The sequence below is a fragment of the Microthrixaceae bacterium genome, from assembly GCA_023957975.1.
Taxonomy (GTDB): Bacteria; Actinomycetota; Acidimicrobiia; order Acidimicrobiales; family Microtrichaceae; genus JAMLGM01.
Genome location: JAMLGM010000009.1, coordinates 115,344 through 172,158, shown reverse-complemented (window position 1 = coordinate 172,158; position 56,815 = coordinate 115,344). Strand labels below are relative to the sequence as shown.

General features: G+C 65.5%; 55 protein-coding genes and 1 tRNA gene (1 of these 56 running past the window's edge). 30 read left to right on the top strand and 26 right to left on the bottom strand.

Translation table 11 applies throughout. From position 1 onward, the window contains the following. The 4 genes from M9952_13525 to M9952_13510 form a co-directional block, all read left to right on the top strand. Window positions 1-160 carry the final stretch of a hypothetical protein gene (locus M9952_13525; GenBank protein MCO5313945.1) on the top strand. Its footprint begins 200 nt before the window's first position, so the window shows 160 of its 360 coding nt (coding positions 201-360); its start codon lies beyond the left edge, outside the window; its stop codon occupies window positions 158-160. A 57-nt stretch (window positions 161-217) separates the two neighbouring features. Further along, on the top strand, window positions 218-1,180 hold the full coding sequence (locus tag M9952_13520) for an isopenicillin N synthase family oxygenase (protein MCO5313944.1): 963 nt from the start codon (window positions 218-220) through the stop codon (window positions 1,178-1,180). Between the two features lie 159 nt (window positions 1,181-1,339). Beyond that, window positions 1,340-3,592 carry an EAL domain-containing protein gene (locus M9952_13515; GenBank protein MCO5313943.1) on the top strand — a complete coding sequence of 751 codons (2,253 nt, stop codon included), beginning with the start codon at window positions 1,340-1,342 and terminating at the stop codon, window positions 3,590-3,592. A gap of 83 nt (window positions 3,593-3,675) precedes the next feature. Beyond that, on the top strand, window positions 3,676-4,503 hold the full coding sequence (locus M9952_13510; protein MCO5313942.1) for a lysophospholipase: 828 nt from the start codon (window positions 3,676-3,678) through the stop codon (window positions 4,501-4,503). 85 nt (window positions 4,504-4,588) lie between these two features. Here the strand turns inward: M9952_13510 and M9952_13505 are convergent, their stop codons facing one another. After that, window positions 4,589-5,014 (bottom strand): nitroreductase family deazaflavin-dependent oxidoreductase, encoded by a 426-nt coding sequence (locus tag M9952_13505; protein MCO5313941.1) that lies wholly within the window; start codon window positions 5,012-5,014, stop codon window positions 4,589-4,591. Window positions 5,015-5,434: 420 nt separating this feature from the next. Between M9952_13505 and M9952_13500 the strand changes: the two genes are divergently transcribed. Beyond that, window positions 5,435-6,208: an Abi family protein gene (locus M9952_13500; protein MCO5313940.1), complete on the top strand. Its 774-nt coding sequence runs from the start codon at window positions 5,435-5,437 to the stop codon at window positions 6,206-6,208. Window positions 6,209-6,331: 123 nt separating this feature from the next. Here M9952_13500 and M9952_13495 read toward each other — a convergent pair. The 5 genes from M9952_13495 to M9952_13475 all read right to left on the bottom strand — a co-directional run bounded on the left by M9952_13495 (window position 6,332) and on the right by M9952_13475 (window position 13,344). Next, window positions 6,332-6,416 (bottom strand) — tRNA-Leu (locus tag M9952_13495). A 75-nt stretch (window positions 6,417-6,491) separates the two neighbouring features. Continuing rightward, window positions 6,492-7,613, bottom strand: coding sequence for a phosphotransferase family protein (locus tag M9952_13490; protein ID MCO5313939.1), 1,122 nt, complete (start codon window positions 7,611-7,613; stop codon window positions 6,492-6,494). Window positions 7,614-7,643: 30 nt separating this feature from the next. Next, entirely contained in the window at window positions 7,644-8,537 is an 894-nt protein-coding gene (locus M9952_13485; protein ID MCO5313938.1) for a transglutaminase family protein, read from the bottom strand. Next, entirely contained in the window at window positions 8,534-11,089 is a 2,556-nt protein-coding gene (locus M9952_13480) for a circularly permuted type 2 ATP-grasp protein (protein ID MCO5313937.1), read from the bottom strand. The genes M9952_13485 and M9952_13480 overlap by 4 nt, the downstream gene beginning before the upstream one ends. Beyond that, window positions 11,086-13,344, bottom strand: coding sequence for a circularly permuted type 2 ATP-grasp protein (locus M9952_13475; GenBank protein MCO5313936.1), 2,259 nt, complete (start codon window positions 13,342-13,344; stop codon window positions 11,086-11,088). Before M9952_13475 ends, M9952_13480 begins: the two co-directional genes overlap by 4 nt. Before the next feature lie 94 nt (window positions 13,345-13,438). On the opposite strand from M9952_13475, the gene M9952_13470 reads away from it, so the two are divergent. After that, on the top strand, window positions 13,439-14,566 hold the full coding sequence (locus M9952_13470) for a hypothetical protein (GenBank protein ID MCO5313935.1): 1,128 nt from the start codon (window positions 13,439-13,441) through the stop codon (window positions 14,564-14,566). A gap of 6 nt (window positions 14,567-14,572) precedes the next feature. On the opposite strand, the gene M9952_13465 is transcribed toward M9952_13470, so the two are convergent. After that, window positions 14,573-15,787: an amidohydrolase gene (locus M9952_13465; protein ID MCO5313934.1), complete on the bottom strand. Its 1,215-nt coding sequence runs from the start codon at window positions 15,785-15,787 to the stop codon at window positions 14,573-14,575. A gap of 252 nt (window positions 15,788-16,039) precedes the next feature. Here M9952_13465 and M9952_13460 point away from each other — a divergent pair, with 252 nt between their 5' ends. Further along, on the top strand, window positions 16,040-17,614 hold the full coding sequence (locus M9952_13460; GenBank protein ID MCO5313933.1) for an alkaline phosphatase D family protein: 1,575 nt from the start codon (window positions 16,040-16,042) through the stop codon (window positions 17,612-17,614). Between the two features lie 144 nt (window positions 17,615-17,758). On the opposite strand, the gene M9952_13455 is transcribed toward M9952_13460, so the two are convergent. Together M9952_13455 and M9952_13450 are read right to left on the bottom strand one after the other, a co-directional pair. After that, a complete protein-coding gene (locus M9952_13455; GenBank protein MCO5313932.1) occupies window positions 17,759-19,258 on the bottom strand; it encodes an HNH endonuclease in 1,500 nt (499 codons plus the stop codon). Window positions 19,259-19,408: 150 nt separating this feature from the next. Further along, window positions 19,409-19,864, bottom strand: a complete 456-nt coding sequence (locus M9952_13450; protein MCO5313931.1) for a CbiX/SirB N-terminal domain-containing protein — start codon at window positions 19,862-19,864, stop codon at window positions 19,409-19,411. Window positions 19,865-19,881: 17 nt separating this feature from the next. On the opposite strand from M9952_13450, the gene M9952_13445 reads away from it, so the two are divergent. Next, entirely contained in the window at window positions 19,882-20,583 is a 702-nt protein-coding gene (locus M9952_13445; GenBank protein ID MCO5313930.1) for an rRNA methyltransferase, read from the top strand. Here M9952_13445 and M9952_13440 read toward each other — a convergent pair. Next, a complete protein-coding gene (locus tag M9952_13440; GenBank protein ID MCO5313929.1) occupies window positions 20,580-21,029 on the bottom strand; it encodes a VOC family protein in 450 nt (149 codons plus the stop codon). The genes M9952_13445 and M9952_13440 overlap by 4 nt on opposite strands. Window positions 21,030-21,105: 76 nt before the next feature. Here M9952_13440 and M9952_13435 point away from each other — a divergent pair, with 76 nt between their 5' ends. Then, the gene (locus M9952_13435; GenBank protein MCO5313928.1) at window positions 21,106-21,882 is read left to right on the top strand and encodes an SDR family oxidoreductase; all 777 of its coding nucleotides are present in this window, start codon (window positions 21,106-21,108) and stop codon (window positions 21,880-21,882) included. Between the two features lie 751 nt (window positions 21,883-22,633). After that, window positions 22,634-23,176: a hypothetical protein gene (locus M9952_13430; GenBank protein ID MCO5313927.1), complete on the top strand. Its 543-nt coding sequence runs from the start codon at window positions 22,634-22,636 to the stop codon at window positions 23,174-23,176. 174 nt (window positions 23,177-23,350) lie between these two features. Here M9952_13430 and M9952_13425 read toward each other — a convergent pair whose 3' ends face one another. From M9952_13425 to M9952_13410, 4 genes are all read right to left on the bottom strand, one after another. Further along, a complete protein-coding gene (locus tag M9952_13425; protein MCO5313926.1) occupies window positions 23,351-24,685 on the bottom strand; it encodes an IS1380 family transposase in 1,335 nt (444 codons plus the stop codon). A 288-nt stretch (window positions 24,686-24,973) separates the two neighbouring features. Next, window positions 24,974-25,531, bottom strand: coding sequence for an RES domain-containing protein (locus M9952_13420; protein MCO5313925.1), 558 nt, complete (start codon window positions 25,529-25,531; stop codon window positions 24,974-24,976). Next, complete coding sequence (locus M9952_13415) at window positions 25,528-26,004, bottom strand: hypothetical protein (protein ID MCO5313924.1); 477 nt, start codon at window positions 26,002-26,004, stop codon at window positions 25,528-25,530. Before M9952_13415 ends, M9952_13420 begins: the two co-directional genes overlap by 4 nt. A 73-nt stretch (window positions 26,005-26,077) precedes the next feature. After that, window positions 26,078-26,572 carry a hypothetical protein gene (locus M9952_13410; GenBank protein ID MCO5313923.1) on the bottom strand — a complete coding sequence of 165 codons (495 nt, stop codon included), beginning with the start codon at window positions 26,570-26,572 and terminating at the stop codon, window positions 26,078-26,080. 73 nt (window positions 26,573-26,645) lie between these two features. On the opposite strand from M9952_13410, the gene M9952_13405 reads away from it, so the two are divergent. From M9952_13405 to M9952_13390, 4 genes are all read left to right on the top strand, one after another. Then, window positions 26,646-27,440 carry a hypothetical protein gene (locus tag M9952_13405; protein ID MCO5313922.1) on the top strand — a complete coding sequence of 265 codons (795 nt, stop codon included), beginning with the start codon at window positions 26,646-26,648 and terminating at the stop codon, window positions 27,438-27,440. Window positions 27,441-27,506: 66 nt separating this feature from the next. After that, a complete protein-coding gene (locus tag M9952_13400; GenBank protein ID MCO5313921.1) occupies window positions 27,507-28,022 on the top strand; it encodes a pyridoxamine 5'-phosphate oxidase family protein in 516 nt (171 codons plus the stop codon). Between the two features lie 105 nt (window positions 28,023-28,127). Beyond that, complete coding sequence (locus M9952_13395) at window positions 28,128-28,811, top strand: dienelactone hydrolase family protein (GenBank protein MCO5313920.1); 684 nt, start codon at window positions 28,128-28,130, stop codon at window positions 28,809-28,811. Further along, a complete protein-coding gene (locus tag M9952_13390) occupies window positions 28,808-30,019 on the top strand; it encodes a hypothetical protein (GenBank protein MCO5313919.1) in 1,212 nt (403 codons plus the stop codon). The genes M9952_13395 and M9952_13390 overlap by 4 nt, the downstream gene beginning before the upstream one ends. A gap of 37 nt (window positions 30,020-30,056) precedes the next feature. Here M9952_13390 and M9952_13385 read toward each other — a convergent pair whose 3' ends face one another. Then, complete coding sequence (locus M9952_13385) at window positions 30,057-31,661, bottom strand: acyl-CoA/acyl-ACP dehydrogenase (GenBank protein MCO5313918.1); 1,605 nt, start codon at window positions 31,659-31,661, stop codon at window positions 30,057-30,059. Window positions 31,662-31,885: 224 nt separating this feature from the next. Here M9952_13385 and M9952_13380 point away from each other — a divergent pair, with 224 nt between their 5' ends. Next, window positions 31,886-33,046 carry a hypothetical protein gene (locus M9952_13380; protein ID MCO5313917.1) on the top strand — a complete coding sequence of 387 codons (1,161 nt, stop codon included), beginning with the start codon at window positions 31,886-31,888 and terminating at the stop codon, window positions 33,044-33,046. Window positions 33,047-33,056: 10 nt separating this feature from the next. After that, window positions 33,057-34,373: an LCP family protein gene (locus tag M9952_13375; protein MCO5313916.1), complete on the top strand. Its 1,317-nt coding sequence runs from the start codon at window positions 33,057-33,059 to the stop codon at window positions 34,371-34,373. On the opposite strand, the gene M9952_13370 is transcribed toward M9952_13375, so the two are convergent. Then, a complete protein-coding gene (locus M9952_13370) occupies window positions 34,327-36,840 on the bottom strand; it encodes an EAL domain-containing protein (GenBank protein ID MCO5313915.1) in 2,514 nt (837 codons plus the stop codon). The genes M9952_13375 and M9952_13370 overlap by 47 nt on opposite strands. Window positions 36,841-37,093: 253 nt before the next feature. On the opposite strand from M9952_13370, the gene M9952_13365 reads away from it, so the two are divergent. From M9952_13365 to sufB, 6 genes are all read left to right on the top strand, one after another. Further along, window positions 37,094-37,951, top strand: a complete 858-nt coding sequence (locus M9952_13365) for an A/G-specific adenine glycosylase (protein ID MCO5313914.1) — start codon at window positions 37,094-37,096, stop codon at window positions 37,949-37,951. 134 nt (window positions 37,952-38,085) lie between these two features. Continuing rightward, window positions 38,086-38,928 carry an MBL fold metallo-hydrolase gene (locus M9952_13360; GenBank protein MCO5313913.1) on the top strand — a complete coding sequence of 281 codons (843 nt, stop codon included), beginning with the start codon at window positions 38,086-38,088 and terminating at the stop codon, window positions 38,926-38,928. A gap of 76 nt (window positions 38,929-39,004) precedes the next feature. Beyond that, the gene (locus M9952_13355) at window positions 39,005-39,601 is read left to right on the top strand and encodes a hypothetical protein (protein ID MCO5313912.1); all 597 of its coding nucleotides are present in this window, start codon (window positions 39,005-39,007) and stop codon (window positions 39,599-39,601) included. A 64-nt stretch (window positions 39,602-39,665) separates the two neighbouring features. Beyond that, complete coding sequence (locus M9952_13350; GenBank protein ID MCO5313911.1) at window positions 39,666-40,169, top strand: flavin reductase family protein; 504 nt, start codon at window positions 39,666-39,668, stop codon at window positions 40,167-40,169. Window positions 40,170-40,213: 44 nt separating this feature from the next. Next, the gene (locus M9952_13345; GenBank protein MCO5313910.1) at window positions 40,214-40,732 is read left to right on the top strand and encodes a gamma carbonic anhydrase family protein; all 519 of its coding nucleotides are present in this window, start codon (window positions 40,214-40,216) and stop codon (window positions 40,730-40,732) included. Window positions 40,733-40,825: 93 nt separating this feature from the next. After that, window positions 40,826-42,223, top strand: a complete 1,398-nt coding sequence (gene sufB / locus M9952_13340) for a Fe-S cluster assembly protein SufB (protein MCO5313909.1) — start codon at window positions 40,826-40,828, stop codon at window positions 42,221-42,223. Between the two features lie 38 nt (window positions 42,224-42,261). Here sufB and M9952_13335 read toward each other — a convergent pair whose 3' ends face one another. Beyond that, window positions 42,262-43,278: a sensor domain-containing diguanylate cyclase gene (locus tag M9952_13335; protein MCO5313908.1), complete on the bottom strand. Its 1,017-nt coding sequence runs from the start codon at window positions 43,276-43,278 to the stop codon at window positions 42,262-42,264. A gap of 60 nt (window positions 43,279-43,338) precedes the next feature. On the opposite strand from M9952_13335, the gene M9952_13330 reads away from it, so the two are divergent. The 5 genes from M9952_13330 to M9952_13310 all read left to right on the top strand — a co-directional run bounded on the left by M9952_13330 (window position 43,339) and on the right by M9952_13310 (window position 46,929). Continuing rightward, on the top strand, window positions 43,339-43,701 hold the full coding sequence (locus M9952_13330; protein ID MCO5313907.1) for a hypothetical protein: 363 nt from the start codon (window positions 43,339-43,341) through the stop codon (window positions 43,699-43,701). A 122-nt stretch (window positions 43,702-43,823) separates the two neighbouring features. Continuing rightward, window positions 43,824-45,080: a Fe-S cluster assembly protein SufD gene (gene sufD / locus M9952_13325; protein ID MCO5313906.1), complete on the top strand. Its 1,257-nt coding sequence runs from the start codon at window positions 43,824-43,826 to the stop codon at window positions 45,078-45,080. Further along, entirely contained in the window at window positions 45,077-45,415 is a 339-nt protein-coding gene (locus M9952_13320; protein ID MCO5313905.1) for a non-heme iron oxygenase ferredoxin subunit, read from the top strand. Before sufD ends, M9952_13320 begins: the two co-directional genes overlap by 4 nt. A 13-nt stretch (window positions 45,416-45,428) precedes the next feature. Then, window positions 45,429-46,226: a Fe-S cluster assembly ATPase SufC gene (gene sufC / locus M9952_13315; GenBank protein ID MCO5313904.1), complete on the top strand. Its 798-nt coding sequence runs from the start codon at window positions 45,429-45,431 to the stop codon at window positions 46,224-46,226. Window positions 46,227-46,272: 46 nt separating this feature from the next. Further along, complete coding sequence (locus tag M9952_13310; protein MCO5313903.1) at window positions 46,273-46,929, top strand: SIMPL domain-containing protein; 657 nt, start codon at window positions 46,273-46,275, stop codon at window positions 46,927-46,929. Here M9952_13310 and M9952_13305 read toward each other — a convergent pair. Beyond that, window positions 46,911-47,363, bottom strand: coding sequence for a hypothetical protein (locus M9952_13305; protein ID MCO5313902.1), 453 nt, complete (start codon window positions 47,361-47,363; stop codon window positions 46,911-46,913). The genes M9952_13310 and M9952_13305 overlap by 19 nt on opposite strands. A gap of 61 nt (window positions 47,364-47,424) precedes the next feature. Here M9952_13305 and M9952_13300 point away from each other — a divergent pair, with 61 nt between their 5' ends. Beyond that, on the top strand, window positions 47,425-47,736 hold the full coding sequence (locus M9952_13300; protein MCO5313901.1) for a 4a-hydroxytetrahydrobiopterin dehydratase: 312 nt from the start codon (window positions 47,425-47,427) through the stop codon (window positions 47,734-47,736). Next, a complete protein-coding gene (locus tag M9952_13295; GenBank protein ID MCO5313900.1) occupies window positions 47,733-49,523 on the top strand; it encodes an acyltransferase in 1,791 nt (596 codons plus the stop codon). The genes M9952_13300 and M9952_13295 overlap by 4 nt, the downstream gene beginning before the upstream one ends. Before the next feature lie 51 nt (window positions 49,524-49,574). Here the strand turns inward: M9952_13295 and M9952_13290 are convergent, their stop codons facing one another. From M9952_13290 to M9952_13275, 4 genes are read right to left on the bottom strand one after another with little or no spacing between them, the layout of a single operon-like run. Continuing rightward, the gene (locus M9952_13290) at window positions 49,575-50,054 is read right to left on the bottom strand and encodes an SUF system NifU family Fe-S cluster assembly protein (GenBank protein MCO5313899.1); all 480 of its coding nucleotides are present in this window, start codon (window positions 50,052-50,054) and stop codon (window positions 49,575-49,577) included. Window positions 50,055-50,100: 46 nt separating this feature from the next. Then, window positions 50,101-51,360 (bottom strand): SufS family cysteine desulfurase, encoded by a 1,260-nt coding sequence (locus M9952_13285; protein ID MCO5313898.1) that lies wholly within the window; start codon window positions 51,358-51,360, stop codon window positions 50,101-50,103. Then, the gene (gene sufC, locus M9952_13280) at window positions 51,357-52,127 is read right to left on the bottom strand and encodes a Fe-S cluster assembly ATPase SufC (protein ID MCO5313897.1); all 771 of its coding nucleotides are present in this window, start codon (window positions 52,125-52,127) and stop codon (window positions 51,357-51,359) included. The genes M9952_13285 and sufC (M9952_13280) overlap by 4 nt, the downstream gene beginning before the upstream one ends. 53 nt (window positions 52,128-52,180) lie before the next feature. Then, entirely contained in the window at window positions 52,181-52,618 is a 438-nt protein-coding gene (locus M9952_13275; GenBank protein ID MCO5313896.1) for a hypothetical protein, read from the bottom strand. Window positions 52,619-52,757: 139 nt separating this feature from the next. Between M9952_13275 and M9952_13270 the strand changes: the two genes are divergently transcribed. Next, entirely contained in the window at window positions 52,758-53,438 is a 681-nt protein-coding gene (locus M9952_13270; GenBank protein MCO5313895.1) for a DUF4184 family protein, read from the top strand. A gap of 139 nt (window positions 53,439-53,577) precedes the next feature. Here M9952_13270 and M9952_13265 read toward each other — a convergent pair whose 3' ends face one another. The 4 genes from M9952_13265 to M9952_13250 all read right to left on the bottom strand — a co-directional run bounded on the left by M9952_13265 (window position 53,578) and on the right by M9952_13250 (window position 56,732). Then, on the bottom strand, window positions 53,578-55,077 hold the full coding sequence (locus M9952_13265; GenBank protein MCO5313894.1) for an HNH endonuclease: 1,500 nt from the start codon (window positions 55,075-55,077) through the stop codon (window positions 53,578-53,580). A 146-nt stretch (window positions 55,078-55,223) separates the two neighbouring features. Next, window positions 55,224-55,634: a VOC family protein gene (locus tag M9952_13260; GenBank protein MCO5313893.1), complete on the bottom strand. Its 411-nt coding sequence runs from the start codon at window positions 55,632-55,634 to the stop codon at window positions 55,224-55,226. Between the two features lie 10 nt (window positions 55,635-55,644). After that, complete coding sequence (locus M9952_13255; GenBank protein ID MCO5313892.1) at window positions 55,645-56,004, bottom strand: helix-turn-helix transcriptional regulator; 360 nt, start codon at window positions 56,002-56,004, stop codon at window positions 55,645-55,647. 110 nt (window positions 56,005-56,114) lie between these two features. Continuing rightward, window positions 56,115-56,732 carry an MBL fold metallo-hydrolase gene (locus M9952_13250; protein ID MCO5313891.1) on the bottom strand — a complete coding sequence of 206 codons (618 nt, stop codon included), beginning with the start codon at window positions 56,730-56,732 and terminating at the stop codon, window positions 56,115-56,117. Between the last annotated feature and the right edge of the window lie 83 nt (window positions 56,733-56,815).

The following is a 56,815-nucleotide window of genomic DNA, read 5'->3' as shown; positions in this document are numbered from 1 at the left end:
TCTCGTGGAGGCGTTCGTGGTCGTCAACGAGTTCGTGGGGGCCGATGCCGCGCTGCTTCGCCGGTCCTTGTGGCAGTCGCTTGAGGTCGACGGCCTTCTCGGTCCAACCGAAGCTCCGATCGCACCTTCGCGAACCCCGCTCGATGTGGTCGCCGCGTGAGCGCGCGGCACGGCCTCGCCATTTCGCGCACTGCACGCGGCGTGCAACACTTCGTCGGTGTCCCGGCCCTCGCACCACATCCCGGTCATCGACTTGTCGGCCGAGTCCGACGAGGTGCTGGCTCAGCGCCTCGACGCCGCATGTCGTGACCGTGGGTTTTTCGTCGTCACCGGACACGGTGTGCGATCTGAGCTCATCGCCGACCTCGAGGCTGTTGCCCGCGCGTTCTTCGCGCTCGACCCCGAGGTGAAGAGCGAGATCGCCATGGACGATGGCGGTAAGGCATGGCGTGGCTGGTTTGCGCTGGGTTCCGAATTGACCGCGGGGCGTCCCGACCACAAGGAAGGGATCTACTTCGGTTCGGAACTCCCCGCAGATGACCCTCGGCCGCTTCACGGCCCGAACCTCTTTCCGAGTCACCCTGCGGAGATGCGCGACGTCGTGCTCGAATACATCGAGGCGGTCGCCGCCCTTGGGCGTCGCATCGTCGCGCTCCTCGATCGGGGTCTCGGCTTGGACGGAGGTCTGGTGAGCCTCGTCGACGACCCGACCGTGTTGTTTCGGATCTTTGCGTACCCACCGGCGGTGGCCGACGGCGTGGAGGGGTGGGGCGTCGCTGAACACAGCGACTATGGCCTGATCACGCTGTTGCTGCAGGATCACATCGGAGGCCTGCAGGTCGCGTCGGATGACGGATGGATCGACGTGGAGCCGATCGCGGGCTCGTTTGTCTGCAATATCGGAGACATGTTGGAGCGGGCGACCGGCGGAACATACCGGTCCACCCCGCACCGAGTGCGAAACGCCAGTTCACAACTTCGTCTGTCGTTCCCACTGTTTTTCGACCCGGGCTGGTCGGTTCGGGTCACACGCCTGATCGCTTCCGAAGGCGCCGGCCGCCGACGTTGGGACCGCGAGGATCCGCTGCTTTTTGAGGGGACCTACGGCGAGTACCTCATGAGTCGTGTCCGTCGAGTCTTTCCCCAGCTTGGTGAGGCGTACCTGGACGAGCGCTTGTGAGTGGTGCCCCGAGCGGGCGGCACCGACTCATCCGGGTCGATGGGTCCGGCCGTTTGGGTAAAGGCCGCGGCGGTGGGCCGAACGGACCACCGACTGGCCAATTCGCGCTACTTCAGGTGCCATCCTTCAATTTCCTGTGACGGGTGCCGATCGAGTCGCATGACGCGTGACGTCTCAGTGGAGACCGATTGGATTGACCCGTTCTGGCAGCGGCTGAGCCAACGCGTGCACGACCCGGTGTTCATCCTCGATCGAGCGGGTACCTGTCTGTCGGTATCCAACGTCGTCAGCGCCGAGACCGGCTACTCGGTCGACGAATTGGTCGGCCGCCCGTTCGCCGAGTTGGCGAGCGAATCGGAGCGCGAACGCGTCGCCAGGTGCCTGTCGGAAAGCGGATCGTCCGGGGGCCTCAGCGAACCGGTCGAGATCTCGATGACGATGTGTTCTGCGGTGTCGGAGACCTTCGAGGTTCAGCTTTCGATCTGGGCCGATGTGCTCGACGGTCGTTCCGTGATCGTGGTGATCATGCAACGTTCGACGGTTGCGCGTTCCGCCGAACGCCTGTTGCGGAGAAAGGAATCGCTCGAAACCCTCATCACCCGGTTCCAATACCGCGCAGCGCACACCGTTGCAGACGACGTCGATGACATCATCGAGTCGGGCCTCGGAGAGGCTGCGATCTTTCTCGGCGCCGATCGCGGGTACGTGGTCTCCTTTGACGCCGCGGCGGAGTTCGAGACGATGACCCATGAGTGGACCGCTTGGGGCATCCCGCCCCAGCGCCACGAGTACGTGTCGGTTCCGCTGTCGCTCACCCCGCTCGCTGCCAGCGCCCAATCGGCGTTGGAGGTGCTCGCTGTTCGCGATGTTTCGAAACTCCCTCCGGAATGGAGTATCGACCGCGAGTTCCTCGAGGAGTTGGGGATCAGTTCGTTCCTGGAGTTGCCCATCGTGATCGGCGGGCGTGCAGTGGCCGCCATGGGATTCGAGTGGCACACCCGCACGGGCGACTGGGCCGACAGCGATCTGATCCTGCTCGGCACCGTTGCCGCAACGTGCGCCCAACTACTCGGATCGGCAGAGGCCGAAGACGAAATGCGTCGACGCTCGCGCCACGATGAACTGACCGGGCTGTTGAACCGTACGGGGCTCGTGGCCGAACTCAACGAGATGCTCGCATCGGCGGCGCAGCCTGGCCGCGTGGGCGTGCTCGTGGTCGATGTGGACGGGTTCAATGCGCTCAACGATAGCCTCGGCTCGACGGCGGGTGACCTGGTGTTGAAACGCATCGGTGCCCGTCTGCGTGGGTTGATTCGGCCGGGGGACGCGGTCGCCAGAATCGCTTCCGACGAGTTCGCGATCGGGGTCGGCGAGTGTCAAAGCGACTGGGCGCTGTATGAGATGACCCGACGAATCTGCGAAGAGCTCGCCGAGCCATACGAGATCGACGGCCAACAGCTCCGTTTGACGGTGAGCGCTGGGATCGGGGTCGGCGTCGATGGAGACGAAGGCGCGGCGGAGGGCCTGATACGACGCAGCACCGCCGCCATGAACCGATCCCGCGGGCAGGGCCCAGGGGGTGTGTCGACGTATGACCCGAGCGTCGAGGAACAAACCGCGCAGCGCTATGCCCTCGAGCAGCGGCTGCGTGGTGCACTCGAACGCGGAGAATTTCAGGTGCATTACCAACCCGAGGTCGACATGGTGTCGGGCAGGGTCATCGGCGCCGAGGCACTGTTGCGGTGGCACTGCGACGGCGAACTGCAAGACGCGTTTCGGTTCGTGCCGGTCATCGAGGAGACCGGGCTCATCGTGCCGGTCGGCCGTTGGGTGCTGAACGAAGCGGTCCGGCAGGCTCGAGTTTGGCGTGAGTCGATCGGAGATCGGGCCTTTGTCATGCGCGTCAACCTGTCGGCGCGCCAGCTTGATGACGACAACCTCGTCGATCAGGTGGCGGAGGCGCTCGAGCGCGAGGGTTTCCCGGCAGGGTGCCTGTGTCTGGAGATCACCGAGTCGTCGCTCATGAGCGATGTGGAGCGGTCGGCCGAATTGTTGGGCCGGCTTCGTGCACTCGGCGTCGGGCTGGCGATCGACGACTTCGGCACCGGGTATTCGTCGCTGTCCTATCTCAAACGGTTCCCTGTCGATGTGTTGAAGGTCGACCGGTCATTCGTCACCGGCGTCGATCACGATGCCCAGGATCAGGCGATCGTGCGGTCGGTGGTCACCCTCGCCGAGGCGCTCAAAATGTCGGTGACCGCTGAGGGAATAGAGACCGAGGCCCACGCTCGGACCCTGATCGAGCTGGGGTGCCGCCGTGGTCAGGGCTGGTGGTACGCACGAGCGGTGGATCCGGCCACGTTCGAATCGATGCTTGACGCGGAACTGTCGCCGGTCGCCTTCGCCACGTGATCGCCCGGATCGGTCGCGGCGACGTTTCGCATTGTTGATTCCCGCCCCGCCGTGGGTGGTTGAAGGCGCGTAACGTGAGCCGTATGCGCAGCACCGAATCGTCCTTTGTCGGAGCCGGGGGTGTCCGGGTTTATACCGTTGAGTGGTTGCCCGAGGGGGAGCCGGTGGCCGACATCGTGCTCATCCACGGGTACGGCGAACACTCGGGTCGGTACCTGCCCTGGGTGGAACGCTTCGTGGCGGCGGGCTATCGGGTCGCATCGCTCGACCATCGGGGCCATGGGAAGACAACCGGCGTGAAACGGGGCGAGGTCGACTCCTTCGACTCGCTGGTCGACGATCTGTCGGCGTATGTCGACGCGGTTCGTTGCGAACGTCCGTTGTTTCTCTACGGGCACTCGATGGGGGGCCTCGCCGCGACCCGACTTGCCGAGCGCGGCGACGAGCGCTTCGCTGGCATCGTCTTGACGGGGCCGGCCCTTGCCGTGGCCGACGCGATCCCGTCCGTGCTGGTGAAGGTCGCGAACGTCGTGGGTAAGCTGGCGCCGAAACTGCCGACGATCCAGCTCGACGGCAATGCCATCTCGCGGGTTCAGGAGGTGCGCGACGCCTACGACGCCGACCCGCTCAACTTCCGCGGCAAGATGACCGCCGGCACCGGTCGGGAACTCAACGTGAACTTCGCCGCCGCACACGCACAGGCCGCGCGAATCTCGGTCCCGCTGCTGGTACTGCACGGCGAGGCCGATGCGCTCGCCGCCGTGGAAGGGTCTCGGAACCTCGTCACCGAGGTCTCCTCCACCGACGTGACGTTGCGGACCTGGCCGGGGGCCTTTCACGAACTGCACCACGAACCCGAACGCGACGAGGTGTTCGAAGTGGTGAGCGACTGGCTCGCCGCTCATCGTTAGCGTCGCTCCATCCAACGCCTGCGGAAGCGTTGGGGCCGGGGCAGTGGACTCAGTTCGTGCCTCAGATGGTGCCTCAGATGGTGTCTCAGTGGGGGTCGAGGACGACGAGCGGGATCACGCGACCTGTCGATGCTTCGTAGCCGGCGAACCCCGGGAACTCCTGTTTCTGGGCCTCCCAGATCGGGGTGCGTTCCTCCGCAGACGCGGTCCGGGCGGTAAACGCTCGTGTTCCCGAGCCGATCTCCGCTGTCACCTCTGGGTTGGCGGAGAGGTTGTGGTACCAGGCGGGGTGGCTGTCAGATCCAGCTTTGGATGCGAATACCGCAACCCGCCCGTCGCCGAGGTCCCGGTACATCATCGGGTTGACGCGCTCCGCCCCGGACTTCGCTCCTGTCGTATGCAACAGGAGCAGCGGAGCGCCCTCGAAGTTGCCACCGACCTTGCCATCATTGGCGCGGAACTCGTCGATGATCTGGCGGTTCCGGTCGTTCATCTCATTCGTGTCACTCATCTGGGCGTCCTTTCGGTGTCATCGTGCCCGGGGCGAGACTCGAACCCGCACGCCCCTTTCGGAGCTGAGGGGTTTGAGCCCTCGGGTTGGGGTGACGAGTGGTGCCGGGCAGGCTGGTGGAGTGTCGTTCTCCGGGCGATTCCGGGGGTCTCAGGGGCCCTTCGTGACGACCGGTGGGGTCAGGTGCGAGTCGGTTCCAAGAAGTTCGCGACTATTTCGCGACTGCTCAAGTCTGCCACGACCGGGTTCCGCCCTTCTCGCCGGTCCTCAAACGTCACTCCACATGTCCGCTGACGATCTGATCGAATGCGCCGTGCGTCAAATGAGTTGACAGTCGGCCAGCAGATCGGGCACCGTTAGTGTCAATAGTTCAGCCCGCCCAGGTTCGCCCGGTGTGGGCTGGATCTCTTTTCGGTCGAAGTGGGAGACGATGCCGAAACCTCTGAAGCCGCATGTGCCGACCGGTGCTCTGGTCGAGAAGCTTCTGAGTCGAGGAATGCTCATCGACGGCCCCTTCGCAGCGGCCTCACCAACGAGCTCGGTGCTCTCGGCCCGCTCGCCTACCGCGACCCAGCCAACTACCGCCCCGACTTCGAGCACAGGCGCTGGCTGGAAACAGCGGACAGCAGGATAGAACGAGCCGCCAGGTCAAGCGCCTCTGTACGCCACTACGCGGCTGAATACGGAAAGCGATACCCGCTGTGGGTACTGGCCGATCACCTCGACTTCGCCGACAGCTCGCGACTCTACGAGGGGCTCCCTGCTCGTCTCCAGTGGGCTGTCGCCGAGCGGATCGGCGTTCGCATCGACCTGTCAAAGCTCAGCAAGCGCCAGCAGGAGAAGGCCAAGAAGCACCACCCACTCGTCCGATGGCTTGAGCAGCTCACCATCGTTCGCAACACCAGTGCCCACCACTCGAGGCCCTGGAATCGGTCCGTCACACCAGCCAGCACGGCAGGGCTGGCAAGCATCCCAGGGCTTTCGACGCTGCCCGACGGCCAGAGCGAACGCATCTATGGAGCCGCGCTGGTCACAGCGCAGATCCTGACCACTGTCTCGCCCGGATCGTCGTGGGCGCCCAAGCTGCGGAGCCTGATCCTCGAGTCGCTTGAGGCGATTCCTCGTCGTCGCGCAGGCGAGATGGGGTGCCCTGCCGGGTGGGACTCAGCCGTCGAGTCCCCGCTCGCCAAGTAGCGCCCGGCACCACAAGGACACGCTCGGCGTTCGACCGTCGGGGCCGACACACCAGATCGGCGGTCGCCGCTAGCCAGGAGGGTGGCATCCATGTCGGTTTTCAAAACCCTTGAAAACACATCGTGCCCGGGGCGGGACTCGAACCCGCACGCCCCTTTCGGAGCTGAGGGGTTTAAGCCCTCTGCGTCTGCCATTTCGCCACCCGGGCATCGTGTCGGTCGCTGTTCGCGACGTTGCGCATCGTAGTGAGGCGCCGCCCCTTGCGGTATCGGAATCGGGTCGCTCAGGACCAGTAAGTTCCTTCGACCATGGCTTCGAGGGCTGCGCGGTGAAGGATGGCGTCGTCGGGGTCCTCGGGCATTTCCTGGTCGCCGAAATGCGCCATCCGTCGTGAGATTCGTGTGAACACGATGCCGTGGCGCACCGCGCTGTACATGAGATACCAGTCCATGTTTTGCGGGCGATGTCCGCTCAGTTCTTCATAGAGCGATTCCATGCGGTCGCGTCGCAGGAAGTCGGGCATTGCCTGCAACCCCATCTGAACGGCGATGTCGTCGAAGAAGCGGTGGAGGAAGATCAGCCAGGCAAGGTCGAGTTCGCGTGGCCCCAACGCCGCCATTTCCCAGTCGAGTACCGCCACCGGTTCGAAATCGCGATACATGATGTTGCCGATCCGGGCGTCGCCCCAGCTCAGCACGGTTTCGCCCTCATCGGAGGGCCAGTTGGATTCGAGCCATTCGAAACAGCGGTCCAACAGCGGCGAGGCCTCGTCGCCGACCGACCAGTCCAGCCAGGCGCGGGCGGCATCGACGTGGCAACGCAATGCGCTTCGCCCATCGTCCGGTTCCGGGGCGAGGCTCGGCACCGAAACCTGTGGGTCTGCGATGGCGGCGACCTTGGTCAACACGTCGACCGTCGTGCGCTCCATCCGCTCGCGGTCGCTGTCGGTTGCCTCCGACACCCAACTGCCGAAGGTGTAAGGCATGAGATCGGGGGGAACGTCGCCGACGCTTCGCCCCATCACGAAAGACGGCGCTCCGAGCGGTTCGGGGGACGGCTCGTTCCACAACAGCCGGGGAATCGGCACGTCGGTTCGTTCGCCGACGAGCGCCATGACGTCGTATTGCAGGCTCAGGTCGTAGCGGGAAAACACCGGCATCGAGTCGCTCGGTGGGGCGATGCGCACCACCAGATCGTGGTCGCCTCGCCCATCGGGTGAATCCCACACGGCGCTCACCAGGATCGTCTCGCTCGACATGCCGTTGGACTCCGGAGCTTCGAACGACGTGATGACCGGGTTGGCGTCGTCACCGAGCTGTTCGCGCAGCCAGCTTTCGAAACGTCGTCGCAGTTCGCCGTGGTCGCGGCTGGATTTGGTGACCCGTGGTGTGTCGTTCTGATTCAACGAAGTGCCCCCATTTCGAACCTCAGAACGCTACCGCGGGTTGCGGTGATGGCGGCGCGGGCTTCGGTAATCGATGCGTTCCACCTCGACGGCAACCGACAGCGTCGCCGGGTCGCCCGGTGCGGTTACCACCCCGCGCAAGGGTGCGACGTCGCTGTACTCGCGCCCCCACGCGACGGTGATGTGGTGGGCGGGTTCGACGAGGCCGTTGGTGGGGTCGAGGTCGATCCAGATCCCGTCACCCGACAGCACCGAAACCCAGGCGTGTGACGCATCGGCACCTGCGAGCGCGTCGGTTCCATCCGGAGGGCGATTCTCGAGGTAGCCCGAGACATACCTGCCGGCCAGACCCATCGACCGTACGCACGCCAACATGAGATGAGCGAAGTCCTGGCACACGCCGCGACGTGTTGCGAACACCACCTCCACCGGTGTCGACACCGTCGTCCAGCCGGGGTCATAGGCGAAGTCATCGAAGATGCGGCGATTGAGCTCCTCGAGCGCCTCGAGCAACGGGCGCCCCGGAGGAAACGACAGCGCTGCATAGTCGCGAACCGACGGCGACGAGGTGACGAAGTCGCTGAACGCCACGAAGTCGGCGAGGAGAGGGTCGGTGGCGCGTTCCACGCCGGAATGCCAATCCGCCTGAGGGTCGGCGAAGCGACGCCGGCCGGAGACCTCCACCTCCGAGGTCGCGGTGACCTCGAACAACACGTGAGGTTCTTCGATGCAGAAGTACGTGAATCGGTTGCCGAACACGTCGACATGGCCCGCACGGTCCGCTGGCGTCGGAGTGACGAGGAGTTCGTGGGACCGCACTCGTTGCCCCGGACAGTCCCGTGGGGTGAGATAGGCGAGGTGATAGCCCATCACGACCGGGAGCCGGCTGCGGTATGCCGTCGTGTGCGACACCCGAAATCTCATGCGCTTGCCTGGCCAACGGACGCCACGCCGGCAGCCTCGGTGGGTAGGCGGGACCCTTCAAGATGCCGCGAGCTGAGTTGCACGAAGTACGTGAGGTCGATGTCCTCGGCCACGGCGTCGATGGCCGTGGTGAGGCCGGTGGTGAACTCGCTCAACGAGCGGCGGGTTCGGTCTGCTCCCACCGCCGCGAGCGCCTCCACATTCGCGCCCTGGAGCGACTCGAGCAGCGCCGCACACTGTTGCGCCGCCGGCGACCGGTTGGGTCCGGCGCCGCGCAACGAGTGCAAGTGATCGAGAGCCCGCGTCAACCCGGCGAGATTGCCACATACCGAATGCGGGTTCGAGGTGTCGCACAGCAACAGGTCGATGAGGAGCGACGGATCGACGTCGCTTCGGTAGCGACGTCGATACGCAAAGACCCCGTCCCAGGTGCCCAGGAGCGCGTTCCACACCGAGGCTGCGATCTCCTCCGGCGGGTCGCGCTGCAACGTCGCTCCGATCGAGCCGGTCGCGAGTTGGGCGCCCTCGACGCGACGCCCGAGGTCGAGGAACCACCATCCTGGGTCTCGCACCATCGACTCGGCGATCAACGCCGACAGCTCGAGCAACGGTGAGAACGTGTCGAGTGCGTCCTGGGTGGTCGACACGTTGCCGTCGTTCAGCAGTGACCGGTACCGTTCGGTGATTCGCTGAAGGGCTCGCCACGAGTCGGCGGAGAAGAGCTGACGAACGGATTCGACGTTGCTCAACAAGTAGTACAACGACGAAGCGAGGCTCCGCGGGCGCCCGCTGTCGGTGAGCGCGGCGGGGAGCACCTCGTTGGTCAGGCGGCCGCGGCCGTCGCCGACGAACGATGGATTCGGTGCGGCGCCGACGATCGAGTCGATCAGGAGGTCGATTCCCGCATCGACCATCGGGCTCGTGTCGGACCACAGGTCGTGGCGGGACTCGTGGAGCAATGCGACCGAGCGGACAAGGCGCACCGTGGTGAGGGCACGCTCGAGGTTGCGGCCGATCCAGTACATGGAAGCTGCGGCCCGGCTGGTGATCGAGTCGCGCAGATCGACGGGAGGCTGACGGGTGGCGGCGACGACGACCTGGCGGGGATTCATGTCGGACGCGACGCCTTCGGCCTCATAGACCCAGGTGTCTTTCACCCTGACGGGAGCATCGAAGGTGATGGCGTCGGTGGTCGTGGCGGTGATCGACAACCCGCCCGGCATGGCTTCGAATCCGGAATTGCCGGCGACCAGGTAGGCCCGCGTGACCACCGGAGCATGCGTCAGCCGGTCTCCGTCGAAAACGGCCTGTGGCTCGAACTCGACTTCTTGTTGGCCGACGAAGCGATGTGGAGCGGCCTCGATCTCGCTCGCGAGCAGCGCCCGCTCGTCGCTCGACAGCATGCGGCCGAACAGGGTCCGCCGACCGGAGCCGCCACCGCTGGAGCGGATCAGCAATCGGTCGAGGTTGGCCAGGACGTGGCGTCGGTGCTGGTCGTTGGCGCACCACCAGGTCGGGGCGGCCTCGATCAACGGGTCTTCTCCCAGCAGGGTCCGGGTGAGTTCGGGGAGGAAGTGCAGCAGGGCGGTCGACTCTCCGATTCCCGACCCGAGTGGGTTGGCGAGTGTGACCGTGCCGCGGCGACAGGCCTCGACCAGCCCGGGCACCCCTGCCTCGGTGCTCGTGGCGAGCTCGAGCGGATCGCAACGCTCCGAGGAGACGAGCCGCATGATGACATGAACCCGCTCAAGCCCGGTCACCGATTTGAGCCACACGCGTCCGTCGCGCACGGTGAGGTCGGGCGGTTCGACGAGGGTGAACCCGAGGCGTCGAGCCAGGTAGGTGTGTTCTGGGTGGGCGAGAGCGGCGGAACCAGGGGTCATGATGACGGCACGGGAGCGTTCGCTTTGCGGCGGAGCGATCGCGCCGAGCGCATGGCGCAGCTTCGACAGCCACGGTTCGATCGCAGCGACACGGTCCTCGACGATCGCATCCGGCCGGGTTCGCGCCATCACCTCGCGCATCTGGACAGCCTGGGCGATCCCGGTCGGCATCTGTGTCCGATCGGCGAGGACCGTCAGATCCCCGGTCGTGGTGCGAGCGAGATCGCACGCGTAGAACACCAGGGGGCCCTGGCCGGATGACGCCGTGCCAACGCACTGGCGTAGGTACTCGTGATGGGTGACGATCGCCTCGGTCGGCAGGTGGCCGCCGGCGAGGAGACGCTGGGCGCCGAACAGGTCGGTCAGCACCATTTCCAGCACCCGCGCCCGCTGCTCGAGCGCCGCGCTGATCCGGTGCCATTCACGGCGCTCGATCGGCAGCGGGACAGGGTCGAGCCGTGCTCGCCGGATGTCGTCGCCGCCGGCGTCGGAGAGCGCAGCACCGTCGGAGAGCGCAGCGCCGTCGTTGAACGGGGCGGCGATGTGGTCGAATCCGACCGCATCGCCGAATTCGTCGATGGCGCGACGAATCTGGATGGCGTTCGCCTGAAGGCCTCGGAGATCCGGCGCGTGTTCCACGTGACGGGGGAGCGGGACGCGCCGGGTCACACCAGCGCCTGCCGGGCGCCTGCAGGGGCTTCGAAGGACCCGATGGTGAAGTACGTCTCAGTGAGTTCGTGATGCAACGCGCCGATGCCCCGCTGCGCCTCGTCGAGCCACACCCGCAGGGTTGCGGCCTCCATCGGGCGTTCCGGGCGTTCCGCGATCTCCCGCTTCAGGTCGTGCACGGTGCGCACGAGCGCCTCGCTGCGTGGCAGGTGCACGATCAGGCCGGCCGCGGTGCCGAGACAGTGGGCGACCGATCGGGGGAAGTCCTCATTGTCGATCAGGAAGGTGACGACCGAATCCGCGTCGGTCGGTCCGGGCACCGAACGGGTGAACATGTGCTGGGCACCCAACGCTCGCAGCACTCCCATCCAACGCACGTCCTCATACGGCGACCGGTCGGCGGGCGGAACCGGCGCCTTCGCGCTCTGTGACAGCAGGCCGGCGGCGCGCACGTCGAGCACTCGAGTGGTCATGTCGCAGCGCTCTACGGTTCGGCCGAGTTCGTGAAACCGGAAGGTGTCGTCGCGGCCCATGGTCCCCGACACGATGCCGACGATTCGTTGGCAGCTCTCGATCACGGCGAAGCACAGGTCGAGGCGTTCGGATCTCGACGCGCACAGCGGGGCGCCGGCGATGAGCTGGGATCGAAGCCCGTCGACGGCCTCCCACAGCGGTGCCGGAAGCAACTGGCGGGTGACGCGAAGATTCTCCCGGGCGTTCGCGGCAGTGCGCACCAGCGAGGTCGGGTTCGCGATGTCCGCGACGAGGTGGCAGATCACGCTCGATTCGTCGCAACGACCGTACCGGTCGGTGTGGGACAGTTCGGTGCCCGTGATGGCCAGGAGTGCTCCCCAGTCGCGGTCGACCTCGACAGGAAGGTCGACGAGTAACTTGGTGTGTTCGGCGATGATGCGAGCGACGGTTTCGATCCGCTCGAGGTGTCGCCCGAGCCAGTAGAGGTTCTCGGCGGTGCGGGACAAAAGCATCAGGGCTCCTTGGTGTTGGTCGTGTCGGTTCTGGCGAGGGATGTGGCGGGCTGGGTGCCGTCGCGGCGTCGCTGCGATGGCGGCGCCGACCTCGGCGAGCTCGGCGGGCCCGGCCTTCGGTCCGATCACGATGCCGGTTCCGCCCGATTCGTTGGCCGGCTTGACGACGAGTTCGGCGAGATGGTCGAGCACGTAAGCCCGGTCGTCGGGGTCTGCGCAGTGATACGTGGGAACGTTCGCGAGTATGGGTTCGGCGTCGAGGTAGAAGCGGATCATGTCGGGCACGTACGCGTAGACCGCCTTGTCGTCCGCGACCCCGGTTCCGGGGGCGTTCGCGATCGCGACGGTGCCGGCGCGCCAGGCCTCCATCAACCGGAGGCACCCGAGCGCGGAATCAGGCCGAAAGGCGAGCGGATCGAGAAACTCGTCGTCGACGCGTCGGTAGATGACGTCCACCGGCACCGGCCCGCCGATCGTGCGCATCGTGACCAACAGGTCGTCGTCGACCTGAAGGTCGTTACCTTCGACGAGGGCGACGCCCATCTGGCGGGCGAGAAACGAATGCTCGAAGTACGCGGAGTTGTACACCCCCGGCGTGAGCACGGCGATCGTCGCCGTCTCTCCCTCGGGGCTGAGCGATCCCAGCACCCGTCGGAGACGATCGGGATAGGCGTCCACCGGCAGGATTGACTGATTGGCGAAGAGCTCAGGAAAGACCCGTTTGGTGGTCTCGCGGTTCTCGAGCATGTAGGAGACCCCCGAGGGGACACGCAGGTTGTCCTCGAGGACGTAGAAGGCCCCGTCATCGCCACGCACGAGGTCGCTGCCGCAGATGTGGGCCCACACCCCGTGGGCCGGATGAACCCCCTCGCATTGGCGGCGGTATCCGGGGGAGTTCTCGACGAGGCTCCACGGCACGATGCCCTCGGCGAAGATTCGGCGGTCGTTGTAGACATCGTCGATGAAGCGGTTGAGCGCCTGCAGCCGCTGGACCAATCCGGCGTCGATTCGATCCCACGTGCGTCGGGCGATGACGCGGGGGACGATGTCGAAGGGCCATGCACGATCGATACCGGCACCCTCGGAGTAGACGGTGAAGGTGATTCCTGCCGCTTCAATGCCGACGTCCGCAGCGTGTTGACGCATCGCGAGCTCATCGATCCCGAGACGTTCGAGGTGATCGACGAGCGCTTGGGCTTCGGCGCGTGGTGCGCCGTCGGGAGCGATCAGCTCATCGAAGCTCGTCATCTCGTAGTCGTCGAAGGTCACGACTGCGTTCTAAGTCGGCGATGTGTATCGGCGATTCGAGGGTGGTTACGGCCCTGTGAACATGAGGTGCGGTGGGTTTGATAAACCGTGAGCCATGGCTGTAGCGCTCGACGATTTTCCGTATCACCAGGCTCCGGTTTCGATGGAGTTCGTCGCGTCGAGTGATCGCAACTTCTACGACCGTTACTACTTCAACGCCCACGACCGCACCGGCGACATCTTCGTGATCAGCGGGCTCGGTATCTACCCCAACCTCGGAGTCGTCGACGCGTTCGTGACGGTGCGGATCGGCGATCGTCAACACACGGTTCGGTTCTCCGACGCGCATGACGGCAACCGCGAGTCACGCGTTGGTCCGTACCGGATCGAGGTTGTCGAACCGCTCCGGACGCTTCGCATCGTGTCCGACAGCGACGCTCACGGCGTTGGAGTGGACCTGACCTGGAACGGCATGTTCCCCGTGGTCGACGAGGCCCCGCATCAGCTTCGCCACGACGGCCGGTTGATCCTCGACGCTCAACGGTTCGCCCAAGTCGGCACGTGGTCGGGAGAGATCCGCGTCGAGGGCCGAACCATCACCGTCGATCCCGAGAAATGGATCGGGACCCGAGACCGTTCGTGGGGGATCCGTCCGGTCGGTGAGCCCGAGCCGGCCGGTCGTTCCGCCGCCGAGGCAGACCCTCATTACGGGTTCTGGTGGACCTACCTTCCCTTTGGATTCGACGACTTCACCGTCGTGGTGATCGCCCAGGAGGACGGAGCGGGGATCCGTTCGCTCAGCGATGCGGTACGGGTGTGGGGGCCGGGCTCGGATCGAGGTCGAGAGCTGCTCGGGTGGCCCGAGTTCCGCTACACCTATCGCCCCGGCAGCCGCGATGTTCAACAGGTCGAGGTGTCGCTACGCGATGTCGATGGCTCGCCGATGACGATGGTGTGCGAGTCGCTCGGGTACGTGGCGCTCAACAGCGGCCCCGGATACGGCGGCGACCCCGACTGGGGACACGGCCAATGGCGCGGCCGCAACTGGGCCGAGGGCGTGGTGGCCGACATGACCGACCCCGAGGTGCTCGGTCGGCTTCCCTTCGGCGTGGTGGACCACGTTGGGCGAGCGGTGCTCACCGAGGCATCGGGAGCGACCCATGAGGGGTGGGGCCTGCTCGAACACGGCACGATCGGCGCTCACGCACCGACCGGGTTTACGGACTTCTTCACCGTGGCGTAGGTGGATTCACCGTGGCGTAGGCGGAACCGGGCGCAGGGAGTTGAGTTCGACGACGTTGCCGCGCACGATCTTCGAAACGTCCTCGTTCGCGAGCCCTTCGAGTTCGCGCAGGTAGTCGAGCGGTTCGGGCATGCCCTCGATGTGAGGCCAGTCCGACCCGAACAGCACCCGATCCGCGCCGACCAGATCGACGACCTCGGAGATGTCGTCCTCCCAGAACGGGTTGATCCAGATGTGCTCTTTGAAGGCATCCACGGGGTGATCGGCGAACCAGCCCGCCATCTTGTTCGCCGTGGCGTCGAGCTTGGAGAACAGCCCGCGCAGGAACCCCGACCCGTTCTCGACCGACGCGATGCGCAGGTTGGGGAACTTGGCGAAGTGCTGATCGCACACGAGCGATGCCAAGAAGTCCTCGATCGGTCGTTCGAGTTGGGTGAACTTGATCGGTTGGGGAACCCCACCCTTGAAGTTGGAGGTGAACCCGTCGTCGGCGTAGCCGTTGGAGCTGTATCCCGAATCGCCGGCATGCACGACGACGGTGATCCCGGCCTCGTTCGCCAATGCCCAAAAGGGATCGAACTCGGGGGCGGTGGGTGGCCGCATCCCGCCAGCGGTGGTCGTCGCCGCGGGACGCATCACCACCGTCGTCGCCCCGTGGTCGAGCGCGAACCGGAGTTCGTCGACCGCCGCGTCGATGCGGGCGAGGCTGATGTACGGCGCCGCGAAGATCCGGTCCTTGAAGTTGAAGCCCCAGTCGTCGAGCACCCACCGGTTGAACGCCTTGAACGCCACCGCCACGGCCTCGGGGTCGTGGCGTAACTGCTCCTCGTAGATCATCCCGAGCGTTGGGAACATCCACACCGCATCGAGTCCGTGCTCGTCGAGTTGGGCGATGCGCGCCTCGCGGTCTCGATAGCACGGGTGGATCGGCTCGCGTGCCTTCAACAACTCGATCGGGTCGTCACCGTTCGGATTGCCACGGAAGTACTCCGCTAGCACGCCCGGTTTCGCCACGGGGTCGAACGTCGCGTTGACCACCGCATAGCTCACCTTGCCGCCGACGACGTGGTATTTGCGCCCACCGATGTCGGCCCACTGGATACAACGCTGCTCCCATCCCGCGGGGAGGTGGCGGGTGAACGCGTCGAGGGCTTCGTAGTAGTGGTTGTCGGCGTCGAAGGGGCGAAGCGTCCCTGTGGCAGTGGTCGAGGCATCGCTCATCGCTCCAGCTTGGTGCGCAGTCGACCGTGCGGCCAACCGCGCATTCACCGCGCGCTGGGTGCGTGAGGGTGCGGCGTCGCCACGACGTCGCTGCATTGCAGGGGCGTCGTCCGACTCCGACCGGGACGCGCTTGACGCCGCCACGACTTCGGGGTCAACGTCGTGGTGCGAGTCTGTCCCCCGAATCCGGTGGCCAGGCCCGTACGGGGAATGGAACCGAGGGACGGTACTGAGGTGACCGGGAGGGGCGCAGTGACGAAGTTGAACCGACGCGATCTGTTGCGGGTCGGGGCTGGGGGAGTGGGCACGGTCGTGTTCGGTATCGCCAGCGGCTGTGCCGCGAACTACGTGCCGCCGCCGAACGGGACGCCGTTCACCCTCGGAGTCATGTCCGGGTTGCACGCCCCCGACGCGGTCGTGCTGTGGACCCGTCTCGACCCGACCCAGGCCGCTGGTACGACCACCGTCAGCTGGCAGATCGCCACCGACCCGGCGATGTCGACGGTGATTCGGCGGGGGTCCTCGAGCGCAGATCCGTCGCGGGATCACACCGTGAAGGTGCTCGTCGAGGGCCTCGAACCCGACCGCTCCTACTGGTACCGCTTCGACGTCGATGGCGTTGCCAGCCGGGTCGGACGCGCTCGGACCCTTCCCAGTCCGGGCGCTGCGGTGCGGTCGCTGTCGGTGGTCGTGGCCTCGTGTCAGAACTGGGCGAATGGCTGGTATCACGCCTGGAAGGGGATCGCCGCCGAAGACGTCGACGCCGTGTTGTGGCTCGGCGACTACATCTACGAAAGCGGCACGTCGGTGTTGTCGGCTCGTGTCGACAGCGTTGGCGAGGCCACGACGCTCGAGCAGTACCGGGCCAAGTATCGGATGTATCGCAGCGACCCGGCGCTCCAAGACGGCCACGCCGCGCATCCGTTCGTGCCGGTTCGCGATGACCACGAACTGTTCAATGACTGCGACCGTTTCTCGATGCTGCAGTTCCCCGAGCGGGCCGCAGCGTCGTATCAGGCGTGGTTCGACTACATGCCGGTGATGCCGATCGACGGTACACGCGTCTACCGTTCCTATCGCTGGGGCGACCTCGCCGTGATCCCGATGCTCGACAGTCGCCAGTACCGCGATCGCGGGGCGAACGGCTTTCAGGGTTCGACCAAGCCCCCCATCGTCGGAATCGGCGACGTGGTCCGCGAGGCGCAACTCCCCGGCCGGTCGATGCTGGGAGAGGAGCAGCGGGGGTGGCTGCTCGACACCATCGATGAGGCCCAAGCCGAGGGTGTTCGCTGGAAGCTGCTCGGCAACCCGGTGATGATGACACCGACGCGGGCGATCGATCTCGACGAACCCGGCATCCGGAAACTGTTCCCCGACCTTCCTCGCAACGAAGGCCTGTTCATCAACATGGACGCGTGGAACTCCTATCTCTGGGAACGGCAGTTGCTGTTCGACCACTGGCACGCGAACTCGGTCGACTCGATCGCGGTGCTGACCGGCGACATCCACAGCTTCTGGCGGGCGCGGCAACGGCTCGATATGGAGGACGAGGCCTCGCCGGTCGTCGCGACCGAGTACGTCACCGGCTCGATCTCGTCGACGACTCCCAACATCTTGCGCACCCCCGAGTTCGGGCGGTTCCTTGAATCGGGCCCCGTGCAGTGGATTCCACGGTTCGACTACGTCGATTTTCGTCACAACGGCTATGGGGTTGTGCGAGCGACGCCGGAGCGCCTCGACGTGCAGTTCCGCCGCACGCTGGCGACCGAACGGTACGCCAGCGTGACCGACGGTATGTCCTTCAGCGAGTACTTCAGCGAGTACTGATACCCGGCAGTTCCTACTCGCCAGCACCAGCACCAGCACCGGCACCGTGTGCGGGCGCGCCAACACACCCCGGGCGGGGCCGTTGACAGGGTTGACAGGGTTCGTCCCCTTGAGGGTGCATCGCTCGTTTCGGTCACTGCCGGTTCATTGGCGTATCGGTGGTTGGGGTGGTTTGGTCGGGGTGAGTGAGAGTTGCCCGACTGTGGGGCGCCGGGCCCTCGTCGCTCCTCCGGTTCGTCCGGTCCTGCCCGAGCCTCGGCCTGTGCTTGACCGGCGGGCGTCGTGGGGTCGGTACATGCGGGTGTTGGGGGTGGCGGCCATGCGGTCGTAGCGGCGCCGGATCGTGTCGATCGCTTCGCCCAAATCGACGGTTCCGCCGCGGACTTTCACCTTCGGTCGGGCCGGGGGTTCGGGTTCTGCCGCGAGTTCTTCGGGGATGGCGCCTTGGCGTTGAACACCGTGTTGTTGACCCCAGATCGTGATGCCACAGGGGTGGGTGTAGAGGGTCCATCCGTCGGTGGTGATGTGCATGGCCCATCCGACGCGGTGTACGAGTCCGTGGTGGTGTCGGCACAGACACGCCAGGTTGTTCACCGCGGTGGCACCGCCGTTGCGGTGATGGCGAACATGGTGGGCTTCGGTGTGGTGTGCGGGTGCATCACAGCCGGGGAAACAACACCCCCCATCGCGTGCCGCCAACGCGGCGCGTTGAGCGTCGGTGGCGAGCCGCACGGAGTGGCCGACATCGAGCGGTTGGCCCAACGAGTCCAACAGCACAGCGCGGAGTTCTGGGTCACACATCATCCGTTCGATCACGTCCGCGGTGAGTGGATCGCCCGTAGGCGAATACGCGCGTGGTTGGCCGTGTTCGTCGGCCTGCAGAATCACTGACACTTCTGCGGTTCCTGGCCGGTAGTTGCCCGACAGGGTGAACTGGGTGCCGAACCGGCACAGGTCCATCAACGCTTTGGCCCGCAACTGCGATTCTGATGTTGTCGGTGACCCGCCGAACTGTTCAGCGTCGTTTCGAACCTGTTTGCGGTGACGTGCGGTGGCGTCGTTGATGGCTTGGCGGACGACTTCGGCGTAGTCGCCGAAGAACTCTCCGACGATTTCCACACCGATGACACCGTCGGGGCCGTGGATGTCGCGTAGGTCGAGCCAGGATTCTTCTGCTGGTGGGGCGGGTTCGGTGCCGTCGGTGTCGACGAGGCGTGCCAACGCGGCGATGACCTTTTCCCATTTCGCGAACGTCAAATGCTCCGCGAGGTCGAGCATTGGTCCGGCGTTGTCGGACCAGGTGGGTTCGATACGCGGGTTCGACCACCGTCCGATCACGACCAGGTGATCAAACCCGACGACACCGGAACGCAGCCGGTCCAACACCTCGGGCCGATACCGGCGTCGCACCGCCCGAGCCACCGACACCCGTCGGGCCGCGGTCACCCCCGAACAGCGGGCGGTCTTGGACACCCACGCTTTGGTGGACAGGCCCTCGACGACGTCGGTCATCCCAACAGCATCCAACTCCCCGAGCGCGTCGATCATGTGCAGATCCAAACGGCGTTGCAGCTCGAACAGGACCGCAACATCGTCGATCCCGGAACCCAGGTTATTCAGTTCGCTGTCGAAGCCCTCGAACATATGTATGACTTTAAACGAGACCCCTGACAACGAAGATCCGTCGCCACTCGAATTTCAGGAGAATTTCTTGAGTCGCCCACCGGTCGCGTCGAAGAACTCATCGTCGCGGCACTGGGGAGTGTGGGGGCCGGTTGGGAAACCACCGGCCCCTCACGCGCTGATCTGACCCGCCAGCACATCGAGGAGCGCGGGGTCCTCTCCGAAGATCGGGTTCAGGCGGACCATCTCGCGGCCCAGTTCGGCGTTGATGGCGTCGACGAGCGCGGGCAGATCCTCTCGTGCGTGGCGACCTGGAGCCAGCAGGTAGGGCACGACCACGGCTCGGCGCCAGCCCTCACGCCAGAGGTTGAGCGCTGTTTCGCGCAGGTCCGGCATCGCCAGTTCGAGGAAGGCTGGCTCGACACGGCGCCCGGTACGAGCGGCGAGCTCGCGACAGATGCGCCGGTGCCACTCATTTGCCTCGGCGGCGCGGCTTCCGTGTGCGAACAAGATGACGGCCTCGGACTCGGCGCCCGGTGCGGGCTTGGCCGCGCCGTCGATCCCCGGCTCCAACTCCACACGTTCGCCCGGGCCGTCGGCGGGCTCGTTGGCGGCATCGTCGTTCACCGCGACAACCTTAGGACGTGACTTTGCCGGAGCCGGTCGACGGCGAACACCACTACGGCGGCGACGCTCCGGCGTCGAACGATGACATCGGTGTCGGTCCGCACCCTCAGCCCTGGCCGACCGGCGAGCACTACGACCCCGAACTCCTGGCCACCGGCGACCGCCGCAACGTGATCGATCGGTACCGGTACTGGCGACTCGATGCGATCGTCTCCGACCTCGACACCCGTCGGCACCCCTATCACGTCGCTATCGAGAACTGGGAACACGACTTCAACATCGGCACGGTCGTTCGCAACGCCAACGCCTTCATGGCGGCCGAGGTCCACATCGTGGGTAAGAAGCGTTGGAACCGACGGGGGGCGATGGTGACGGATCGCTACCAGCACGTTCGTCACCACGCAACGGTCGACGAGTTCGCTTCGTGGTGTGGCACCGCTGAGTTGGCGATTATCGGGATCGACAATCTTCCCGGGTCGGTCCCCATCGAGACGGCGGAGCTTCCGCGGCGCTGTGTGCTGGTGTTCGGGCAGGAAGGGCCGGGGTTGTCCGAGGTCATGCGGGAGGCCGCTGCGATGACGTGTTCGATCGCCCAGTTCGGCTCGACCCGAAGCATCAACGCAGGGGTGGCGTCGGGTATTGCCATGCACTTGTGGCTCATGCGCCACGCAGGCCTCGACCGAAGCCTCGACGCAGGCCCCGACGCGGGGCGCTCCTAGCCGCGGATGGCGTCACCCACCCGTTGCCCGTAGGAGAGCTCGAGATTGTGGCCGTCGGGGTCGACGATGATGCCCCAGTAGCCGACCGGTTCGTCGTCGGCACACGGACCGATGATCGTGAGCCCGGCTTGGGCGGCCTCCACGAGGCGACGGTCGACGTCGTCGACCGAAACGCACGCAACCCCGAGGTGCGCCCAACCGCCGAGTTGTCCGCGACCGGCGCCGGTGTCGGTCTCCAGTAACACGATCGCGAACGGGCGCAGAAGATCGGACATCCAGGCGACGCGTCCGCCGACTGGGTTCCCGGACTCTGCGTCGCTCACGGACGATTCCTCGCGGCGATGAACGACGTCCAACCGGGCGAAACGTCGGTAGAACTCGATACTCGCATCGAGGTCGCGCACCGGCAGCGCGATATGGGACAAACCGAGGTCCGGCTCACTCATTTCGTTGTTACTCCCAGCAGCGTCAGGGGGTACGCGCAAGGCCGAGGGTAGTAGCTCGGGCGGTAGCCTTCGGACCATGGAAGAGCTTGATGTCGCCGGCCTGTTTTCCCTCGAAGGACGCGTCGCTGTCGTCACCGGAGCGTCGTCGGGGTTGGGACATCGTTTCGCCCGAGTCCTGCACGCTGCCGGCGCGACGGTCGTGGTAGCGGCCCGCCGACTCGACCGGCTCGAGGCCCTACGCGACGGGCTCGACGACCGCATCGTGCCGGTCGCGTGTGACATGGGCGACGATGACCAAGTCATCGCTCTCGCCGAGCAGGCCAACTCGATTCGCGGATCGGTCGACGTGCTGGTGAACAACGCCGGTGTCGGTGGCGACACCGCGGCTGAGACGTTCGAGATGGACGACTGGCGGTGGCAAATGCGCGTCAACATCGACTCGCTCTTTCTGTTGAGCCAACAGATCGCCATACCGATGATCGAACGTGGGAAGGGTTCGATCATCAACATCAGTTCGATTCTCGGCCTGGTCGCGGCCGCCCCGATCAAGCAGGCCGCCTATACGGCATCGAAGGGTGCCGTGGTGAACCTGACACGCCAGCTCGGCGCCGAATGGGGGCGCAAGGGGGTGCGTGTGAACAGCATCGCCCCCGGGTGGTTCATGAGCGAGATGACCGCGGAGGACATGTTCGGCGACGAGAGTTCGATGGCGTTCATTCGCCGCAACGCGCCGATGGGTCGTGCCGGGGAGGAACACGAACTCGATGGTGCGTTGCTGTTCCTCGCTTCCGACGCGTCGACCTATGTGACGGGTCAGATCCTGGCCGTTGACGGGGGTTGGACCGCCCGCTGAGTGTTTTGGTCGATCTGTCGGGCCACGCGGGTGGCGGCAGGCACTGCAACGGCTCCGGCTTCGCGGCGGGTGATTGCCCCCAGTCGTCTTGATCAGCGTTCCCTCTCGACGTCAGTTGCGATCACACCGTCCGGACGCAAGAGTCGCTTGAGTGCTGTGGTGGCACGAACGGGTGTGGGACCTCCAGAATGAGATGGATTCGACACCTCAAGGTCTGATCCCGTCCCGTGCGCGTCACGCGGACCCATCCAACTACACCACAACCCTGCCACGACACGGACTCCGGCCAATCACCCACCCACACTTGGGTCAGGAGAGCCACATTTCAGCCCTTCATCAGAGGGTTAGAACACAACTAACTACCCCTGCCACAAAGCCTGACAGGCGACAGTAGAACGACGACGGTTCCGGTTCGACCGGCGAGGAACTGCCCGACACGCTCCTTCGCTTCTTTGAAACCGCACTCCCCTCGCTCAGGCGTATCGATGCCAACGACCCGAACGCGCTGACCGTTGACATCGAGGGTGTCGCCATCAACCACGTGGTCGACGGCACCTGTTCGGCACCCTGAAACAATCAGCACAAGCGATGCCGACATCGTTACTGTCGCCACGCGTAAGGACTGCTTGGACTTGGTTTTGTTCCCGCTCACGGTGCTCACGGTGCGGCAACAACTTCGAATACGACACTCGACCGAAACGCGGAAGCCGCCGATACCGTGATCGGTATCGACGGAACCTTTGGAGGGACCATGAAGACTCAACGCCTTACTGTCGCGATTATCGCGACCACGACCACTGGACTGTTCGGACTTAGCGCGTGCAGCGGAAGCGACACCGGCACTGCCAAAACAGCACCGACCACCGCAGCTGCGATCGAATCGACAACCAGCGCAGCCGACCCGTCAACGAGCGCCGTCCCAGAGACGACCACACCCGAAACGACACCCGAAACCGCTCCGATCTCAGACATTCAGACAGGGGTCGACCTCTTCACCACAGCGCTCACCGACCTCAGAATCGAATACACCGAACCGGTGCGCACGGAGGTCCAGATGTCGGGAGCGAAAGCATCGTTCGACATCACGGTCAACGGCTACGACGCCGGCATCCTCATCTTTCCTGCCATCGAATCGCGCGAACGTTGGCAGGAAGTGAGCGACACCTTCGGCGGTGTCCACGTCGCATCCGGTATTGCTGTCCTCACCCTCAATTCGAAGGACGGCATCGCAAACTCGGCCGAGATTGCCCCCAAGATCGCAGCCGCGATCGGCGGCGAAGCCCGAGGCGTCTAAGCCTCAATCCACGGATCCGGTTCATGGGGCGGCGGTGACGGCAGCGAGTGGTCGTCGTCGGGTGTTTCGGCCGCGCTGGCGTGGTTCGGGGCGTGTCGAAGCTGGTGGTCGTGGGTGTCGGGGTTGTCAGCGCGTCGGGGTGGTTCTGCGGTGCGCCGACCGTTGGGTTGGCGTTCAGCCCGAGGGGGCGGGCAGCGCCCGGAGGGCGGTGAGCGTGTCGGTGAACTGCTGTTCCCATGGCCAGTTGAGCGGGAGCCGCAGGGTGGGCCGTCCGGAGCGGTTCACGAGCGTCGCGGCAACGGCGATCAGACGGGTCCGTATCGTGGCGTGGGTCAACACGACACGGTCGGCGCTGGTGTCGCCGAGGAGGCCGGTCCAGCGGCTCAGATTGTGGGCGAGCACGGCGCAGGCGAGCCAGGCGGTGTTAGCGGAGTAGTGCCCTGAGGGGCAGTGCTGCAGCCCGGCGCCTTCTTTCAGGTCACGGATCGCGAGTTCGACCACAGCATGGTTGCGGTGGAACGCGTCCGTGGCGACAGCGTCTCGGGTGGTGTTGGTGATGAACGCGTGGTGACGCCAGTTCGGGAACAGGTCCGCTTGTTTGCCGACCAGGCGGGTGCGCCGCACCACGAGTCGAACCGTCCGGGTCTTGTTGCCGCGGCCGGTCGTGTAGCTGGTTTCGGCGACCTGGGCTTTGCCGCCGAGGGTGTAGTCGATATCGACCCAGCGGTCCTCGGGGATCTGCGCGATCGCAGCACGAATCGAGGCGTGTTGAGTGACGGTGATCGACCACAACACAGCGTGACGATCGAGGATGTCGACGAGTTTCCAAGACCAGAACCCCGAATCGGCTCGCAACGTGATCTGACCAGTGGCGCCGGCCCGGCGCAGCCGGGCGACCAACTCGTCGACGAAACGCACAACACCACGCCCTGAGTTGGCGGACCCTTTCCGCATGCGGGCATGGACGATCTCACCGGTCCCGGCGCGGGTAGCGAGCAGCGGGTGATAGCCGAGGGCTTTCGTGTACCCGTACGCGGCGCCTTGTTTCTGTTTGCCGTGAACCTCGGCGATGGTGGAGTCAACATCGATCACTAACGGGTCACTGCCTGGCCCGGCGCCGAGTCGCCACGCACGGGCCAACACCCGGTCCGCGACAGCGTCGAGTTGTCGGAGGTGACCGAACGTGAACGTCCGCAGGAATGTCCCGATCGTCGAGGGGGCCATCACCCGGAACGGCAACACCCGTCGTGTCGACCCGGCGCGGAGGATGTTCACGTGGTCGATGTGGGTTGCGCCGGCGATGATCGCGCATAGCATTGTCAACACTTTCCGTCCCGGTGACGCGGCGCCCGGCTGGGTTGAGTCGAGGCGGACCCACTCGTTGATCAACGCTTTCAGGCCGAGCTTTCGGATCAGCGTTCCGACCAGGATCATCCCGGCGTTCGACATCGAGTTCGGGTCATCGAAGAGCGCGTCGATCCGGTCGATGTTGTGCGAAGATGTGCTCACAGAAAGTGCCTTCCGGAATGGGTGTTTGAACGGCGTCGAGAACCGTCATTCTTCCAGTCCTGGAGGCACTTTCCGCGGACGCGCACACCTCACCCCACGAGACGCACCGGTGGATCAAGGCTGAGATCGCCAGCGTGCCGTTACCGGGAGAGCTTGCAGAGCCCGTTCGGTCACAGCCCCGCGTGTTTGGCTCACGCCTCGTCAGAGAGTGAGGCGTTCGGTCGGCTTGAAGCGTTGGGATGAAGGGCCGGCAACGGTCGTCGGTTTGGTGCCTGAATTCGTCGCGCCTCAGAACTCATCGCCGGTCAGCGTCAATCCCAGATCGACTGCGATTGCCTTGACGGCAGCAAGCCCCGCGCCCTCGCGCAGCGACCCAAGCGCGTCTTGAGATCGGGCGAGCGCCCAGGACGCACGAGACGATCCAACGCGGTCGCAGAACACGACCGCTGCCTCGACCTGGCCGAAGCCTTGCTGTTCCGCCTGCCTCGAATGCCACACGATGCCGTCGACGGCACCGTCGTAGCCGTGCATGGCTTGCGCGACGGTCCTTGTGCAGGGGTAGTGCTCCGCTGGGCTGGTGGTCAGTTGTGAACGCTGGACACCGAGGCGTGCCAACTCGCTGTCGCGTAGGTCGATAAGCAGGAGTTCTCGCGGAGGGAGGACTTGGGCGTGGAGTCGCCCGTGCAGGTCGCGGTGAGCGATCACGTTTGCTCCAGCGGTCGATGACGCGTTGTGGAACACCGTCTCGAGGAGTGCGGTGGCGAGTTGCTGGAAACGGTCGACGGCAACGGGGCAGCCTTGTGGATGCGGGCACGGCGGCATGACCACTTCCACAGGTGCGTTCATGTACCCACGGTGACGGTGGTTTCAGTCGCGGAGAGTTCAGTGGAGGAGAGTTCGGCGGCGTACGCCCGCACTGCCGCCATGGCGCGCTCGGGGTCGGTGGCGAACACCTCCGCCGGCACGTCGCCTGAGAGCCACCCCGATGGGCTCGCCAGCCACGACCACAGTTCCCAACCGTTGAGGCCGAGTGGCGCGAGTGTCTCCACGGCCTGAGTCACGGCGGTGAGATCCCCGTCGATATCGAGGAGGATCTGTGGGACGAGTGTGCGGCCGTCGTGTCTCACGGTGAACAGGCGGTGGCGGTCACGTTCTCGCGCGACGAAGGTGCGAGCGCTGCTTTCAGTGATACCGCGCAATGCGGCAATGTCCTTGTTGGACAACGCTCCGTCGGTGAGCAGGCGATTTCGCAGCACACTGCGTCGCTGGGCCAGTACGGCGTTGGCTTCGGGGAGGGCAAGGATGCGCGCCGAGGTCATTGCAGTCAGGAGTGCATCAGCGTGAACGTTGGTCGGGTCGCGCCGGACCTGTCGACCGTAGGGCCGACGGAGGTCAGACGGTTTCGGGGACCGCTGGGGTGCCCGGGTAGGGCGCCGGATCGCCGGACTTCAACACCTTCGGGGCGTTCCAGCTCATGATGCGTGCCAGGTTGTCGACGATCGGCTGCCAGGTGTCGGGATTCCATCCTTCGGCCAGCCCGACGACCGAACGGTCGAGCGCGACATGCACCAGTGCGGGCAGGTGATTCGCCCCGATCGCCTTGACGAACTCCCGGTCGGGGTCGGCGAAGGTGAGATGACGAGTGGCCAAGTCGCCAAGGAACGACTTGGCGCCGTCCTCGTCCGCAGCGACGACCCAGGCGGTGCGGCAATCGGCCCCCGAAAACTCGTCGAGCACGCGTGCGGCGGCGTCGAGCAGCCAGGAACTCTCGTAGGTATAGGGGTCCAACACGACCGCCACGAGATGGAAGAGCGTCAACTGCGCTTCGGCGGTGCGGTCCTCTCCACCCAGGGGGTGCATCACAAGATCGGCAGGAAGGGTCGTCACGACATCGAAAGATAGCCCACCTCCACCGGGTGAGGCAGATTCGCACGGAGGGTCGCGGCGCTACGATCCGGGCATGCACCCGATCGAACGGCTTCGCTACGTGGCTCGAGCCGATGGCTCACCGCAGTCGACAATCGTCGCCGAGTCGGCCCGGGCGCTGACGGCATTCGCGGATGATCCGGCGGGAATGGTCGCCGCGGTGCAACGGCTGATTGCCCACCACCCGACCGCCGGGGCCATGTGGTGGATGGGTGGGCGGGTGCTCACCGCCCCGAATGGGGCCCGCGAGGCGTTTGCGCTCAGCGAGGAGATCGAGGACGACCCGACCGCTCGTGAGCTCACCAAGGCGCTCGACTCCGAGGTGACGGTACTCGTGGTCGGCTGGCCTCCGGAGATCGGCGAAGCACTCGCCCGTCGAGGCAGCGGGCGAGTCATGGTGGTCGACACCGGGCGCGAGTCCGCCGGCCTACACCAGTTCCTCGACCATCGTGGTGTCGACGTTCTCCTGGTTCCTCTCGAAGGTCTCGCCGCTGCGGTTCGGGCGAGCGACATCGTGGCGATCGAATGCGAGGCCGGAGGCCCAGACGCCGGGCTCTTCGGTGCAGCGTCGGCCTCCGCTGCGGCAGTCGCCCGTTGTGCCGGCGTCGAGGTGTGGGCGACGGTCGGCGTTGGACGGATGTTGCCCCAACGCCTCTGGGACGCGCTGATCGCTCGCTGGGAGCGCGTCGACGAGCCGTGGGAACTCGCCGAGGATCTCGTCGAATGGACGATGACCGACCGTGTGGTCGGACCCGGCGGTCCGATCGAGCCGCACGCCGTGACGACGTTGACGACCGCCGCTTTGGCGCCGGAGCTCCTTCGGTTCTGAAGCAGCGAACTGGGTAGGCTGCCGACGAGGCGCAGCCCGCGCCAACAAGACGTTGAAGGAGACCCGATGGCCGGACGTCGCGACCTGATCCGCATGAACCCCGACGAGGTCTCCGAGTTTCTCGGTGGACGCCGAACCATGAATCTCGCCAGTTACGGTCCCGACGGCAACATCCACCTCGTGGCCATGTGGTACGGGTTCCTTGACTCCACCAACGTGTGGGACCGTGCGGTTGGTTTCGGCGACGGGCACGGCGGGGGCGAGATCGTCATCGAGACTTTCGCAAAGAGCCAGAAGATCAAGAACTTCCAGCGCGACAACCGTTTCACCGCCATCGTCGAGGCCGGCGACCGTTACAACGAACTGCAGGGTGTCGAGTTAGTCGGACGGGTGGAGATCCTCGAAGACCGTGCGACCGTGGTCGAGAGTTGCAAGGCCGTGCTCACCCGCTACGAAGACCTCCCGGACGACGGCGCCATCACCTTCGCCGCGGAGTTCGCTGCCAACAAACGGTTCTGCGTGAAGCTGCACGTCGAAAAGATCGTGAGCTGGGACCACCGCAAGCTCGACACCGACTACTGAGAGCTTCCAGCGATTCGTCGAGAGGCGGACGCACCAAGTCGTCGCCAGCGGAACCATTCGGTAGCTGCGCCGCCGCGTGGTCATCGTCGGCGGTAGGTTGTGTCGATGGGCAGCATCGTTGAATTTCCGAGCAATGGGTCGACCGCACGGGGGTACTACGCCCCGGCCGAAGGTGGCGGGCCCGGAGTCGTCGTCATTCAGGAATGGTGGGGGCTCGTGCCTCACATCGAGGAGGTGTGCGACCGGTTTGCTGCAGCCGGGTTCAGTGCGCTCGCACCCTATCTGTACCACGGCGAGACGACGACAGAACCCGACGAGGCCGGCAAGTTGATGATGGCGCTCAACATCGGCCAGGCGGTCAAGGACATGGCCGGCGCCATCGCCTTCCTGCAGGCCGACGAGTCGGTCACCTCCGAGAAGGTGGGCGTCATCGGATTCTGCATGGGCGGCGGCTTGGCGCTCGTGCTCGCGGCATCGCGACCCGACGCGATCGGCGCCTGCGCACCGTTTTACGGACTCATCCCGTGGGAGGGCGCGACCCCCGACTGGTCGAGCGTCACCGCACCGGTGCGTGGGCACTTCGCCGAACTCGACGGCTTCTTCGGCCCCGACCTTGCCCGAGGGTTGGAAGAGACGATGCGCAACGCCGGCGTCGACGCCCAGATCACGATCCATCCGGGTGTCGAGCACGCCTTCTTCAACGATCATCGTCCCGAGGTGTACAACGCCGAGGCGTCGTCGGCGGCGTGGGACTCGACGTTGGCGTTCTTGTCCGACGCGCTCGGATGAGCGACTCGGACATCGATTCGCCGGTTCGTCGCTACGTCGAACTCGGGCTTCGCCTCGGTCGCCACAATCCCGACATCGTCGATTCCTACTACGGCCCCAAGCAGTGGCGTGATCGGATCGATGCCGAGCCCGTGCGGCCCGCGGAGGAACTGCGCGACGCTGCGGGCGAGTTGATCGCCGAGTTCGATGCCGACACCCACCTCGGATCCGCTCGGGCGCGCTGGCTGCGGAGCCAAACCGTCGGACTTCACACTGTCGCACGACACCTTGCGGGGGAGCGGATCGGGTACCTCGACGAAGTCGAACTCTGTTACGGCGTTCGCCCGGAGCGGATCACCACCGACGAGGTGATGGCCGCTCAGCACGCGCTCGACCGTGCGTTGAAGGGGGCCTCCGATGAAGCGTCCGCCCCGTTGTCGCAGCGGCTGGCAGCCATGCGCGAACGCCACGTGATTCCTGTCGACAAGCTTCGCGGGGTCATCGACAACCTTGCCCAGGAACTTCGTGCCCGAACCCGTGCGGCGTTCGGGCTTCCCGACGAAGAGGGTGTGAGCTTCGATCTGGTGAGCGACAAGCCGTGGTCGGGGTTCAACGTGTACCAGGGTGGTTTCCATTCGCTCGTCACGATCAACACCGACCTGCCGGTGTTGTCGACCTCCATCGCCCATCTCATTGCCCACGAGGCCTACCCGGGCCATCACACCGAGGGATGTCGCAAGGAGCTCGGACTCGTCCGGGAGCGTGGCCAACTGGAACAGTCGATCGCGCTCATCGGCACGCCCTCGTGTCTGTTGGCGGAGGGGCTTGCCGACCTCGGCCTCGAAGCCCTCGTCGGCCCCGACACCCATGCGGCCACCGAACCGATGCTGCGCGACGCGGGTGTTCACATCGAACTCGAGTCGGTGCAGGCGCTGTCAGTGTTTTCCGAGACGCTGGCGCGAGCGCGCGGCACCCTGGCGTTGATGCTGCACGCGGACGCCGCTCCGGTGGACGACGTCGTGCGCACGGCGCAGCAATGGTTCGTCATCGACGAGGCCCGCGCCACGCAGATGGTTCGCTTCCTCACCGATCCGACGTGGCGCGCGTACGTCTTTTGCTACGCCGAAGGTCACCGGCTGTGCCGGGCATTCATGGCGGGTGACCCGCGTCGCTTTGCCCGACTGCTCGACGAGCAATTCACTCCACAGGAACTCGCCGCTGCTGCGTGAAGCCCGGGCGGTCAGGCCTGGTGGTCAGGCCCTGTGCTCAGCCCTTGTGGTTGGCGACGAGTTGGCGGGCGATCACCTTGAGACACAGGGTCTCATCGGCCCCTTCGAAGATCGACAGCACACGGGCATCCACCCAGTAGCGGCTGACGTCGTACTCCTCGGCATAACCCATGCCGCCGTGGATCTGCATGGCCTCGCGGGTGACCCACTCGGCGGCCTTGCAGACGTAGGCCTTGATGAGCGACGCCTCGAGTTTGCCCTGGCCCTTGGCCATCAGGCGGGCGACGTCGTAGGAGAACTGCCGGCTCGCCTGGATCGTCACCGCCATGCGGGTCAGCTTCGCCTGGGTGAGCTGGTACTCGGCGACGGTCTGGCCGAACACCTTGCGCTCATTCGCGTAGTCGACGGCCGCCTCGTAGGCGGCCTGCATGACGCCGAGCGCCCGGGCCGCGGTCTGGAGACGGCCGTTCTCGAAGCCGGCCATCTGGTAGTAGAAGCCGCGGCCGATGCCCCCGTCGAGGCCGATCAGGTTGGTGGCCGGCACGAACCAGTCTTCCAGCGCGATCTCATAGGAGTGCATGCCGCGATAGCCGATGGTGTCGATCGGACGACCCTCCATCTTCCCGCTGCCGGCTCCTTCCATGTCGCTTTGGGAGACCACGAAGCCGTGGCCGTCGCCGCGCAGCTTCGGGCTGATGAACATCGACAGGCCGCGGTGACCGATGGAGCGGTCGGGGTCGGTGCGGGCCAGGATCATCAACACATCGGCACGAGCGCCGAAGGTGCACCACGTCTTGACGCCGTTGATGAGGTAGCCCTCGACGCCGTCGACCGCCGTGGCCGAGGCCGCGACGGTCACGCCCGCCACGTCCGAGCCGTAGTCGGGCTCGGTCACCGCGACCGCGTTCATGACCTCGGCCGTCGCCAGCTTGGGCAGCCATTCGAGTTTCTGTTCCTCGGTGCCGCCCGCCTCGAGGGCGCGGGCGAGGATTTCCGGACGGGTGATGAGCGAACCACCGGCGCCGAGGGAGCCCCGCGAGAGTTCCTCGGTGGCGACCACCATGGCGATGTAATCGGCGTCGGTGCCGGACGCGAACCCGCCGTACTCCTCGGGGATCGACAGCCCGAAGGCGCCCATCTCCGCGAGACCTTCGATGATCTCCTCGGGGATGTCGCCGTTGGAGCGGTGGATGTGCTCGGCGATCGGCTTGAGCTTCTCATCCGCGAAGCGCCGGAAGGTGTCCTGCACCATTTCGAAGTCGTCGGAGAGGTGGCGGGGGCCCTGCTCACCGGCGAGGGAGGCCAGGAACTCGGGCTTGCGATACGTCGACACGAATGAACGGGCGGTATCGAACGCGTCGGATCCGACGCCCCATTCCTCTTCCCGCCCGAACACCTTGCCGGCGATCTCGGCGATCGCGTCGGCGATGAACGCCACGGTGATCTTCGCTTCGATCTCGCCCTTGTCGCCGTAGGAGTTCAACAGGCTCTGGCCCGTCTGCACCGCCGCGGCGCCATGCGCGACGTCATAGGCCAGCACCTGGTTGTCGTCGATGCCGATCTCGGCGAGACGGGCAATGCCCGAGTCGACCACGTTCTGTGCGGCCGAAAGTGCCTGTGCTGCAGCGGTGAGGTCAGTCATGGCTCAGATGTTACCGCCCGGTAACCGACTCCGACAGGTTGCGTGCCGGTGCTGGTGCCGGGTGATGCGCCGTCGACCGGCGCGTGCGGAGGCCGTTCGTCAAACGGGTGCCGAGGTTTTCCTTGACGCGGGAATGTGGATGATTGCTATATTCGGCCACGTCGATTTGACGGGATCTTCGGGCCTCGTTTGGAGCGACATTCAATTGAGGGGCAGGGATTAATATGGCTGGAAAGTGGCGTTTGGCGCGCCGGTTTGCGCTCGCGACCGTCGCGTTGGTGCTCGGGGCTCTTGTCGCCCCGGCGGAGTATGCGGGGGCGCAGGACGACGCGGGATCGGGAGCTCTGCAGCGCTCATTGTTCGTTTCCGGCAGCCCGGCTTTGCCCGGATCCGGGGTGAGTGTATGGGCAGACGGGTGTCCGGCGAATTCGAGCGTATTCCTCAGCCTGTTTACCGCCGATCAGGGCAACCTTCTCGCGCTCAATGTCGTCACCTCGTCCGTGGCCGGTGCGTGGTCGGCGGTCCTGACAGTCCCGGACGATGTCCGGCCGGGGACCTACCTGTTGACGGCGCGGTGCGTGGGAGCTGGCGGCTATTTCGGCTACAACGGATACAACGGCTACAACGGCTACAACGGCTACAACGGCTACAACGGGTACAACGGGTACAACGGGTACAACGGAGCAGGGTTCTACTACGCACCGGCCGAGGTCGTGGTGCGGCCGGGGCCCAACCCGCCAGCGTCTGACGGCGACCTTGAAATCACGCCTGAGGTGATCGCTCCGGGCGCAAACGCACGAGTTCGCGGCGAGGGATGGGCCCCCGGGGAGCAAGTGACGATCGTGTTGTACTCAGATCCAGTGGTGCTGCTTTCGACGACCGCAAACGGGTCCGGCAAGGTCGACGCCGAGGTGACGGTGCCGGCCGCGACCCCCGTCGGGGATCACCACATGTGGGCGATCAACGCGACATCCACGTCGCATCGGCCGCGAGCGCTGAGCGCAGCGGGACGGATCGCTCGGTCCGATTCATCGACCTCATCGACCTCGTCGACCACGACCACTACGACGCCCGCCGGTGCCACCTCGACCACGTCCCCGGGGTCGACCGAAGCAACCGATAGCCCGACCACCACCACGTCGAGCCTCCTGCCCAACACCTCGCCCACGTCGACCTCGCAACCGACCGCGGTCGCGGTTCGCTCGGAGTCGTCCCAGCGAGGCACCGGCGGATCCAGCGGTACGGGAGGCGGTGCATCGCCGATTGCGTTCACCGGTGCATCGTCGGTCGAACTCCTGTTGATCGCGCTCGGCGTGATGTGCCTGGGCGCCTCGGTGATGGTTGGGGTCCGCCGTCGTGTCGCTTCACCGTCGCTACACGACTGATCAATCTCCGATGACCGTCGGGTGGGCTCGCAGGTCCGATGGAACCTGGACCGAGTGTGGGTTCGCAGCGTCGCCGCAACGGCTCTCGATTCTCCTCTGGGACAGCGCAGGAGGAGGGGCACAACACATCGATCTTCGCCGGGTCGTGGCGCTCGATGCCTTCGCCGAACCGGTGGACGGACTTCTCGAGATCGAGTTGCGACTTGAGACGGGCGAAACCCTCTCAGCGTGGTGGCCGACCGCCTTCGTCGACGAGGTGCTCGGTCACCTCGTCACGCTGTTCCCGCCACCTCCGATCGACGGTGCGGGCCGTTACCAGACCGCAGATCGCGACCGGTCGGTGGCGGTCGCGGACGGCAGGCCGGTGGCATCGGCGGCCCCGCGGTTTCGACGATGGGTCGCGATCGCGAGTGCTGCCACGCTGGCGGTCGCGGGCCTGAACACCGGGGTGTTGTGGCACCGGGTGGACCGCGAACCGATGGTGACAGCGTTGGCGAGCGACTCGGCGGACACCTGGTTGTTCATCGGTTCCGACGATCGTGGCGCGGTGCCGGTCGGCGCGAACGTCGCAGCGTTCGGCGATTCCAACGCGGTGCCCGGGCGCCGGGCAGACGCGCTGATCGTGGTCCAAAAGCGTCGCGATCGGGCGTCGGCTCTGGTGGTGTCGATCCCGCGGGATCTCGTGGTCTTTCGCGCCGGGGTGGGCGCCGACCGACTGGCGCTGACCCTGCTCGACGGCCCCGCCAGCACCCTCAACAGCCTCTGTCGGACGTTGGGAATCGAGATCGACCATGCTGCGGTCGTCGATTTCGCCGGTGTGGCCGACATCGTCGATGGGCTTGGCGGAGTGGAGGTGAGCGCCGAGCACCCCTCGCGGGATCGGGCCACCGGGCTTTCGTTGGAGGAGGGCACCACCCTGCTCGATGGGATCGAGGCCGTGGCATGGGCCCGTTCGCGGCACATGGAGCACCTCGTCGATGGTCGCTGGGTCAGCGTGGAGGGCTCCGACGACAACCGCCAGGAGAACCAACGTGTGCTGCTGGAGTCGGTCGTCGCGCGCCTTCGCTCGCGGTGGTGGAACCTGCTGCAACTGGAGCGGGTTGCGTGGAGTGGATCCCAGGCGGTGACGCTCAGCGCCTCGACGGAACTGATCGATGTCGCGCGGCTCGGTGCCTCGTTGGGGTCCGGCTACGACACGATCGAACTGCATCACAGCCTCGACGATGGCGACATTCCCGTCGCTCGCCTTCAAGGCGATGCCAACGCGGTGTTGAACGAGCTCAACGCTGGCTCGACGTCGTGTCCGCTTCCTGACTTCGTTCAATGACCCACGGCGGCTGACCGAACTCGGCGCGATCTGCGAGGAACCGAACGAGCGCATCGAAATTCAACGGTCTGCTGATGAGGTACCCCTGACCGACATCGCATCCGAGGCGCCGAAGGTGGTGCCACTGTTGGACGGTCTCGACACCTTCGGCCAACACGTCGACGCCGAGTGCGTGGCCCAGGTCGATGATCGAACGCACGACGACATCGTCGCCGTCGGTGATGTCGGCGACGAAGCTGCGATCGATCTTGATCTCGTCGATCGGCAGGTCGCGAAGGTACGACAGCGATGAGTAGCCGGTACCGAAGTCGTCGATCGACACCTGCACGCCGTGGTCGCGAAGTTGTTGGAGGACCACCATCGCGGTGGACGGGTCATCCATGAGTTCGGATTCGGTGATCTCGATACGGAAGGCCGAGGTGGGAACGCCTTCGCGTTCGAGCGCCAGCAAGATGATGGCGAGCAGGCGCGGGTGATACAGGTTGCGCGCCGACAGGTTCACCGCGACCGGCAGGTCGACGCCGATCTCGCGCAATCGTGCAGTGTCCGCTACAGCCGCTCTGATGACGTACATCGTGAGGTCTTGAATCAGCCCCGAAACCTCGGCGAGACCGATGAACTCGTCGGGGGGCAGCATTCCGAGGGTGGGATGCTGCCAGCGGACCAAGGCTTCGAGTCCTTCGATGCCCCCGGCCTCGAAGCAGACCTTTGGCTGGTAGTGCAACAGCAATTCGCCGTTCGCAATCGCGGAGCGGAGGTCGCCGATGATCTGCAGTCTGCGGAGACCGTCGTTGAGGTCGTCGGGCTTGTGGAGTGCCACGCCGGTGCCGTCGTGTTTCGCCTGGTACATCGCGGAGTCTGCCCGTTGGACGAGCCCGTCGGCGTCGCTGGCGTGGTCGGGAAACAGCGCGATGCCGACGCTCACATTCGTTTGGAGGGTGATGCCGTCGATGACGATCGGTCGGGCGAAGCTGTCGCGGATTCTCGCTGCGTATTGGAATGCGTCGCGGGCCGTCGCCTCGGGCATCAGCACCGCGAACTCGTCGCCACCGAGCCGAGCCGCGAGATGGCCGCTGGTCGTGATGGATTCCAGGCGGTTGGCGAGTTCGATCAGGAGGCGGTCGCCGTGGTGGTGCCCCAGCGCGTCGTTGACCTCCTTGAACTGATCAAGGTCCATCAGGAGCACGGCGCCGCTCACATCGTTGACGGTTGTGAGGACCTCGCTGATGGCGTTGCCGAACATCGTCCGATTGGCCAGTCCGGTCAGCGAGTCGTGAAGCGCCTGGACACGGAGTGCGTCGGCCGCTTGAACCCGGTCGGTGACGTCGTCGCACACGACCCCGATGTGGTGTCGGGCGATCGGAAACGCCTGCACGGTGATCCACCGCTCGGTCCCGGCACCGTCGCTCCACCGCACCTCGGAGGGCTGCATGGGGGTCTGGGTGCGATCGACCTCGGCGAAGGCCGCGAGGTGTTGTGGCCAGGTGTCGACGAACCGACTGGCTTCTGGCCAGCCCTCGGTGGATTCGGTGACCGGAAGTCCGATCGCCTCCTCCGCGGCCTTGCTGGCAGAGATCAGTTCGAACTCCGGCACCTCGCCGCTATGGTCGACCTTCACGATTTCCAACGCGTAGGGGATTTGGGTCAGGAAATCGCCGAGCGCAGCCATCTCCCGCTCTTGGGCATGGTTCCTCGTGACGTCGATGAAGATGCCCCACAGGCCCTCTTCACGCCAGACGACCTGGGCGAGCAGATAAACGGTGCGTTCGTCCTGTCCGCGTACCCGAAGCGTGGTGAGGTGCGAGGTGCCGGGAGTGCCGGTTTCGAGGGTGGACAAAAACGCCTCGACATCGGCCGGATGCAGCCGCTCAAGCCACGTTGTCCGACGGGTCCATTCGTCGGTGGAGTAACCCAGCACCTGTTCGATCCGGTCGCTGAAAAACCTGAAGTTGGGGGAGCCTGCAGGCGAATCGAACGCGATGATGTCGAGCCGGTCGAGCAGGTCGGTGAATCGGGTTCGGACCCGCAACGCTTCGTCGGCAGACTGGGCGATCAACGTCGTCGTGCTGAAACCCGCCGTGGCGAACAGCGCTACTGCGGGTGCCCAGTTCGGAAGGCCAGCACCCAAGCCCACCAAGGCGTAGAAGGCGGTCCCACCGAGGAGCGACCAGGTGGCGATCCGACGCCCATGGTGAATGTGCTGACCGGGTATGGACACGACGGTGATACACACGCCCCACTGAAACAGTTGGGGGACGACGACCCCGACGGCCGCCACCGCGGCGAAGTCGAGGAAGGTCAACAGCGCGAGTGATCGCGGGTGACGCGCGGCGAGGTGCCAGAACAAAATGATTTCGGCGGCTCCGATGGCGACGGCCGCGGCGGCGGTCGCCAATCGATGTGGCCCGAACTGCGACACCTGGGTGATGATCACCGCGAGCGGCACCGTGAGCGAGCGTTGGGTCACCAAGTGGCGCCGAAGCAGGCGGGTCGACGACGTGGAGACGTGCGCGGCGCCACCGGTGCGGCGCCCGTCGAAAGCGGGGGCGCGCTGTGGGCCGGGCGGTCGAAGCAGTAGGGAGCGGTTCACGATTCTTGGTCGCCTGGGGCCGCTCGCTGCGGCCTGCATCGGCTGGTCCCTTTACATCGGCGGTGAGCCAGCCGAGTTGACGAATCCGCCAGATTTTCGAAGGCCTCTCGCGGCTGGTGAACTGGGCCCCATGTCGTTGAGCCAGGAGCAGCGGGCGCTGCTGAGATGGGGCGAACCGGTGCGCCGCCCGTTGCCATGGAGGTCATCGCGCGATCCCTGGGCGATCCTGGTGTCCGAGGTCATGGCCCAGCAGACCCAGGTGGATCGGGTCGTTGAACGGTGGGAGCAGTTTCTGCAGCGGTGGCCGACCCCCGACGCGGCCGCCTCGGCCAAGCTGTCCGAGATACTCGGTGTCTGGCAAGGCTTGGGCTACCCGCGACGGGCGAAGGCGCTGTGGGAAAGCGCCCGGGTCATCGCTGAGGCCGGGAGGTTTCCGAGCGAGTTGGACGACCTCCTGGCACTTCCGGGGGTTGGGCCTTACACCGCCCGGGCGGTGCAGGCGTTTGCCTTTGAGCGCGACGTCGGAGTCGTCGACACCAACATCGCACGCGTCCTGGCGCGCCGGTGCGGCCGCAGGTTGTCCCAGCGCGAGGCGCAACGCGAGGCCGATGAGTTCGTCGCGGCCGGGCATGGATGGGCGCACAATCAGTCGCTGATGGATCTCGGCAATCGCCTGTGTCGACCGAGGCCGGACTGCGAGCAGTGCCCGCTGTCGTCGTGGTGTGTGTGGGCGAACGATCGAGGTTCGCTCCCAGACCCCGCCATCGGTTCCGCGGGGGTATCGACCCGCCAAGCGCCATTCGAGGGGTCGGATCGTCAGGCACGAGGACGTTTGCTGAGCGCGCTACAGGGTGGTGGCGTTCGCGCCGTCGACGCCCACGCGCTCATGGGCTTCGAAGGCGATCTCGAACGCGCTCGGAGCATCGTCGATTCGCTGATTCGCGATGGTCTCGTCATCGTGGACGGCGAACTTCTGCGCCTGCCCTGATCGGTTGGAGCGACCGGCAATGGGGTCCGGCCCACGCCATGAAATGGGTCACAGACCCTTCAGGTGAACGGGAGGTTGCGCCTAGGGTTGAAGGACCGGTCGGGGGCGTGATCGGAGCTGTGCCGAAGGGGTTGGTGACACTGAGGATCACGTTCTACGGGGTCAGGGGTTCGACGCCGTGTTGTTGTGAATCGAATCAGCGGGTCGGGGGCAACACCGCATGTGTCGTGGTCGAAGGCGACGGGTTCGACCCGCTCGTTCTCGACCTCGGAACCGGCCTGCGGTTCTGGGGCGTCGACGTCTTGGCGGCACAAAGCGCGCCGTTACGGGCTACGGCACTGGTGAGTCACCTGCATTGGGACCATGTGCAGGGTCTGCCGTTCTTCCCTCCGATTCATCAGCCGGGCACCGAAATGCACATCATCGGTCCGCCACAACAGGGCGGATCGCTCGAGGAGGTGTTCAAGGCGTTCCTGTGCCCGCCGGTGTTTCCCGTCGGCCTCGACGACCTCGTGGGCATCATCACCTTCGCGGAGGCAGGGAGCGAACCGATCGTTCACGGAACCGCCACGATCACGGCGCGAGACGTGCCACATGTCGGTCCGACCGTCGGATACCGGATCGACCACGGCGGGCGAAGCATCGCGTACATCAGCGATCACCAGCAGCCGGGCGCCGGTTCGACCAGCGTCGCGGAGGACGTGATCGCGCTGTGCGACGGTGTCGACGTGTTGATCCACGATGCCCAATACACCCCGGCCGAATTCGATGAGCGTTCCGACTGGGGACACTGCACCCTCGACTACGCCCTTGAGGTCGCGGTCCAATCGCGGGTGAAGGCGCTCGCGCTCTTCCACCATGACCCGGGCCACGACGACGCCATGATCGATCGCCTCACGTCGGAACTCGTCGGCCGGTCTCCAGAGGGTGGGCCCCGAATCTTCACCGCTTCCGAGGGGCTCGTCGTCGACGTGTAATCGGGGGCCCACCGGCATCGTCCGGGGCGCATGACGCTCGTCCGATGAGGGGATCCTCGCTGATACCCTGACGGAGGTGACAGGTCCCGACGGCCGACGGCTACGCACCGACAAGAGTCGCCAACGGGTGCTGGATGCGGTGATGTCGCTCATGGAGTCGACCGGCGAGGTGCCGACGGCGCAACAGATTGCCGACGAGTCGGCGATGTCGACCCGATCGGTCTTTCGGCTCTTCGGCGACATGCAGGACCTCTACTCCGAAGCCGTGCGCTCACGGCTTGTCGACTTGCGGGGGAGATACGTCGCCCCGTCGGTCGAACTCCCACTCGGCGAGCGCCTTGCTGAGCTGGTCGCGACACGGGTTTCGGTCCACGAGGAAATCTCGCCGATTCGTCGAGTCGTGGCGCCCAAGACCCGGAATCCGGGCGAACTGCAGGAAGCGTTCAAATCGGGAATGGAATGGCTGCGCTCGCAGGTGGCTGCGACCTTCGCCCCGGAGCTGGCGGCGAGGGCCGAACACGATCGCGAGACCGTGCTGAATGCGCTCGACGCGGTCTTGAGTTGGGAGTACTGGGATCGGTTGCGATCGGTTCAGGAACTCGAGTTCGCTGCGGCGCGGGAGGTCGTGGCGCGAACCGTGTCGTCGTTGGTCGAGGCGGGCGGGACCGCGTAGATCGGCGGTAACGTTGCGGCGCACGACGCCGAAGCGTCGCAGCGTTCGCCATCGAGGAGACCACGTGTCCGACGACGTCGCCGATATCGACCCCGCCGACTACCGCAAGGTGCTGGGGGCCTTTCCGACCGGGGTGACGGTCGTTGCCGCCGTCGCGGACGGACGGCCCGGCGGCCTCGCCGTGGGATCGTTCTTCTCGGTGTCGCTCGAGCCACCACTGGTCGGGTTTTGCGTCCAGAAATCGTCGAGTTCGTGGGCTCGGATTAAAGGGGCCGGCCATTTCGTGGTCAACGTGTTGGGTGAGGCTCAGGACACGGTGTCAAACCAATTCGCTTCACGGGCCGAGGACAAGTTCGAGGGGCTCGACTGGACTCCAGCGGTTGCGACCGGGGGCCCTCGCCTCGATGGCTGCATCGCACACATCGACTGCACCTTGTACGCGGTTCACGACGCCGGCGATCACGAGATCGTCGTGGGTCTGGTGAAACACCTCGAGGTCGACCGTGACAGCGAAGGTCCGTTGGTGTTCTTCAAGGGTAAGTACGCGAAGATCGTGCCGCTCGGCTGACCCGTTGAGGGTTCTGGCATCGGCCTGGGTGAAAAGGGGACGACATGGCGATCTATGCACTCGGGGACCAGGTGCCCGACATCCATCCGGATGCCTACGTCCATCCGGACGCGGTCATCATCGGTTCAGTGGTGATCGGCGCCGATTCGTCGATTTGGCCCACCGCGGTGCTGCGAGGGGACGACGGTTTCATCTACGTGGGTGAGCGCACGTCGATCCAGGACGGGACCATCGTTCATACCACCTTCCACTTTCCGACCACGATCGGCAACGAGGTCACGGTCGGGCACAACGCCCATCTCGAAGGGTGCACCATCAAGGACAAGGCGCTCGTCGGCTCCGGCTCGGTGGTGTTGCACGAGGTGGTTGTGGGGGAGGAGGCGATCGTCGGCGCCGGAGCCTTCGTGCCGAACCGCAAGCAGATCCCACCGCTCGCGCAGGCGCTCGGCGTGCCGTGCGTGATCAAGGAAAACGCCGTCACCCCAGGCTGGTTCGACATCGGATGGCAGTCCTATGTCGACCGTTCGAAGCGGTACATGGAACAGTTGCGCCGACTCGACTGAGCGCTGGAGCGGCGCCCCCAGGGGTTGTTACTATGGCGGTAGGAGATATTCGCCCGGGCCTTCTACGAGCCTGCGAATCCGGACTGGAGCGCCATGACCAGCATCGATCTCGACCTCAGCAAGTACCAGCTCGGCTGGAGTGACGACGTCGACTACGTCTACAAGCCCAAGAAGGGGCTGGACGAACAACTCGTTCGCGACATGTCGCGGATGAAGAACGAACCCGACTGGATGCTGCAGCGTCGCCTCAAGTCGCTCAAGGCCTTCGAGAAACGTGCCATGCCGCGGTGGGGCGGAGACATGTCGGAGATCTTCTTCGACGACATCTACTACTACATCAAGCCCACCGAGGGGCAGGTCGACAGCTGGGACGATCTGCCCGACGCGATCAAGCAGACCTACGAAAAGCTCGGAATCCCCGAAGCCGAGCGCAAGTATCTCGCCGGGGTGACCGCCCAGTTCGAGTCCGAGGTCGTGTTTCACCGCAATCGCGAAGACCTCGAAAAGATGGGCGTTCTGTTTTGCGATATGGACACGGCGCTGCGCGAGTACCCGGACCTGGTCAAGCAGTACTTCGGGCGCGTCATCCCGCTCAACGACAACAAGTTCAGTGCCCTCAACACCGCCGTGTGGTCGGGCGGGTCGTTCATCTACGTGCCGCCCGGCGTGAAGGTGCCAATGCCCTTGCAGGCGTATTTCCGCATCAACCAGGAGAACATGGGGCAGTTCGAGCGCACCCTCATCATCGCGGATGAGGGATCCGAGGTGCACTACATCGAGGGTTGCTCGGCCCCGGTGTACACCTCCGACTCGCTGCACTCGGCGGTGGTCGAGATCGTCGTGAAGCCGTCGGCACGCGTCACCTACACGACGATTCAGAACTGGTCGAACAACGTGTTCAACCTGGTGACCAAGCGCGCTCGGGTTGAGGCCGAAGGCCACATGGAATGGATCGACGGCAACATCGGGTCACGTCTCACGATGAAGTATCCGGGCTGCACACTCGTCGGCCCGAAAGCGTCCGGCGAGGTGCTCTCGGTGGCCTATGCCGGGCCGGGTCAACACCAGGACACGGGCGCCAAGATGGTGCACGCGGCACCGGAAACCACCTCCAAGGTGGTGTCGAAATCGATCTCCAAGGACGGTGGCCGCAGTTCGTACCGCGGCTTGGTGCACGTCGACGAGGGGGCGTACGGCTGCAAGGCCCATGTGCAGTGCGACGCCCTGATCCTCGACGACCTGTCGATCTCCGACACCTACCCGTACATGGAGATCGGAGCCCAGGACGCCGTCATCGGCCACGAGGCGACGGTGTCGAAGGTCGCCGATGAACAGCTGTTCTACCTGCAGAGCCGGGGCCTGTCCGAGGAGCAGGCGATGTCGATGGTCGTCAACGGATTCATCGAACCGATCACCCGGACGTTGCCGATGGAGTACGCCGTTGAATGGAGCCGTCTGATCGAACTCCAGATGGAGGGCAGCGTCGGCTGACCGCGCCTGTGGCTGGCGTTGACGGTCAACGCGAGCGCTCAGGGTTGCGCTTCGAGTAGACCAAGCGAGTCGAACGTGGCTGTCTGGTTGGCTCCGGTCGAACGGGCGTGGGCAAGCGCCCGCGCGGCCTGTTCGGCGACGTCGTCGTAGCGCTCGGTGCCCAACCCGTAGGTGATTCCCACCGAGAGTCCAGGGTGGAGTTCGGTTCCAGCGATCGAGATCGGTTCGCTCACCGCGAGGCGGATGCGCCGTGCCGTCTGGTGGGCGACTTGGTCGTTGGGCACCGATTCGGCCACGATGGCGAAGCGGTCCTCGCCGTCGTACATCAGCAGGTCTTCGCTGCGTAGCGCGTGCGACAGTCGTGCCGCAGTCGCGTCGATCAACGTCTTGGCTGCGTCCGTTCCGAGTTGCTGCAGGACGTCGTCGTAGCCGTCGATCCCGCACATGAACACCGCGAGGGGCACGCGGGTGCGTTGGGCACGGCGCTGGGATGTGTCGAACTGGTTTTCGAAGGTGAACCGGGAGGGCAGCGAGTCGAGCACTCCGCCAGCACCGGTCGACGGGGTCGACATGGGGTTCGCGCCCTGAGCGTAAAGGCGGCGTCGCTCCGATGTGCGGTTCTCCGCGACGATGAACAACCCGCCCGAATCGCCCCCGTCGCGCATGCGTGACGCCGAAATTGCAAGCTGGCGTACCGTACCGGCCCAGTCGGTCGCGGCGATCGCGGCCCGGCCGACCGTCCGCTCGCTCGTGGCGACGTCTTTGAGGACGGCGGTCACGCGTTCCGGTCGCTCGGTGCCAAGTGCTTGAGCGAAACGCTGACCGATCAGTATCTCCGCCCGGTACCCGGCGAGGTCCGCGAGCGCATGGCTGCACCACAAGATGGTGGTCTCGGCATCGGTGACGGCCACCGGAAGGTCGATCAGTCCGAGCACCCGCAGGATCCCGTCCACTCCGCCCGCCGTCGACTCCGGGGTGGTTGCCAAATGCGGCGTCGATTCCGGCGCCGGGACCGGCGCGTTCGTTTCGATGGGTTCGGGTTGCACCGTCGTCATACTGAAAAGATCGGCAGGTTTCGCACTCTGCTGAGGAGTTGGGGATGCGAAGATACGCAAATGCCCATGCGAGCCGAGTGCAAGTACTTCGAAAGTCGCTCCTATCCGACCGGTGAAACCGTGCGGAAGTGCGACCTCGACCTCGCCCCGGAGGCGCCGTGGCGGTGTCCGGAGAACTGTTCGTCCTTCGAGCCGCGCCTCGCCGATGTCAACTGGGCCCACGGTTCGCTCATCACCCCCGAAACCCCCGCGGAACCCGCAAGTCTGGGCAACGATTCGTCGATCGGCGATCTGTTGGATGCGGCCGAAGAGATCGTGAACGCCGTGGCGCAACAGACGCGGGCCGAGGTCGATGCGGAACGTGCCCGAGCGGCCCGCGGCGGGCTGCGTTCGAAGCTGTCGAAGTGGTTTCGCAAGGGTTGAGCTGACACGTCTTGGACGAAGTCGTCGCTTTTCGGCGGCAGGGTTCCCTCAGCTAGGATTTCTCCTATCGCCATGGGACTAATTCCCGATCGGCATAGATCGAACGAGGACGCAACGACGCCGTGCCTGCCGACGCACTCACCCCAACCTTCGCCGAATCCATTCCCGGACCCGCTTGGCTCAGCGCACAGCGCCTCGCCGCTGCACAGCGTTACGAACGTGGCGAAGCGCCGACCGCCGAACGTGAAGAGTGGCGCTACAGCAGGATCGGCGACGTCGACGTCTCGAAATATGCACTGCACGACACGCCGACCGAGGTGGCGGTCTCATCGGTCGACCTCGGCCCGTTCGCCGGACGCGCACTGCTGCGCAACGGCCAGGTCGTGGCCGTTGCGATCGACGATGCGTTGGCCGCCAAAGGCGTCGTCGTGGCGTCCGCCCGCACGCTGACCGAACCGCTCGGGTTCGACCTGCCCGAACCCGTCGGTGGACCGGACAGCTTCGACGACCTGAACGCCGGCTTCGCTCCCGACCCGCTGGTGATCATCGTGCCACGCGGTGTCGTGGTCGATGCGCCGATCCATATCGAGCACCACGTCGATGCCGCCGATGCCTTGATCGTGCCGCGGACTATCGTGTCCGTCGGCGAGAACGCGTCGCTGCGGCTCGTCGAGTGGGTTGGCTCCGAGGCCGTCGACGCGCTCGTGGTCGACCGCACCGTGTTGCACCTCGACAATGCGGCGAGGGTCACCCGCGTGTCGGTCAACAACCTCGCGACCTCGGTGACCCACCTTGCTGGGGTGTGCACGTCGGTCGGGCAGCAGGCCGAACTCACGATGGACCACGTCGCACTCGGCGGGGCCTACGCCCGGAACCGTTTCGACTGTCGACTGGTCGGCCGCGGTGCATCCGGGCGCATCTCGGCGCTGTATCTCGGTGCGGGCGACCAGATGCACGACCTGCGCACGTTCCAGAGCCACGAGGCGCGCGACACCATGTCGGACCTGGTGTTCAAGGGGGCGGTCGACGATCGGGCGCACGCGGTGTACACCGGCCTCATCCAGGTGGGCGAGGAAGCGGCGGGCACCAACGCCAACCAGTCGAACCGGGTGATCACACTCTCGGAGCATGCCTGGGCGGAATCGGTTCCGAATCTGGAGATCCACCACAACGATGTGAAATGCAGTCACGCGACCGCGGTCGGCCCGATCGATGTCGAGCAGCGTTTCTATCTCGAAAGCCGGGGCGTACCGCCGGAGGCCGCCGAACGGCTGGTCGTGAACGGATTCTTCGCCGAGGTGCTCGGCTCGATCGCCGATGAACGCGTCGTCGACCTGGTCGCCCCGCTGATCGCCGACAAGCTGGCGGGTTCGCGATGATCGACGGTTCACCTGGTGAGACCACCGTCGTGCGTTTGTGCCGGCTGGACGAGATCGACGACGGCGGGATGGCTCGCTTTGAACTCGACGGGTTCAACCTGGCCGTGATCCGGATCGAGGACAAGGTCTACGGGCTCGAAGACCGGTGTTCGCACCAGAACGTCCCGTTGAGCACCGGCGAGGTCGACACCGACGAGTGTCTGGTCGTGTGCACGAAACACGGTGCGGCCTTTGACGTCGAAACCGGTGAGGCGCTGATCCTGCCCGCCACCCGTCCCGTCCCGACCTATGACCTCGCCGTCGAGGACGGCGAGGTGTTGCTGGTGTTGTCATGAACGAGGTGTTGTCATGAGCGAGTTGATCATCCGAGACCTGACGGCGAGTGTCGCCGGAAAGCAGATCCTCAACGGGGTGAACCTCACGGTGCGCAGCGGGGAGGTGCACGCCATCATGGGGCCGAACGGTTCGGGAAAGTCGACGCTGAGCAACGCGTTGATGGGCCGGCCCGGCTATGAGGTCACCGGAGGAACGATCACGCTCGACGGGGTCGATCTCATAGCGATACCGACCCACGAACGGGCCGCTGCCGGGTTGTTTCTCGGGATGCAATATCCCACCGAAGTGCCCGGCGTGAGCCTCACCGACGTGTTGTCGGAGTCGATCGCCATCGATCGTTCCGGAGCCGACCTCGAGGCGACACTGGCCGCCGAGGCCGAGCGGGTCGGACTAGCGACGGCGCTGTTGGATCGTCCGCTCAACGTCGACCTGTCGGGCGGCGAGAAGAAGCGCAACGAGACGGTTCAGTTGGCGTTGCTTCGTCCGAAGTTCGCGGTACTCGACGAGATCGATTCGGGCCTCGACGTCGACGCGCTCGCGCAGGTCTCCCAGCGGGTCGAGGACGCGACGAAGGAATGGGGCCTCGGCGTGATCGCGGTGACCCACTACAACCGGTTGCTCGAGAAGCTTCACGCCGATGTCGTGCACATTTTCGCCAGAGGACAGATCCTCGAGTCGGGCGGCCCCGAACTTGCCGAACGGCTTGAAGAGACGGGCTACGGCCACTGGCTCGACTCGTTGCCCGACGACGAGCCCCTGTCCTCGCCAGACGACGCACCCGACCCCTTCGCCGACCCGCTGGGACTCTGAGCGCCGCCTGGGACAGACTCGGGGCCAACGCGACGAGGAGCGAGAAGTGATCGATAGCAATCAGTTCGACGGCCCGGCCAGCGGAATTCAGGTGATCGGGCGCGGCCGCGCATCGAGCGCACCCGATGTCGTCACGTTGACCCTTGGGGTTTCGGTTCGCGAAGCCGATGCCCCGACCGCCATCGCGGCGGCGGCGACGGCTGCTCGGGCGCTCCTGGACGCGCTGGGCGGCCACGGTGTCGACGAACGGGACATCAGCACCGACACCTATTCCATCCAGCAGGAGTGGAGTCACGTCGACGAACGTTCGATCCTGGACGGCTACCGGGTGCGCAACATCGTCACCTGCCTGGTTCGCGATGCCGGGGCCGTGGGATCGGTGCTCGACGCAGCGACCTCAGCGGCCGGCGGAGCCGTGGAGGTGCAGGGCCTGGCGTTTGCCAAGGAAGACCTGACCGATGACCGCGACGCGGCCCGCCAGGCCGCGGTCGAAGATGCCCGTCATCGCGGTGAGCACCTGGCGGCGCTTACCGGCCGTCGGATTGGGGCCGTGGAGTGGGTTCGCGAACTCGATGTGGTGCGTCGCCCCGGCGAACCGATGGTCCGCATGGCCATGGCCGACTCCGGCCCCGCCACCCCGCTCATGGGCGGTGAGCACAGCACCGAGGTCGTCGTCGAGGTCCGCTACTCGTTCGGAGACTGATCCTCGGCCGCTTGGCCCGGGGGCTGGACCATCTGAAGCACGTAGAACGTCAACAGTTCGGTCTCGTAGTTGTCGATCGACACTTTGAGGTCGTGCGGACCGAACGCCTCGACCGGGAACGGGCCGACGCGAAACGCGATCGGCACGTGCAGGCTCTCGCCGGGAAAGAGGCCGTCGGGGTTGGCCGTGGTGTTGACCTGGAGGTTCGCCTCCCACGCGACCTTCGCCGTCGTGGCGTTGACCACCTTGAACGTCAGGGTGTGGGCCTCGCCGATCTCGAATGGCAAGACCTCCAGGTCGCACGCTGCGAAGAACTGCACCGGTGAGCCCGGTTGGGGGGCGGCGATGCGGGTGATGCCGCCGGAGGAGATGAAGACGAGACCCTCTCGGACCTGCGCAAAGTCGCAGAGGATTGCGGAACGGACTTGTGCCATGGCGCCACCCTACCGGTCGATGGTGACCGACTCTGCTCCGGCCCCGCGCCATGATGGAACCGTGACGGCCGAAACGGTGACCCCAGATGGATGGCAGCGCGACAGCGGAGCGCTCGTGCGGCGATTCGAGTTCGTCGATTTCGCTTCGGCGTTCGCCTTCATGACGGTGGTGGCCGCGTTGGCCGAGGAGCTCGACCATCACCCGGATTGGTGCAACTCCTACAACGTGGTGACGATCGAACTGCGCAGCCATGACGTCGGTGCGATCACCGAACGGGACGTGCGCCTTGCCGCGCGTATCAACGGGCTGTTGGGTGGGGTGGATGCAGGGCTGGCGCTTGACGGGCTGGTCGAGGGCGACGGGATGCCGTGACCCGATCCTGGAAGTATCTCCCCGCGCTCGACGGCATTCGCGCGTTCGCCGTTGCCGCCGTCGTGGTTTTCCATTTCTGGCCGAGCGTGTTGCCCGGCGGGTTCATCGGGGTCGACATCTTCTTCGTCATGTCAGGGTTCCTGATCACCTCGATGATGAATGTCGAACACGAACGCCACGACCGCATCGACCTGGCGGCGTTCTGGGGACGGCGGATCCGCAGGCTGGTGCCGGCGGTGCTGGTGCTCGTCACGGTGTGTTCGGTCGCGCTGTGGTGGACCGATACCGGATCCGCGCTGTACATCGCTCATGCGGGCGGAGCGCTGACATGGACCACCAATCTCGTCGAGGCGTTCTTCGGCCGTTCGCCGGTATTCCTCCACAACACCAACACCGTGCTCGATCACCTGTGGTCGCTGGCGATCGAAGAGCAGTTCTACCTCGTGTGGCCAATCGCCGGGCTGCTGTTGGTCCGCAAGGTCGCGTCCCCGTCGAGGCGTGTGATGATCGTCGGCGTCGCCATCGCTGCCTCGGCGACCTCGATGGCGTTCGCCGGTCCGGTGGTCGGCTACTTCCGCACCGATGCCCGCGCCTTCGAACTGCTCGCCGGTGCGGCCCTGGCGTACTCGGGGGTCACGCAGCGTCCGCTCGACGCCCGTTGGTGCGGGGCGGCCGCCGCGGCCGGGTTCATCGTGTTGGGAGCGGTCAGCGTGTTGGTCGAACCACAGGACGCATGGCTCTACCCATGGGGATTTCTCGTGATCACCGCCGCCGCGACCTTGCTGGTCGCCGCGGCGACCAATCCGCCAACGTGGTTGGTGGGAGTTCTCGAGAGGCGAGCGGTTCGCCATGTCGGGCAGGTGAGCTACGGCATCTACCTGTGGCACATCCCGGTGTTTCGGATCCTGTCGTCGGGCCGCACCGGAATCGACAGCGGGTGGCTCCTGGCCGCGGTGAGGCTCGCCGTGCTGGCGGCCGTGGTGGAGGCGTCGTATCGGTTCGTCGAGCAGCCGTTTCGAACCGGACGTGTGCGATTCGGTTGGGGAGCCGCGGGTGTGGGCTACGCGATCGCGCTCGCGTCGTTGTTGCTGATGGTGCCCACCGCCCGCGAGGACTGGAACCGGCGTTGGGACTCCCCGGTGGAGATGCCGACCGCGGCCCAGGGTCAGCGCCGAGTGCTGGTCACCGGAGATCTCAGTGCGATCGTCCTCGGCGATCGACTTGCCGGCGAGCCCGACGACTCCGACGATGATCCGGGCAGCGCGTTGGCGGTGTGGACGATCGCTGATGCCGGGTGTTCGATTGCGAGCGGTCCGGACGACAACCGCGAGGTACTTCGCGGCGAGGAGTCCGAGCGGGCATCGGGGTACTGCCGCAACTGGCCCACGCGCTGGACCCATGCAGCGGCGGCGTTCCACCCGGACGTCGCGGTCGTTTCGGCGGGGTTCAACGACACGTCGCCGATGGTCGACGGTGACCAGCGGCTCTCCCCGGAGGCAGCCGAGGCGGTGTACGTCGAGGCGACTCGTGCCGGCATCGCGTCGCTTCGGTCGGGCCACGCTGGGATCGAGCGGGTCTATCTGGTCACGGTGGAGGACTGGTCGGCGTTGGCGCTCGCCGGTGGTGTGTGGAGCCCGGAACGCGTCGAACTACAGCGTCGGTACAACGATGCGCTCGCCACGGTTGCCGACAGCGACCCCGGGGTCTCGGTCGTCACACTCCCGGCCGACGATTGGAGTGCGTTCGGAGACGGCGCAGAAGGGTTGGGTGGACGGCTGTGGAGGTGAGTGGATAGGCGGAGGAACGAGGCGTATCAGCGTGGCCCCTGAGCGCCGAACCTATGCCGAGGTGAGCCCCTCGTCGAGGGTGTTCCACGACAAGGTTGCACACTTGATACGCACCGGGAATTTCACCACGCCGCGAAGCGCCTCAAGGTCGCCCAAGGTCAGGTCTGAAGGCGCCTCGATCGGAACTTCCTCACCGTCCTCGAGCGAGGTCTCATGGATCGACATCATCGCTTTGAATCCGCGCATGAGTTCTCGTGCCTCGGCCACGGACTTGCCCAAGACCGCAGCGCTCATCATGGACGCGGAGGACTGGCTGATCGAACACCCCTGCCCGCCGATGCGGATGTTCTCGATGGTCCGCTCGTCGCCCTCGCCATTTCCGAGCTGAAGGTAGACGACGATCTCGTCGCCGCAGAGCGGGTTGAATCCTTCCGTGCGGGTCGCGGGGGGCGTCTCGAGCTCACCGCGATTTCGCGGCGAACGGTAGTGATCGAGGATGATCTCGCGGTAGAGATCTTCGAGACCGGCCATGGTGTGGACTCCTGGTAAACGGTGGGGGTGAGGTGGAGCGGGGCGTTCAGAAGGCGAAGAACGCCTGGGCCGCCGCGAGTGCGTCGCAGAGCGCGTCGATGTCGCGCTCGTCGTTGTAGATATATACCGAAGCTCGTGCGGTCGCGCCGACTCCGAGCACTTTCATGAGCGGTTTGGCGCAGTGATGCCCGGCACGGACGCAGACGCCGTGCTGGTCGAGGACCTGGCTGAGGTCGTGGGGGTGCACCATGTCGAGGGCGAGCGAGAACACCCCGCCGCGGAGGTTGGGGTCCTTTGGGCCGTGAACGGTGAGCGCACCGCCGAACCGGTCCTCGAAGGCGTTCAACGCGTAGGTGGTGAGCACCTTTTCGTGGTTTCGGACCTCGTCCATACCGATGTTCGACAGGTACTCACAAGCGGCGCCGAATCCGACGATCTCGGCGATTGCCGGGGTGCCTGCCTCAAATTTCTGCGGCACGTCGGTGGTGCTGAAACCGTCCTGGGTGACGTTGAGGATCATTCCGCCGCCACCGAGAAACGGGGGGATGGACTCGAGGAGTTCCATCCGTCCCCACAGCGCGCCGACCCCGGTGGGCCCGCACATCTTGTGCGCCGAGAACGACACGAAGTCGGCGCCCCATGCCTGCACATCGGTGGGGACGTGGGGAACGAACTGGCATGCGTCGATGTTGGCGATCGCTCCAGCCGCGTGGGCGGCTTCGACGAGTTGCGGAATGGGCGTCAGGGTTCCGAGAACGTTGGACATCGCGGAGACACTGAGCAATTTGGCGCCGACGAGGAGTCGGTCGAGGTCGCTCAAGTCGAGCAGGCCATCGGAGTCGAGGCGGATCCACCGGATCTCGAAGCCCTTCTCGGCGGCGAGCATCTGCCACGGCACGATGTTGGCGTGGTGCTCCAGTTGGGACAGCACCACGACGTCACCTGCGCCGAGGTTCTGTCGTCCCCACGTGTTGGCGACCAGATTGATCGACTCGGTGGCGTTTCGAGTGAAGACGATCTCATTCGTCGATGGTGCGTTGACGAACCGTGCGACGCTCCGGCGGGCGTCCTCCATGGCGTTTGTCGACGCCTCGGCTAACTCGTACACCCCGCGGGCGACGTTTGCGTTGAGCCGACGGTAGTAGTCGCTGACCGTGTCGATGACGACGTTCGGCTTTTGTGAGGAGGCCGCCGAGTCGAGGTAGGTGATGAGTTGGTCGTGGCTCTCACCCGCCATGGTGGAGGTCAACAGCGGGAAGTCGGCTTTGATGGCGTTGACATCGAGGTCGTGGTCGAGGTCGCTCATGACGCATGCTCCAACCAGGGGGCGAACCCTTCGGACTCGAGTCGGTGGGTGAGTTCGATGCCGCCGCTCTCGACGATACGTCCGCCGATGAGAATGTGCACGAACTGCGGCTCGAGGTAGTCGAGGAGGCGCTGGTAGTGGGTGATGACGAGGGTTCCCATCTGCGGCCGGGCCGAGCGGACTTCGTTGACCCCGTTGGCGACGACTCGTAGCGCGTCGATATCGAGGCCCGAGTCGGTTTCGTCGAGAATTGCCAGGTCGGGTTCGAGCATTGCCATCTGCAGGATCTCGTTGCGCTTCTTTTCGCCGCCCGAGAACCCTTCGTTCAACATGCGATCGGCGAAGGCGGGGTCCATGTCGAGGCGCGTCATCCATTCCATCATCGCAACGCGGACCTCGAGAATCGACATGTCCTCGATGCCCTTGCGCTGGCCCATCGCTTGGCGCAGGAACGACCGCACCGGCACCCCAGACACTTCCTGCGGGTACTGGAACGCCAAGAACATCCCGGCCTTGGCGCGCTCGTCGACGGGCCAATTGGTGATGTCGTCGCCCTTGTAGCGAATCGTTCCGCCGGTGACCCGGTATTCCGGGCTTCCCATCAAGGTGGACGCCAAGGTCGACTTCCCGGAGCCGTTCGGACCCATGATCGCGTGCACCTCGCCGTCGCGGATTGTGAGGGAGAGGCCGTTGAGGATGTCGGCTCCCGACTCGACGCTTGCGGGCGCGGCGCGGAGGTCGGAGATCTCGAACAGGGGTGCGTTCATGGACACGATCCTAATTCCTCCTATCCCGGTAGTGTAAATAGCTGCTTGTGAGGCTACGGCATGGTCGGGTGGCGGTCGGGGTGCGCCTTGAGGTCGAGTTTCCAGTCCCGAAATCGATCGTGAAGGCGCCCGCTGGGGCCGATTCCGGAACCGGTGCCGTCGGGGTGAAGCCGAAAGGTGAACGAACGCGACAGGTCGTCTTTGTGGCCGGCCCAGTAACGGGCGTGATCTCTCGCCGCGGGTCCCGTCCTCCACAGCAGCCACGGACCGATCCGTCTCTTGTAGAACGTTCGGCGGGTGCGACCGGCTCCGGTCTGGTCCGGAGCCTCCGGTGGGAGCGTGAGGTGTAGGTCGATCAGGTCGCGGGGAGCCTCGATCCACGAGGACACCTCGATGTTGCGGTCGCGCAACGGCGTCAGTGGCAGGTCGTCGGTGTGGACCGGCGTGGCGTCGATGGGGCGCTGTTCGGCGTTGATGGCCGGCTCGGGCATCTCAACAACGTACCCCTCGCCTCGAATCTGCCCTTCCTCGCGTGGCCGTCCTCGCGCGGCCGTCGTGGGTCGGTCGCGGGTCGGTCGGTCGCTGGTGGCCCACGACGGCTCGCTGATCGGGTCGTGCTAGACGGGCGTTGTGCCCTTTACGTTTCTGGCTCATCAGGCGCCGGTTCTGCCCATCAAACGTCGCTGGCCCGAACAGGTCGATGGGGTGGCGCTCGTCGTTGGATCGATGATCCCTGACGCCTGGTACATCACCGTCGGCTGGCTCTACGGGCCGATGGGGATCGCACTGTGGGTCGATGGTCATCAGCTCTCAAATTCCTTGAACACCATCCTTGTTCCCGCCACCGTCATCGCGTTGGCGGTGCGGCGGTGGGTGCTTGTCGACGCGTGGCGTCCGAGGTGGTGGATCACTGCGGTGAGCGCCTATGTCGGTGGGCTCACACATCTTGTGCTCGACGAGCTCACCCACTGGCACGTCGGGGGGATCCCGATCGGCCAGGTCGCGAGTTCACTGCTGCTGATGCTGGTGGTCTTGGAACTGATGCGGCGATGGTGGCCCCAGTGGAGAGCCCGGGTTACCCCGCTCGGGCGCCACGGGCGCGGGGTCCTTATGGCTGCGACGGTGGGCGGTGTTGCCTGGGCGCTGGCTCGCAACGGTGACGGGGTGATGGCCAGGTTCTTCACCGCCGTCAATGCCGCCGCGATCGGTTGGATCGTCGCCGCCGCGGTCGATCCGATCGCACGGCGGGCGCGCAGAATCGCCGCCGGAGAAAGAATTGCCGCCGGAGAGAGAATCGCCGCCGGGGAGTAAGAGGCGGGGTTGGAGAGTGGTGCCAGGCCGACAGCGCCTGGTCCACGCCGAGTCGGTAGCCGTCCCGGGTCGGTCGGGCCTGGACATCCAGGCCCGGGTCATCGTGGGTTCATGGGGCCGTCAGCTGGGCCTCGCCGGTTCATTGGCGTATCGGTGGTTGGGGTGGTTTGGTCGGGGTGAGGGAGAGTTGCCCGACTGTGGGGCGCCCGGCCCTCGTCGCTCCACCGGTTCGTCCGGTCCTGCCCGAGTTTCGGCCTGTGTTTGACCGGCGGGCGTCGTGGGGTCGGTGGATGCGGGTGTTGGGGGTGGCGGTCATTCGGTCGTAGCGGCGTCGGATGGTGGCGATCGCGTCAGCGAGGTCGATGGTTCCGCCGCGGACTTTCACTTTGGGCCGAATCGGTGGTTCGGGTTGGGTGTTCAACTCTTCGGGGATGGGGCCTTGGCGTTGTACGCCGTGTTGTTGTCCCCAGATGGTGATCCCGCAGGGGTGGGTGTAGAGGGTCCATCCGTCGGTGGTGATGTGCATGGCCCAGCCGACGCGGTGCACCAGGCCGTGGTGGTGTCGGCACAGGCACGCCAGGTTGTTCACCGCGGTGGAGCCGCCGTTGCGGTGATGGCGAACATGGTGGGCTTCGGTGTGGTGTGCGGGAGCATCGCAGCCGGGGAAACAACAACCCCCGTCACGCGCTGCGAGTGCGGCGCGTTGAGCATCGGTCGCCAATCGCACGGAGTGGCCGACATCCAACGGTTGGCCCAACGAGTCCAACAGGACAGCGCGGAGTTCTGGGTCACACATCATCCGTTCGATCACGTCCGCGGTGAGTGGATCACCCGTAGGCGAATACGCGCGTGGTTGGCCGTGTTCGTCGGCCTGCAGAATCACTGACACTTCTGCGGTTCTTGGCCGGTAGTTGCCCGACAGGGTGAACTGGGTGCCGAAACGGCACAGGTCCATCAACGCTTTGGCCCGCAACTGCGATTCTGATGTTGTCGGTGACCCGCCGAACTGTTCGGCGTCGTTTCGAACCTGTTTGCGGTGACGTGCGGTGGCGTCGTTGATGGCTTGGCGGACAACCTCCGCGTAGTCGCCGAAAAACTCTCCGACGACCTCCACACCGATGACACCGTCGGGGCCGTGGATGTCGCGTAGATCGAGCCAGGACTCTTCTGCTGGTGGGGCGGGTTCGGTGCCGTCGGTGTCGACGAGGCGTGCCAACGCGGCGATGACCCTTTCCCATTTCGCGAACGTCAAATGCTTGGCGAGGTCCAGCATGGGCCCGGCGTTGTCGGACCAGGTGGGTTCGATACGCGGGTTCGACCACCGTCCGATCACGACCAGGTGATCAAACCCCACGACACCGGACCGCAGCCGGTCCAACACGTCGGGCCGATACCGCCGCCGCACCGCCCGAGCGACCGAAACCCGCCGGGCCGCGGTCACCCCCGAACAACGAGCCGTCTTCGACACCCACGCTTTGGTGGACAGGCCCTCGACGACGTCGGTCATCCCAACAGCATCCAACTCCCCGAGCGCGTCGATCATGTGCAGATCCAAACGGCGTTGCAGCTCGAACAGGACCGCAACATCGTCGATCCCGGCACCCAGGCTATTCAGCTCGCTGTCGAAGCCATCGAACATATGTATGACTCTAAACGCGACCACCGACAACGAAGCCCGAGACGCCGAGAATCCTCGAGAATTCTCGAGGATCTCCGGAAATCAAGGCCAGGCACCCAAGCCTGATTGGTCAACAGGGCCGAAGTCCGCTGGCGGCGGTCAGCCGATCAGTCCCACTGCTGGAGGCGCACCATGTTGCCGGCGGGGTCCCTGAACGCGCAGTCCCGCGCCCCGTACGGCATGTCGGTCGGCTCCTGGATGACCTCGACACCGTGGGCTTCGATCTGGGCGAACGTCTCGTCGACGTTCGGGGTGGCGAGGACGATTCCGGCGAAGACACCCTTTGCCATCATTTCGGCGATCGATCGCCGTTCGTCCTCGGACACGCCGGGGTCGACGACCGGCGGTTGCAGCACGATCGAGACGTCCGGTTGGCCCGTGGGTCCCACGGTGATCCAACGCATGTCCTCGTAGCCGACGTCGAGTCGGACCTCAAAGCCGAGGACGTCGCGGTAGAACGCGACTGAGGCATCTGGGTCGATGTGGGGAAGGAATGAGTTGCGGATGGTGATGTTCATGGTGTCGAACCTACGGGTGTGCTCGCAGAAGGGCTTCTCGATTCCTGATCGGTTTGGTGGCGTGTCGGGCCACGCACGACGGGATGCCGTTGGTGTTGGTCGCACCGATTGGCGTTGAAGCCGTGGCGGCGGCGTTGGCGTCAGCAGCTAGCCGCCGATATGCGCTCGGCGACATGGAGACGAGTTCGGTGAACCGAGTGCTGAACGTGCCGAGGGAACTGAATCCGACGGCGAAACACACCTCGGTCACGCTGAGGTCCCCGCGACGCAACAGCATCATCGCCCGCTCGACGCGACGGGTCATCAGGTACGAGTACGGCGGCTCGCCGTAGGCGGCTTTGAACTGTCGACTGAGGTGTCCGGCTGACATGCCCGCATCGCGAGCGAGTGATTCGACATCGAGGGGCAGCGCGTGCTCGCGGTCGATCCGGTCCCGAACCCGACGTAACAGAACCAGTTCGTCCAGGTGGCGCCGGTCGGCTACCAACCCCGGTCGACCCATTCGTCGAAATGAGGTTTCTCGGCGCCGATGGTCGTGTCGAGGCCGTGGCCGGGCATGACGATCGTGTTGTCGTCGAGGCCCCGGTAGAGGCGTTCGTCGATGGAGGCCATGATCGCGGTGAAGTCGCCACCCTCCAATGACGTGTTGCCTGCACCACCGGGGAACAGGGTGTCGCCGCTGAAGAGTAGGGGCTTGTTCTCGACGACGAAACACATCGACCCGGGGGTGTGGCCTGGGGTGTGGATGGTGCGCACGCGCAATTCGCCGACCTGGATGACCGTGTCGTCGTCGAGGATCTCGTCGTAGCTCGGCAGCATCGCAGCGTCCTCGGTCGTCACCCCGACGGAGAATCCGGCATCGCGCATCGCGGTCACGGCCTGGATGTGATCCCAGTGCCCGTGGGTCTCCACGATGCGGCGAACCCCTAGTGCCCGTGCGAGTTCGAGGAGGCGATCGTGCTCGTTGGCGGCATCGAAGAGCAGCGCCTCGCCGGTGTGGCGACACCGCAGAACGAACACGTTGTTCTCGAACGGGCCGACGACGACCTTGTGAATCTCAAGATCGGTGTCGGCATGATGCAACGTGGTGTCGGCCATGGGTCCATGTTGCCCCAAATGGCGGCGTAGAGCCGGGCGGAACCGATGTGGTTGCATCGGCACCGCAAGCGAGGGTGGTAGGC

Excerpts from the sequence above, each read along its gene's own strand:
- M9952_13510 (MCO5313942.1), top strand. The coding sequence starts at position 3,676 with ATGCGCAGCACCGAATCGTCCTTTGTCGGAGCCGGGGGTGTCCGGGTT.
- M9952_13345 (MCO5313910.1), top strand. The coding sequence starts at position 40,214 with ATGGCGATCTATGCACTCGGGGACCAGGTGCCCGACATCCATCCGGAT.
- sufC (MCO5313897.1), bottom strand. The coding sequence starts at position 52,127 with ATGAACGCACCCCTGTTCGAGATCTCCGACCTCCGCGCCGCGCCCGCA.
- M9952_13435 (MCO5313928.1), top strand. The coding sequence starts at position 21,106 with ATGGAAGAGCTTGATGTCGCCGGCCTGTTTTCCCTCGAAGGACGCGTC.
- M9952_13430 (MCO5313927.1), top strand. The coding sequence starts at position 22,634 with ATGAAGACTCAACGCCTTACTGTCGCGATTATCGCGACCACGACCACT.
- M9952_13455 (MCO5313932.1), bottom strand. The coding sequence starts at position 19,258 with ATGTTCGAGGGCTTCGACAGCGAACTGAATAACCTGGGTTCCGGGATC.
- M9952_13305 (MCO5313902.1), bottom strand. The coding sequence starts at position 47,363 with ATGGCACAAGTCCGTTCCGCAATCCTCTGCGACTTTGCGCAGGTCCGA.
- M9952_13375 (MCO5313916.1), top strand. The coding sequence starts at position 33,057 with ATGACCGTCGGGTGGGCTCGCAGGTCCGATGGAACCTGGACCGAGTGT.
- sufB (MCO5313909.1), top strand. The coding sequence starts at position 40,826 with ATGACCAGCATCGATCTCGACCTCAGCAAGTACCAGCTCGGCTGGAGT.
- M9952_13400 (MCO5313921.1), top strand. The coding sequence starts at position 27,507 with ATGGCCGGACGTCGCGACCTGATCCGCATGAACCCCGACGAGGTCTCC.
- M9952_13260 (MCO5313893.1), bottom strand. The coding sequence starts at position 55,634 with ATGAACATCACCATCCGCAACTCATTCCTTCCCCACATCGACCCAGAT.
- M9952_13470 (MCO5313935.1), top strand. The coding sequence starts at position 13,439 with ATGGCTGTAGCGCTCGACGATTTTCCGTATCACCAGGCTCCGGTTTCG.
- M9952_13465 (MCO5313934.1), bottom strand. The coding sequence starts at position 15,787 with ATGAGCGATGCCTCGACCACTGCCACAGGGACGCTTCGCCCCTTCGAC.
- M9952_13440 (MCO5313929.1), bottom strand. The coding sequence starts at position 21,029 with ATGAGTGAGCCGGACCTCGGTTTGTCCCATATCGCGCTGCCGGTGCGC.
- M9952_13335 (MCO5313908.1), bottom strand. The coding sequence starts at position 43,278 with ATGACGACGGTGCAACCCGAACCCATCGAAACGAACGCGCCGGTCCCG.
- M9952_13505 (MCO5313941.1), bottom strand. The coding sequence starts at position 5,014 with ATGAGTGACACGAATGAGATGAACGACCGGAACCGCCAGATCATCGAC.
- M9952_13515 (MCO5313943.1), top strand. The coding sequence starts at position 1,340 with ATGACGCGTGACGTCTCAGTGGAGACCGATTGGATTGACCCGTTCTGG.
- M9952_13420 (MCO5313925.1), bottom strand. The coding sequence starts at position 25,531 with ATGAACGCACCTGTGGAAGTGGTCATGCCGCCGTGCCCGCATCCACAA.
- M9952_13255 (MCO5313892.1), bottom strand. The coding sequence starts at position 56,004 with ATGTCAGCCGGACACCTCAGTCGACAGTTCAAAGCCGCCTACGGCGAG.
- M9952_13405 (MCO5313922.1), top strand. The coding sequence starts at position 26,646 with ATGCACCCGATCGAACGGCTTCGCTACGTGGCTCGAGCCGATGGCTCA.
- sufC (MCO5313904.1), top strand. The coding sequence starts at position 45,429 with ATGAGCGAGTTGATCATCCGAGACCTGACGGCGAGTGTCGCCGGAAAG.
- M9952_13285 (MCO5313898.1), bottom strand. The coding sequence starts at position 51,360 with ATGAGCGACCTCGACCACGACCTCGATGTCAACGCCATCAAAGCCGAC.
- M9952_13385 (MCO5313918.1), bottom strand. The coding sequence starts at position 31,661 with ATGACTGACCTCACCGCTGCAGCACAGGCACTTTCGGCCGCACAGAAC.
- M9952_13415 (MCO5313924.1), bottom strand. The coding sequence starts at position 26,004 with ATGACCTCGGCGCGCATCCTTGCCCTCCCCGAAGCCAACGCCGTACTG.
- M9952_13390 (MCO5313919.1), top strand. The coding sequence starts at position 28,808 with ATGAGCGACTCGGACATCGATTCGCCGGTTCGTCGCTACGTCGAACTC.
- M9952_13320 (MCO5313905.1), top strand. The coding sequence starts at position 45,077 with ATGATCGACGGTTCACCTGGTGAGACCACCGTCGTGCGTTTGTGCCGG.
- M9952_13365 (MCO5313914.1), top strand. The coding sequence starts at position 37,094 with ATGTCGTTGAGCCAGGAGCAGCGGGCGCTGCTGAGATGGGGCGAACCG.
- M9952_13380 (MCO5313917.1), top strand. The coding sequence starts at position 31,886 with ATGGCTGGAAAGTGGCGTTTGGCGCGCCGGTTTGCGCTCGCGACCGTC.
- M9952_13265 (MCO5313894.1), bottom strand. The coding sequence starts at position 55,077 with ATGTTCGATGGCTTCGACAGCGAGCTGAATAGCCTGGGTGCCGGGATC.
- M9952_13290 (MCO5313899.1), bottom strand. The coding sequence starts at position 50,054 with ATGGCCGGTCTCGAAGATCTCTACCGCGAGATCATCCTCGATCACTAC.
- M9952_13275 (MCO5313896.1), bottom strand. The coding sequence starts at position 52,618 with ATGCCCGAGCCGGCCATCAACGCCGAACAGCGCCCCATCGACGCCACG.
- M9952_13485 (MCO5313938.1), bottom strand. The coding sequence starts at position 8,537 with ATGAGATTTCGGGTGTCGCACACGACGGCATACCGCAGCCGGCTCCCG.
- M9952_13330 (MCO5313907.1), top strand. The coding sequence starts at position 43,339 with ATGCCCATGCGAGCCGAGTGCAAGTACTTCGAAAGTCGCTCCTATCCG.
- M9952_13250 (MCO5313891.1), bottom strand. The coding sequence starts at position 56,732 with ATGGCCGACACCACGTTGCATCATGCCGACACCGATCTTGAGATTCAC.
- M9952_13395 (MCO5313920.1), top strand. The coding sequence starts at position 28,128 with ATGGGCAGCATCGTTGAATTTCCGAGCAATGGGTCGACCGCACGGGGG.